Origin of the sequence: Paenibacillus sp. FSL H3-0469 (assembly GCF_038051945.1) — a bacterium.
Classification (GTDB): domain Bacteria; phylum Bacillota; class Bacilli; order Paenibacillales; family Paenibacillaceae; genus Paenibacillus_AQ.
On the sequence record NZ_CP150302.1, the window covers coordinates 1,152,256 to 1,209,926 of the forward strand.

Here is a 57,671-nt window from a genome sequence, read left to right on the forward strand (position 1 = left end):
CCGCTGCTCGAGATTGGAGATGTGCCCTTCACCTCTCCGAACGACAAGCCCTACCGCCATGAGGCGCTTGTCTACTACCGCCGCGCTGCCGCGCAGCATCAGCTTGAGATTGCCGCTTATGAAGAAGCGCTGTCCGTTCTGCCGCAGGAGGATGGCAGCTTCGTTGTACATACGGTCAACAAGCGCGGTGAGGAGCAGCAGCGCAGAGCAGCAAATGTAGTCATCTCTACCGGTTACTTCGACCAGCCTAACCTGATCGGGATTCCCGGGGAGGAGCTGCCGAAGGTCACGCATTATTTTGGCGAAGCACATCCTTATTCCGGCATGAAGGTGGCTGTAATCGGGGGCAGTAATTCAGCGGTGGACGCTGCGCTGGAGCTGCTGCGGGTAGGCGCCAAGGTGGATATGGTCTACCGGGGAAGCAGTATTTCGGACAATATCAAGCCTTGGGTGCGTCCGATCTTCGAGAGTATGGTGCAAAAGGGGAGCATAACCCTGCATCTGGAATCGCGCGTCACGGAGATCACCCCGGCCTCGGTTCGGGTAACCTCCTCCGTGAACGGGGAACCTACCGAGCTGGATAATGACTTCGTGCTGGCGATGACCGGCTTCCGTCCCAGCAGAGCCCTGCTCACCTCTGCCGGGGTGCAGATGGATGACTCTATGGATAAACCAGCCTTTAACCCCGCGACAATGGTGAGTAATATACCGGGCATCTATGTCGCCGGGGTTATCGCTTCCGGACGGAATGCCAACGAGGTATTCATCGAGAGCGGACGCGGGCACGGTAAGCTGATTGCCGATCATATTGTGAGCACAAGGCTTACTTAAGAGAAGGAGTGTATCCAAGCTATGGATATAACCTCGTTATTGCTGCTGGGTCTGGCAGCGCTCGGTGTCATCAGCAGCAACTCGCCGATTACCATCGCCATGGTTGTGCTGCTGCTGATCCGTGTGCTCGGACTTCAGCAGGCTTTTCCCTGGCTGGAGAAATACGGGCTGACCGTCGGCATCATCATCCTGACCATCGGGGTTATGACACCACTCGCCAGCGGGAAGATCTCCCTCCAGACCGTCGGACAGTCATTCCTCCACTGGAAATCCCTGGCCGCCATCGGAGTTGGTGTCCTGGTCGCTTACCTGGGCGGACGCGGAGCTGTGCTCATGGGCAGCCAGCCGACCATCGTCGCCGGGCTTCTCATCGGAACTGTCCTTGGCGTGGCGCTGTTCAAAGGCGTTCCGGTCGGCCCGCTTATCGCTGCCGGCATCCTGTCGCTGCTGATCGGACGGATGTAAATCTAGATACACCTCAAGACCAAGCAAGACGAAACAGGCTGCAAGTCCACCTGCGCGGGTGGAACTGCAGCCTGTTTGTTTTGAATAAGAATAATATTTGCCGTATTAAGCATCCAGCCGTTGAACGTTGAACAACCGGGCGTAACTCCCCGCAAGTCCCATGAGCTCTTCATGGGTGCCGCGTTCGGTGATTTCCCCGTTCTCCAGCACGATAATCTGGTCGGCATGGGTAATCGTGGACAGCCTGTGGGCCACAATCAGCGTCGTCCGCTCAGATGCCAAGGATTGCAATGCCTGCTGAATCAGGTGCTCAGATTCCAAATCCAGCGCGGAGGTCGCTTCGTCCAGAATCAGCACCTTGGGGTCTTTCAGGAATACCCGTGCAATCGCCACGCGCTGCTTCTGTCCGCCGGACAGCTTCACACCCCGCTCCCCCACCTCGGTATCATAGCCTTCCGGCAGCTGCATGATGAAGTCGTGGGCATTCGCAGACACCGCCGCCTTCATGACCTCCTCTTCCCCCGCTTCCGGGTTGCCGAACCGGATGTTGTCGCGTACCGAGCCGCTGAACAGGAAATTATCCTGCAGCACCATGCCCACCGTCCGCCGCAGACTCTCCTGCGTCAGTCCGCGGATATCGTGGCCATCCATGCGCAAACTGCCTTCGCTGATGTCGTAGAAGCGCGGGATCAGGCTGATCAGCGAGGATTTGCCGCCACCGCTCATCCCGACAAAAGCCACCGTCTGGCCTGGAGCAATGCTCAGATTAATGTCCCGCAGCACCCACTCATGCTCGTCGCTGTACTTGAACCACACCTTGCTGAATTCGATCTTCCCGGCTGGCTTCAGCAGCGGCTTCGCGCCCGGAGCATCAACAATATCATACGGCTCATTCAGCAGCTCCAGCACACGCTCCAGCGAGGCCGATGCCTGGGTCAGCACCGTCGAGGAATTAATCAGCCGGCGCAGCGGCGCATACATCCGGTCCAGATAGCCGAAGAAGGCCACGAAGGTTCCGAGGGTCAAATTGCCCTGGATGACCTGGTATCCCCCGTATCCGATGACAAGCAGCGGAGCAATATCGGTCAGGGTGTTGATAATCGCGAAGGTAAAGGCATTCCAACGCGTTTGCGCCAGCGCTTTTTGCAGAAACTTGCCGTTGATCTCCTCGAATTGCTGCTGGTCTACCCGCTCCATCGTGAAGCTGCGGATGACCGCAATCCCTTGAATTCGTTCATGCAGATAGCCCTGTATGACGGCAAGAGCCTGCGACCGGTCTTTGGTCAATACCTTTAGGCGTTTGTACAGCGTATTGACGGCAATGCCATACAGCGGCAGAATCGCAATCGCCACCAGCGTCAGCACCGGATTCAGATAGAGCATGAAGCCCAGGGCGAAGAGCAGGGTGAACATATCCAGCCAGACATTCATCATTCCGACCTCAACCAGGTTCTTCGACTGCTCCACATCGTTAATGAACCGGGAGATAGCCTCGCCTACCTTCGTATTCTGGTAATAACGCAGCGACAGCCGCTGCAGATGCCCGTAGAGCTTGTTGCGCATATCGAATAACACCTTGCTCGTAATCAGCTGGGCGAAATACTGGCGGTAATACTCCACCGGCCCGCGGACAATCACGAATAGAACAAGGCCCCCGCCTATCACCGTCATCAGCTTCGAGACCCGCTCCGCTATCGTCAGTGCGGGATTACCCAGCAGCTCATCGACCACATATTTCAGAATCATCGGCAGCGTCAGCGGAATGCTGAATTTGACCATCCCGATGATCAGAGTGAGCACAATCCATTTCATATACGGCCGAACAAAGGTATAATAAGATTTCCAAGATTTCACGGCGTGTCAGGTCCTTTCCAATTCATTCTTCATCAGGGTACAGTTGACATTTGCGCGCTGCAGTGTTTTATTATTTTTAAACAGTTACGGTTGCAGTACCGAAATTCAGGAGGATAATGATGCCCAGACAATTTGTGACGGAAGCCGTCATGATGGCGATTTACGGCCAGCTTCTCATTCCGCGGAGCCCTGTAGAATATATAGTCCCTTATACCACAATTATGGAGCTGTACGAGCTGCGGGACAGCGATGAGCCGGTGATGAGCCAGGCGGATGACGACAAGCATGTCAGACTCAGAATCCGTGAGCTGATCAACTATTTCGAGGAGCCGCTAAATGCCAAGAAGATTAACCGCTGCCTGAATATCCCCTGGGCCAAAAGCTCCGGCATCCTCCTCGGCGGACACGCGCAGATTACCATCATCAACAGCATGGACAATGCCTCCTACGGCGAAGCTTTCGATCCGATTGAGACAGAGCTGCTGCTGGCTTCCCAGCGTGAGAAGGTGCCGATTCTGACCGACCAGTTCGAGCTGATCCAGCGCATCATTGAAGGCGGGGTTCCCGTCCAGGTGTATGATATTGATGATTTCGAATTCGCCATGGAGGAAGAAACCTTCCGCAGCTCACACTGATCGCGTCACCTGAACAGCGGGCGGTTTCCCTTTCCTGATGCGTACAAGTGGAAACGGCTTGGCCGTCCTTTTAAAGGACGGTACCGCTTCAGCGAGAAATAGAAGGATAAGTTATCGTGTGAAACCTATAAATTCTTATATTTTGGAACAAGCCCTTGCCGGACGGCAAGGGCTTGTTCCGCATCCCCGGCAGTGCCGGGATCTGCCATTCGCTCCAGCACTCCCTTATGCCACCGGCACAGGCTCATACTTATATTCGATGTCATCCTCAGCTTGCGAATAGACAATCGACAGATTGTACCCCTCCATATACCACAGATCCTGCTCTTCCATGTAGAAGGTCAAGCCGCCCTCCATGAACTTCACAGCAGGACGTCCAGGCTGCTCGGTGGCAATGCCCAGCGAGAAGCCTGGGTGCAGGCCCCCGCCTGAGCTGTACCGGGGAAACAACCGGATATATGCCCCCTCCTGGAGGCTCAGTTCTCTTTTGAACCAGGCGGCTGCTTCCGGACTAATGAATATGTTCATCTCTCCACTCCTCCCCTCTACCCCAATCATACCCAAAAAACTTCAATTCACCAAATCATTGCAGCAATGCAGTCAGATATCCTGCCGCCCCGCAAAATTAAGTTTGACAATTCTTAAAGTGTGATGATAAACTCGGAACATAACGAAACGTCTTCAAGTAATTACCAAAATGAAGAAAGGGTGATCTCGGTGTTTAACATGGATATGGTATACCTCGCCACTATTGTAGAAAACTATACCCAACTGAATACCGAAGCAGCCCGAGCAGTGGAGAATTCCTGAGGTTCATGCGTATTACGCGTAACGTATGAGAACAGGCTTAACTTATCTCTCACATGTCTCTGTGCTGCTTATAGCACCGTGGACATGATAACCGCAATTACAGGCGTATCATCCGTTTTCGGATGGTACGCTTTTTCGCGTGCTGTGAGGTTATAATCCGCTGCAAAGTGTCCATGAATGTTCCGTTAACCAAGCTAACTTAGTAATTACTCCAAGCACGAAAGGAAGGGATTCACCTTGTTCTCCGTACTCCGAAATCTCGGCTGGTTCTTCCGCCGGGAAAAAAGGCGCTATACTATAGGCCTCATCCTTCTTATTGTGGTAGGTGTGTTAGAACTCCTGCCTCCACGCCTGCTCGGCAACGCCATTGACGAAATCGTCACCGGTGCCATCACTGCAGGTTCACTCATGAAATACATTGGCCTGATCGTACTTATGCTGCTGATCATTTACTGGATCACCTACATATGGATGCATAAGCTGTTCGGGGGATCGAATCTGGTGGAGCGTCTGCTCCGCTCACGCTTCATGAATCATCTCATGACGATGACCCCCGCCTTCTTCGAGCGTAACCGCACCGGGGATCTGATGGCCCGCGCCACCAATGATATCCGCGCGGTATCCGCCACCGTGGGCTTCGGGATGCTCACCCTTGTCGACTCCACTGTGTATCTCACGGTTGTCCTGTTCGCTATGGGGTTCCTGGTCAGCTGGAAGCTGACACTGGCTGCCGTCATCCCGCTTCCGATGATTGCGGTAGCCATGGTGTTCTACGGCAAAGCGATCCACGACCGTTACAGTCTGGCGCAGGATGCCTTCGGTGACATGAACGACCAGGTACTGGAATCCGTATCGGGCATCCGCGTCATCCGTGCTTATGTGCAGGAGCGGCATGATGAGAAGTGCTTCTCTGACATTACAGATGATGTATACCGCAAAAATATGGCGGTCGCCCGGGTCGATGCCTTCTTCGAGCCGACGATCCGCTTGTTCGTGGGCCTTAGTTATATCATCGCTCTGACCTACGGAATCTATCTCGTATTCCGCAATCAGATTACGCTTGGCGATCTGGTATCATTCAATATGTATCTCGGGATGATTGTGTGGCCGATGTTCGCCATCGGCGAGCTGATTAATATCATGCAGCGCGGCGGCGCTTCATTGGAGCGGATCGACGAGACGCTGAATGCGAAGCCTGATGTCAAGGATGTGCCTCATCCGGTTCCGGTAGCCCAGCCGACTACCATCGAGTTGAAGGATGTAACCTTCCGCTATCCGACCTCTACCATCGACAATCTCAGCGGAGTCAGCTTGTCTCTCTCCCAGGGCCAGACGCTTGGCGTGGTCGGACGGACCGGCAGCGGCAAATCGACGCTGCTGAAGCAGCTGCTGCATGAATATCCGGCTGGCACAGGTGAGATTCTGATCTCCGGTGTGCCGATCACCCAGATTGCTCTCGACCAGCTTCACAGCTGGATGGGCTACGTGCCGCAGGAACAGATCCTCTTCTCCAAGTCCGTGCGCGAGAACATCCAGTTCGGACATTCCGGGGCCAGCGATGAACGGATCATGCAGGCGATTACCGCCGCAGCCTTCCAGAATGACCTCGGCACGTTGTCTGACGGGCTGGATACGATGGTTGGCGAGCGCGGCGTCTCCCTCTCCGGCGGACAGAAGCAGCGGGTCTCCATCTCCCGGGCCTTCATCGCGAATCCTGACATTCTGATTCTGGATGATGCTCTGTCTGCCGTGGACGCGCGGACAGAAGCGAAGATTATCGAGAACATCCGCGAGGAGCGCAGCGGCAAAACGACGCTGATCTCCACCCACCGCCTCTCGGCGATTGAGCATGCCGATCTGATCGTTGTCCTCGAAGACGGGCATATTACAGAACAAGGTACACACCAGGAGCTGCTGGAACTCGGCGGCTGGTACCGTGAGCAGTTCGACCGCCAGCAGGTTGAGAATAATCTGACGAATGAATAACCCCATACAGGAGGTGTCACCGTTGACACAGAGTACAGGCAAACGTCTGCTGCAATATGCACTGACCGCCAAAAAGACCTTCATCGCCGCCCTTCTGCTCCTTACGATCGGAGTAGCGGCTGAGCTGGCAGGGCCTTTTATCGCCAAGAGCATGATTGACAATCATCTGCTTGCGATTGAGAAGCCCTACTTCCAGACAGCCTCGCCGAAGGATGCTGCGGAATATAACAACACTTATTACAAACGCGGTGACCGTTTTGCCGCAGGTGAAGCCAAGGGCCAGGAAGTCCGTCTGCTTCAGGCAGGCAGAAGCTTCTACTTCATCAATGAAGCTGTACCAAAGGCCGAAGGCGAGCGCAGCTTCACGGACGGTAAGCTCCAGATCAAATATGGCGAGCAGACCACGGTCTATCCGGCCGTCAAGCTGTCGGCTGGTGATCTGTTCTCCTTCTACAAGCCGGAGCTTCCGGGAATCTATCAACTGGTCGCTCTATACGCCATGTTCCTTGTGATCTCTATTATTGCTGAGTTCGGCAAAACCTACTGGCTGCAATCGTCTGCCAATCAGGTCATCCGCAAGCTGCGGACCGATGTCTATGCCCATATCCAGCGCCTGCCGGTCTATTTCTTCGATAACCTGCCTGCCGGAAAGGTAGTCTCCCGGGTAACCAATGATACAGAAGCGGTCAAGGATCTCTTCATTGCCGTGTTATCCAACTTCGCTACAGGGATCATCAATATCACCGGTGTCTATGTAGCCCTCTTCCTGCTGGATGTGAAGCTGGGACTGGTCAGTTTGTTCGTTGTACCGATTATTATTCTTTGGATCGTGCTGTACCGCAAAATCGCTACCAAATACAACACGATCATCCGCTCGCGGCTTAGTGAGATTAATGCCATTATCAATGAATCGATTCAAGGGATGTCGATCATCCGGATTTTCCGCCGCCAGAAGCAGAGTAGTGCTGAATTCGAGCAGCTCAATGACGACTATCTGAAATATCAGAACAAAATGCTCAACCTGAACGCCTTCACCTCCCACAACCTGGTGAACTCGCTGCGCAGCCTCTCCTTCGTGCTGGTACTGTGGTATTTCGGCTTCGGCAGCCTGGACGGTTCAACCTTCGTATCGCTTGGCGTTCTCTATGCGTTCGTCGATGTTCTGGGCCGGATGTTCCAGCCGATTACGGGCATGGTCAACCAGCTGGCGAATCTGGACAGCTCAATGGTCTCCGCCGGCCGCGTATTCACGCTGATGGATGAGCCGGGAGAGCCGGTCACTGACGGATCGATGCCGCGATACAAGGGAAATGTCGTATTCAAGGATGTCTCCTTTGCTTATAAAAAGGACTTCGTCCTGCGCGATATCTCCTTCGAGGCGCGCCCTGGTGAGACTGTCGCCCTTGTCGGCCATACCGGCTCCGGCAAAAGCTCCATCATCAACCTGCTGTTCCGCTTCTATGATCCGCAGCAAGGAAGCATAACGATCGATGGGCAAAAGGTCAAGGATCTGCCGAAGCAATGGCTGCGCAGTCATATGGGCATCGTGCTTCAGGACCCCTACCTCTTCACCGGTACCATTGCCTCCAATGTCAGTCTGGGTGACGAACGGATCTCAAGAGAGCGTGTCGAACGCGCCTTGCGCGAGGTAGGGGCCGATAAACTGCTGGCCCATCTGCCGCAAGGCTTCGATGAACCTGTCATTGAGAAGGGCAGCACCCTGTCCGCCGGACAGCGGCAGCTGATCTCCTTCGCCAGAGCGTTATCCTTCGATCCGGCGATCCTGATTCTGGATGAAGCCACGTCCAACATCGATACCGAGACCGAGAGCATTATCCAGCAAGCATTGGAGGTGCTGAAAAAAGGGCGGACCACCTTCATCATCGCCCACCGGCTGTCCACCATCCGCAGTGCGGACCAGATTCTGGTACTGCACCGGGGCCAGATCGTCGAACGCGGCAGCCATGATGAGCTGATGGCACAGGGCGGCAGATACTTCCGCATGTATCAGCTTCAGCTGGGTGCAGGTGCCGGGAACGGCCCGGGCGAGCCGGCTCCGGAGTCCGGGGACTCTGCTTCTGCCGCCGGACTCCGGCCATCGCTGGAACAGATCTAGGCCGGCTGCTTAAGCCAGGGGCTCGAGTACAGCAATTTAGCCTAATGGCAGGCAATCGCATATACCGTTACATTGCATTAAGAACACCCCCTGACGAAGGAAGGCATCAGGGGGTGTCTTTCACTTGATATCAGAACGTTTGTTCTGTATAATGGAGCAATACATATTATGGATGAGGTGAAGATGATGATAACCTACAGTCTTAGCAAGCGGCAAGCCCGGCTGTTCCTGCTGCGCCATCAGCGGCTTGTCCCGGATGGATTGCCCGGCGGTAAGCAGAGCATCTATGACTTCGTCCGGCATGTAGGCTGTATTCAGTATGATCCGCTCAGCATAGCCGGACATAACCACGAGCTGGTACTTCAGGCGAGAATCCCCGGCTTCGTGCCCGAGATGGCCAATGAGCTGCTATATAAGGACAGACTGCTGATTGACGGCTGGGATAAGAACATGTCGATTTACTGTACAGAGGATTGGCCGTATTTCCAGCGGCGCCGGGAAGCTGCCGCCAGGCATCAGCATAACGAGGCTATGGCGGCCATGATTACTCATGTCCGCGCGGAGCTGGATGCACGCGGACCGCTCTCTTCACTGGACTTTGCGAGCAAAGAGAAGATCGACTGGTCCTGGGCTCCGGCAAGACTCTCCCGGGCTGCTATGGAGAGCATGTACTTCTGGGGCGAGCTATCCATCCATCACCGGGTGCACACCCGCCGTTATTACGACTTCACTGCCAAGCTGCTTCCTCCTGAACTGCTTAGCGCAAGCGATCCTAACGAGACGCTGGAGCAGCATCACGATTGGTATGTGCTGCGCCGGATTGGCAGTATCGGCCTGCAATGGAACCGGTCCGGGGACGGCTGGCTCGGCATTGCAGGCCTGAAGAGTAAGGAGCGGACAGCATCTGTGCAGCGGCTGCTGGAGAAGGACCTGCTCCGCGAGGTACAGGTGGATGGACTAAAGCTCCCGCTATACATCCGCACAGCAGACCTCCCTGAGCTTGAAGCCGTATTGCTTGAAGATGATACTACGGGTGCAGATGAGTCCGCAGCAGGGTCTCAGGCTGGTAATAAAGGCGGGGCCGGTCATGCTGAGGGAGCGTCATCCTTCGCAGCGGCACTGGCTCCTCTGGACAATCTGCTGTGGGACAGAGAGCTGATCCTACAGCTATTTGGCTTTCAATACCGCTGGGAGGTCTATAAGCCAGTGCTTGAACGGGAATACGGCTACTATGTCCTCCCCCTCCTCTACGGCGACCGCTTCATCGGCCGGCTGGAGCCGGTGATGAACAAGAAGACCGGCGTGCTGACCATCGTCCGCTGGTGGTGGGAGGACGGGGAGGCGCTTGAACGCACCATGCTCCCCGCGCTCACCGGAGCCTTCTCCTCGTTGCAACGCTCGACCGGAGCCACCGCGATCCGCTTCGCGCCGGATGTCGTTCACTCCTGCGGACTGCAGGAGCTGGAGGAGGCGCTGTCTGCTACAGCTACGCCTGTAAAGACAAATTAATTCAATCATCTGATACCCCAGCGGGTGGAGGATATATGGACTTATGCGGTCTACACAGCTTGTGTGAACCACCTCTCACACATTACTCACATCCACCCGCTTCTGGAGCAATCAGCGAATTCAGGGGCACTAGTGCTCCTCATTTGGACTTTTGGCTCGTATCCGCTGAATTCAGGGGCACTAGTGCTCCTCATTTGGACTTTTGGCTCGTATCCGCTAAATTCAGGGGCACTAGTGCTCTTCATTTGAGCGTTTAACTCGCATCCGCTGAATTCAGGGGCACTAATGCTCCTCATTCGGGCCTTTGGCTCGTATCCGCTGAATTCAGGGGCACTAGTGCCCCTCGCAGCTCTCCGTCAGCCCACATGACGTCTCTCCAGCACATTGTATTCAGTTTTCTGCATTCATCCGGCATACGCACAACCTACCCCAATGTATTCAATTTTCCGCATACATCCGGTCATCCCCTGAGCTCAGCTCGCACTACCAAAAAAGACTCCCTCTGGCGCAGTCATGCTGCGATAAGGGGAGTCTTCTCGTAGGTGTAGCTATATTTCATTGGACACGTCATTGGATATGCTCTTCCTCAAGACCCAGCTTGCTGTACATCTCTGTACAATAGCCCTGCAGCTTAATCTCCAGCCGGCTTGCCTTGTTCTTGAAGCGCTTCAGTTCACGGATCATATGGGCCCGGCCGGCCGGGGTGAAGGTCTCTTGAATCCGTTCCTTGAAGTAATCATGGACGATATGATTGCGTTCCTTCCATACGGCCTGCAATTGACTGGTCTCTTCCTCAGAGAAGGGGAAGTGATGCTGGATTTCTTTGATGAGCTGGCCGAGTGAATTGCTAAGCTTGCGTTGATACAACTCTGCGATTTCGGCATCGGTTGGCGTCTTACCCCGCGACAGCTTCGTCAGCAGCAGCAGATTCGTTAATTGCTGCTCCAGTGCCTGGCAATAGTACACAGCCAGCCCGAAATAGGCAAATAGCTCTTTGGATTGTTCACTCTCCGGTATTTGTGTATCCTTCATCGTTCCTCCCGTCCTTAATCTGGTTATTTGATCGTGTGTGGTTGAACTTTTCGTTCTATTTTGGAATAACCGTTACTGCGGTGAATATTTGGCCTCCGTCACCTTTTTCAAATTGTAAATCATCAAGTTCAAAGGACACAGCTCAGTTTGTTTTGTTATAGTCCATGCGGCCGGAACGGTAGATGTAGAACCCGGCAAGCAATATTATGTACGCCAACGCATGGGCATAGGCTCTGAGCACGGAAGAAACCGGCAGAGTCTCTGCATTCATCATCCTGTCCATAACCGGATATACCGGCGGCAGGAGAATGGATACAACGGGCCCAGGCACCACTTCAGCCACTTTACCGGCGCTAATAGATAAAATGAGGAGAATCAGCATCATTCCGGCCGCATAGCCAGCCCGCGGTACCCACGAGGATTGCAGGTACAAGGAAAGAGTGATCCCTAATAACCCCATTAGAGCATGTCCGGCCAAACCAAGCAAGATCCGCTGAAGTCCGGCAGGTTCTTGGAAGCTTCCGGCCAACACGGGATAAAGTACGATGATTATATCCAGCAGAAGCGTAAGCAGAACAAGGGTCAGCAGACTTCCGATACTGTAGCGTCGGGCACTACGGAGCTGAACAATAACCACCTGCTTCTGCACCGCCTGCTCATGGTTAAGGAAGCTTAGGCCGAGCCACGCACAGGCTACGAATAAAAAGACTGCCGTTGCCGAGTAGCTGCTCATTACCGGGTTAGGCTTATAGGAATACAGTATTAATACCGGAATCATAATGCCGGCAACCGGTCCGAAGAACCGCTGGGAGACTGTATAACTGTGCAAAAAATAACTGATTAGCCCTTTCACCCGCGTTCACTCCCGCTCTGATCCTTGGGGTCCATCCACTCGGCCAGGTCACTTAATCCCCCGAGAGGCTTCACCGAAACTATAGAACCGCCCGCTGCAAGAATCTGCTTCAGGCATGTATCTGACATTTGCTGATCTACAGTCAACCCTGTACAAGCTGTACCGGCAAAATCCGGCTCCGGTAGCACGCGGATGACTCCAGACAAGGCTTCCAGAGCCTGCTGGGCTTGTCCCGGCAGTGCCGTATAGACGATATTCACTACTGGAGCACTCTTCAGCTTCTCCGCTCCATGAATCGTCCGGATGGTCTGCCCTTCATGTAATACATATACTGTATCCGCGACAGCTTCGATGAGCTGCGGTTCGTGAACGGACAAGACGAGTGCTGTCCCCTCCGCCTTCAGCTCCAGCAGGATATCGATAAGCGTATCTTGTGCGGGCAGATCCAATCCTGACACGGGCTCATCGAGCAGGAGCAGCTGCGGCCGGATCAGCAGACTCTGGATCAGGTTGACCTTCTGCAGCATCCCCTTGGAGAAGCCAGCCAGCTTGCGGCTGCGGGAGGATTCGAGACTGAACAGCTGCAGCAGTTCGTTGATCCGGGATGCCGAAGCCGCTTCGGAGAGTCCGGCAATCCGGCCCATGCAGCGCAGATAGTCTTCGGCGGTGAGCTTCAAGCCGGGAAAGGCTTCAGGTGCATAGCCTGTGGTTATCGCCTGGCGGTCGCAGGTAAGCGTGCCGGAAGTCAGCTTCAGCAGTCCCGCGAGGATGGACAACAGCGTACTCTTGCCGGACCCGTTGCGGCCAATCAGAGCGGTGGCCGTGCCAGGAAGAACCGTCATCGATATCCCGGTAAGTACCGGGCGGCTTCCATACCGCTTGCTGCCTTCAGTAATTGTAATTAGAGGTGATGCATTCGTGGCTTCCAGGCCTCCTTCCATTCGTGCATGCCAATGGGCCTCACCGGACGGCAGCCTGATTATTCTCTTAATGTAACATTCGCCGGAATGCCTTTATTCTCCTTTTTAATTTCCCGGTTCCATCCATTTCACATCGAAAAAACCAGAACTGTGCAGAATAAAGTCTGCAGCCGCCCTGGTTCCTGTTAAGTATTCAATGCAGTATATGTCAGTCCTAAAGGGTGATGTCAGGCGTAGACTTCAACAGCTTCACTGACCCTTCTGCAGGCCATGGCTGCATTGCGGCAGGTATCGATGCAATCCTGGCAATGGTTATGCTTATGACGGCTGCTTGTGTCGGCGCAGCGGTCACAGATGTCAGCACATAATTTGAGGATTTCGGCCACGAACGGGCTTCGGCGGGTCATCGCTTGAATAGCGAAGGAGCAGATGTCTGCGCATTCACGGTCCAGCTGGATGCTCTCCCGCAGATCGGCCAGATCATATTCCTTGAGGCTTGAGACATAGCTATAGTTACAGGCATCCATACATTTAATCAAAGCATTAATGCATTCCTGATATTGAATTCGGGTCATAGCCTTACAACCTCCTGCAATTAGTATAGGGTATGCCTATGTATTAACCTGCAAGAATAAGAACGAACCATTCATAAGGAACTGCAGATGGTTAACTATAGGCTTCGTTTGACCGCTGCGGGTCTGGTCACTAGACGTCTCTCCAGGCGCAGAAGCTCCCTGCGCAGATCGCCGGAGGAGAAATGCTCACCGATAAATACCGCAACATCCGGCACCTCGCCTTGGGGCGTAATTCTCATGAAATCCGCCTCCCTGTAGGCGTACTGAAATAGAAACCGGCTGGAGGTATCTGTAAAAGTTACGATTCCCTTGGCCCGGTACACATCGCGCGGCAGCTCCTTCACAAACCGTTCAAATTCCTCGCTGTTCACGGGATTCTGGAAATAATGGGTGTAAGCCATCACATGATCATGGGACGCATGCATCGCCCCCTCAGCCCCGCTCTCCACCTGCTCCCCGCCCGCAGACCGGTCATCCATATGAACGGCTCCCACACTACCCAGCAGCACTTCTGGCTCCAGTTCACAGCGTACCGCCGGCAGAATCTCCGCGTAGGCGTTCCACTTGCGCAATACTTCCGAGATCTCTGCAATCTCTGCGGCTTGAATGCGGTCTGTCTTGTTCAGGATCAGGACGGATGCACAGCGGATCTGCTCCTGCATCAGACGGTAGGTAGCCCCTTGCTGGGAACGGTACAGCTCCAGCAGATGGGCGGCATCGACGACGGTAATCAGCCCCTTCAGCTCCACTTGCTGATATAAAGAGGTCTCCGTCACCGCATCCACAATCTCCAGCGGGTTGGCTGCACCCGTAGCCTCGATGATAACTACATCCGGCGATTCTTTTTTGATTAGCGTGGTCAGCTCCGTACTTAAGTCCCCCCTGCTTGTGCAGCAGATGCAGCCGCCCAGCATCTCAGCCATGGGCACAGACTGCTCCACCAGCAAGCCATCCAGATTCACTTCACCCAGCTCGTTCATGATTACAGCCGGCCGCAAGCCCTGAAGGTTCCAATGATCCAAAAGACGCTGTAGTAATGTGGTCTTGCCGCTGCCGAGAAATCCCGACAAAATATATACTGGTAATGACTGTTCCAAGTTTGCCCTCTCCCTGCCTCAATCGGTTATGGTAGCGAGTGTACTACAATGACCGCCTCTGTGCAAGGCGGTACTGTCTATGTAGGCTACAGCAGCTTCCCCCGGAGCTTGTTATTACTGCTTCCATCCCCTATCATGAGAAATATAAGCTGCACAGCAGATAATAAAGGGAGCTGGTTCGTATATCATCCGTCGAAGAACACCGGAGCGAAGCCCCGGATTCAGTCGCTTGCTACATCATAACGGTCTCGGATACCCGGACCACCGATACGGACACAGGAGGTCCGCTGATCCAGAGCCTGCTGGAAGCCGCCGGTTATAACGTGATCGGCCGCACCATCGTGAAGGATGATTATGAGGATATCCGGGAGCTGGTCTACAAAAGCTCCGTTCATTCCGGCATCGAAGCCGTGCTTCTGACCGGAGGGACCGGTATTTCCCCCCGTGACACCACCTATGAGGCCGTAGCCTCTTTGCTGGACAAGTCGCTGCCGGGCTTCGGGGAGATTTTCCGGCTGCTTAGCTTCACAGAAGATATCGGCTCTGCCGCTATGCTCAGCCGGGCCATTGCCGGGACGATCGGCAGTACCGCTGTCTTCTCCATGCCGGGCTCCACCGGTGCGATCAAGCTGGCCATGGAACGGCTGATCCTGCCCGAGCTGCGCCATGTCATGCGCGAGATTTACAAGCGTTCCTGAGACGAAGCATGGGCAGCATGGACGGACACCTATTTTGCCGAAAAATAGACGAATGAACAAGCAGGCTCCTACATAACGCGTATACTGGCATAAGTCCACTGCGAAGGAGCTGAGTGTAATGAGAAATTGTCCGAAATGTCCTACCCAAACGGTTACAGATCCCACACAGGTTGTATATGAAGATTACTATCATCCCCAGGAAGTCCAGGTGGTCCACCATGTCGAGGTCGTCAGACGCCATCACTGTGTTCCGGTCCCTCACCATATCTACACTTATTCCGTCCGGGATGAAATGTGCGGGCCTACCGCAATGGTGCGCAGCAGAAGAAGATAGTCTGCCTCTCCCGTCTGTACGATAGTATATTGTAAAAAGCAAAACCGCCGTCTGCGCTTGAAAGATACGCACAGCGGCGGTTTTGCTTTTGTCCGGAAAAATCTATACGATTGGCGGGTCTGTATGAACATCTGCATCGGGTACTGTAGCTGCCCAGCGTGTGAAGGTAACGTGAAAGCCGGCCCGCGTTGGAGCGCACAGGAACGGTCCCGCTTGGGTGCCATTCTCATACGGGAACCGGGCAACACGGATAGTCCGCCATGGATGATTCTCTGTTCGCGCTCTGAGGATTACCGCATCCTTCATCCGCGAAGCCCGGAGGGTAACCACCTCGCCCTTCCATTCGGGAACAGGGGACAATGACCAGTCAGAGTAACCGTCCGTCACAACTGCACCTATATGAGGAACACCGTCATTCAGCTCAATACCGGCCTTGATCCATTGCTCGCCGCTGTGCCATAGCATAATGCCTGCCTGGTCATACAGCTCCGTGAACCCGTCCAGCGCGAAGCTGATCTCTACCGCCTCTGCCGTATTCCAGGGGGCAAGCAGCGCATGACCGTTGTCATGCTGGAAGCCGTACATCGTCTTTTCCCAGTAATCGCTGCCCTCCGCTGCAAGGGTCACCAGTTGACCGTCCACGGTCCTGCTTGACACCGGTTCATTGCTCCATACTCCATCCTGCCACTCTATGAATCTCATTACAGGTTCACCTCTCCTTGTCGTTTGCTCATCATCCTATTAATGATTTCAGAGCTTACTATCATCACTATGATATACCCGATCATTGCCGGCGGGAGAATCATGAAGGTGCTCCGCGCCGCCGCCCAGCCCAACAATGGAGGCAGAAACGCACCGCCGGTGTAAGCCAAGGCCATCTGATACCCCATAATCTTCTGCGAATTCTCCGCTCCGAACCGGGCGGGCGTCTCATGCAGCATGCAGGGGAAGATCGGTGCCGAGCCGAGGCCAATCAGAATAAAAGCGACCAGTGAATATACCGCCGGAAGCGGCAAGGCCAGCAGCAGCGCACCACCGAGTGAAATCGCCAGCCCGCCGCGAATCAGCGTACGGTTGCTGAAGCGGAAGGTAATGAAGCCGGTGATCAGCCGCCCGGCCGTGATTCCGCCATAATAGAGCGAGACCCATCCGGCGGCAGTTGCCGGGGATACTTCCTTTACGTTGACCAAATAGCTGCTGCCCCATAGCCCCACCGTGGCTTCTACTCCGCAATAGAACAGAAAGGTAAGCATCGCCAGCTTCACGCCTTTGATCCGCAGCACCTTACCCTCAGCGGGAACGGCCGCAGGCCGGGAATCTGCCTTCTCAGACATCCCAACAGGCTGCTGTCCGCCCCGTTTGCTTACCTTTGTCCACAGCGGCAGACTGAAAAACAGTACCACGACTAGTGCGAACTGAATCATGCTGACCGCGAAAAACCCTGTTCTCCAAGACTCGCCATTCGCAATATACCGCGACATCAGGATCGGCCCCAGCATAGCCCCTATCCCCCAGAAACAGTGCAGCCAGCTCATATGATGCGCTTTGTAATGAGTCGCCACATAATTATTCAACCCTGTATCAATCGAACCGGCCCCCAGACCGAGCGGCAAGGCCAGCAGAGCCACCCACAAGGCGGAAGAGGAATAGGAGAAACCGAGCAGGGCCAGAGCCGTTACCGCCACGCTGATAAAAGTAACCATTCCCGTTCCGAGCCGCTTCAGCACCACACTGCTGGCCAAGCTTGAGATAATCGTGCCGGCGACCACTATCATCGACAGCAGTCCGGCCAGCTCGACCGGCGCCCCGAAGTCCAGCCGGATAACCGGCCAGGCTGCGCCAAGCATCGAATCCGGCAGTCCCAGGCTGATGAACGCCAGATAAATAATAATTAAGAATACTGTTGCCATGCTACCCCCGCCTAACCTTCTAATGGTTGCTGAACTCCTCCACCTGTAGCGGTGGCGGCTTGACCTCGAAGCTACTTTTTAACTGTCTGTCGCCTCGTTACTATATTACTTTATAAAAGTATTATACTAAATAGTTTTTTCGGGTTACTTGAAGCAGCAAATAGCCCGGCAGAGTGACTCTGCCGGGCGGGTACTAACTTTAGCTGTTGCGTATGCTTAAGAATGCTAAGCTTCCAATAGATTCTGCACCTTACAAGTCAGGATGCTCATGCTTAGCTTTGAGGCGGCTCCAGCGGCGCTGAACTTCACCCTCGAAGCTGCGCAGAGCCGGTTCATTCTCCGGCTTCAGCAAATGGCGGGTCTTGCCCATTGTCTTCAGCCAGGCGGATACTTCTATCCGTTTGTCCTTATCTTCCGGGTTATAGGTGATATTGGTAATTCCCTGCTCTACTTCATAGAGCGGGAAGAAGCAGGATTCGACAGCCAGGGACACGATATCTGTGCCGTCCTTGTCGTCGCTCATCCAGTTCAGCGGACAGGCAATGAGAATCTTGCCGTAGACCAGACCTTCATTCTGCGCATACCACTGGGCCTTCGCCGCTTTCTTCAGCATATCCTGCGGATAAGCTTCACAGCCGGTGAAGACATAAGGAATGTTGGTAGCCGCCATAATCTGCGCTGTATCCTTGTGCTGGGTCACCTTGCCCTGCTGGGTTTTGCCGATGCTTGAGGTGGAAGTCCGGTGTCCGAGTGGTGTCGAATAGGACTGCTGCGCCCCTGTATTCATATATCCTTCGTTATCATATTCCACAATGATCATCTTGTGGCCGCGCAGCGCTGCACCGATCGCAGGCCCCATCCCGATGTCCATCCCGCCGTCGCCGGTAACCATAACGAACGTGAAGTCTTCCTTCAGCCCCAGCCCGTCAAGCTCACCGCGGCGTTTGCGTTCCCAGAACATCTCAACCACACCGGACAGCGTAGCTGCGCCGTTCTGGAACAGATTGTGGATGAACGTCGATTTATGGGAGGAATACGGATATCCGGTAGTCGTTACCATCGCGCAGCCGGTGTGGTAGAGTGCTACGATATCGCCTTCGATCCCTTTGAAGAACAGCTCCAGCCCGGAGAAAATCCCGCAGCCCGGACATGCGCCGTGCCCTGGAGATAGACGTCTCGGCTTCTTCATCAGCGAACGGACCGGCGGAACTCTGACACTCAGCTTGCCAGTCTCTTCGTTCCGGGTTACCGTGATCAGGCCGGTCTTCAGCTTATCGAAGTCCATCGGCTTCAAGAGGCGCTTCGGCGCATTCTCCGGCGCTCCCGGATTATGGCCATAGTAATCGAACGGAATCTCTACACGGTCCGCAACAACGGCATCCATAGCCAACTGGAAGAAGTGATGCCCGTCCTCGGCATAGAAGTCTTTACCGCCTAGTCCGTAGATCCGGCTGATCACCTTAGTCGTTGTATTGCCGTAAGTGAACAGTGCAGCCTTAATCTCGTTCACCATGTTACCGCCGTGTCCGCCAACCGAATCGGCACGGTCACCTACAGTAATGGCTTTGACATGCTTCAGTGCTTCAGCAATCTGCTTCTGCGGGAACGGACGGATCATGTTCGGGGAGATTGCCCCTGCCTTGATTCCCTGCTCACGGAGCTGATCCACTACGTCCTTAATAATCTCCGAAGCCGAGTTCATCAGGAAGACAGCAACATCGGCATCCTCCATCCGGTACTGCTCGATCATCTCATAATGGCGTCCGGTCAGCTCTGCGAATTCCTGGGCAATTTCTTCAAAGACTTCACCCGCATTGTACATCGCAACGGATTGCTGATATCGGTTGTTGATGTAATCCGGTTCATTCATGTAAGGCCCCACAGTGACCGGGTTATTGCGGTCAAGGGTATCGGTAAAGCCTGCAGGCGGCTGTTCGCCAACGAACTTATGAACATCCTCACGATGGGCAAAAGCCTGCACCCGGCGCTTCTGGTGCGAAGTGAAGTAACCGTCAGAGGCCACCATCACCGGCAGCCGGACCTTGGCGTGTTCCGCCAGCTTCAGCGCCATCAGGTTCATATCATAGACCGACTGCGGATCACGGCACATCAGGATCGGCCAGCCGGTGTTCAGGGCAAAATACAGATCGGAATGGTCTCCGTGAATATTCAGCGGTCCCGAGATCGAACGGCAGACCAGATTCATGACCATCGGCATCCGCGTACCTGCTTGTACAGGCAATTGCTCCAGCATGAACATGTACCCTTGAGCGCTCGTTGCATTAAATACACGACCGCCTGCTGTCGAAGCACCGTAGCAGATCCCTGCAGAGCTGTGCTCGCCATCGGACGGTACCAGCATAATATCGTGCTGGCCGCTGGCCTTCATCGTATCGAGGAACTGGGCCACCTCAGTCGATGGGGAGATCGGGAAATAACCCATGACATGATAGTTAATCTGATGCGCGGCATAGGCCGCCATTTCATTGCCGGACTCGTATAGGAATTTCTGCTCCACCTTGGCGGAGCCTAGTTCTTTTTCATAATCAATAGCCACAATGTATTCCACCTTTCTTCCGGGTTTTAGACTGGAGTTACCAGATCGAACTGATGCTTCACGGTATGGCTGTCTGCGAAGCCTTCCTTCTCTCTCATGCTGGATAATGCTGAGGTCGGGCAGGCACCGATACATTTCAGGCAGCCTTTACAGTACTGGTAGTCAATACCAAGCAGGAACATCTGCGAACGGCCCTTGCGGTCCAGGCGCTCTTCCCACACGAAGCACTGGTCAGGACATACCGTGTCACACTGTGCGCAGTTGATGCAGGACTCCATCTCAAAGACCGGAAGCATACCGGAACGGGAGATGCTGAGGTTCTTCAGGAAGCTGCCGCCTGGATTCGTGATCGTTCCGCCCATCGGCTGAGTCTCATAACCGAGAGCCGAGATATCGGAACGGACATATTCAGGCATCGTATCACAAGCAGCCAGCTCAAACTGCATGAATTTCACTTCATTGTAGCCGCGCTCGAAGGTGGTGATAGCCGACTGGACGGCCTGCGGATATTTTTTGCCGAGGGACTTCTCAATGACGCCCTTCATAATATCTGTGTCCAGGAACGGGCAGAGCCGGAAAAGCGCCCCCAGCATGGCCATATTGACGCGGTTCTTCTCCTTGAGTGCGATGCTGGTAGCATCGATCACTGCAATCGTGCCGGCCTTCATCTTCAGCAGCTCTCTGAGTTCTTCCGGCGTCTTGGCCGAGTTCACAAGAACGGTGCTGTGTTCATGAATTCCGCTGGTTACATTAACGGTCTTGGCAAGTGCTTCGTGAAATACCCCTACAACATGCGGACGCTCGACCGGGGAAGTATCGCGGATATGGGTATCCATATCACAGAAACGGATGTGAGCCTTAACCGCAGACCCCTTCTTCTCCGAACCGTACGATGAGAAGCTGACGCCGTTAAGCCCTGCGCCGACCACTCCTGCTTCCGCCAGCATTTTACCTGCCAGGTTCGCGCCCAGGCCTCCAATGGACTCCAGACGAATCTCAAAGAATCCCAGCTCATTTACTATTGGCAATTGTACCACCGACATAACCCCTTTCTTAGTACATCCTTTTGACTTTTTTAAGCGATTGTAACTTGATTTTGCAAGCCGCGAAGTGACATATCTTGCATTTTCCACGCTCAGGAAATCACAATTCTTTATAGATTTATGCAGGTTTCTTTATACGCGACAGTGCGGTGTTATTTCAATAGAAGGAAAGCTTCCATGAAAACGACAAAATGTGAAGATTCTGTGTAATTCCGCACTTTCCTAAGCAAGCTGTGGATGAGATGTCATCCTTAATTTAGCAATAAAATTAAAAATTAAGATGTTAAAAATATCACAGAAATTCGCGTAATGCACAGCATCGTCAATGATCTTCATCCCTTTTTGAAACAACATCTATTCTAATGGTTCAGTACATTGATAAGAGATTTGTAAAAGGGAGTTTTTGTACCTTGTTCAAGGGGGATTTATAATCAAGAGTCGATGTAACTGTAAAAGAATACGTAGGTTAGCAAACGAAAAAGAGCACCCCTTTAATCGAGATGCCCTTTAACTTTCAATGTATTAAATTGGAAGTGCAAAAAATACAAAATGGTAAGCCGACATATTCGGGTTATTGGGTGAATCAACTCTTACGTATACCGTTGCTCCCGGGGCAATGACCATATTAGCAAAATTTTGTCTTTCCGCTGTATTTGCTTGATCGAGATAAATAGGACCAGTGTCACCCCAGCCCTCCTTTTTTATGATAACTGCCGCTCTAGTGGGTCCATTGCCTGGGAAGCCTCCCACTAATGCACTAGCCCGTAAATAGTTTGGCGTAGTGTTGGTCCATTTAAACCAATCTTGTTCTGTTCCATTTTGAATAAAAAGATCATAGGTTACTCCCCCTAAGACCCCACCTTCTCCATTCAAAATTAAACTTATTGCAGTAGACTCACTATCCCCAACTCCAACCGATGCAGGAGAAACTTCCACTGATTGTACATTTTCTTCGGCAAATGCGGAAGCCGATGGAATCAATACAACAGCAGAGATAAGAAGAACAGACAGAAACTTTTTAATTTTCACAATTCTTCCGCCTTTCCAAGCATTGTTAATCGGCCGATTACATCTTAAATAATACATCTACCCCTTTATTATTTATATAGTACATAAGTTGTTAAATAATATATATTTATGGATGATTATTTTGTAGTATTTTGTTATATTATTGCATTAAATATTACTTATTGTCATATTTATCTTTTCACGCATATTCAATGCAGGGACAAAGTCTGACATATGAAGGCATAAGATAAACGTCCTCACCGACCGGTTGCTTGGAGCCGCATTGTTGCACATCTTGCAGGATTCCTCTAAAAATGTTACGGGCTACGCTACATTGTTGCATCATTTGCAGGAATTCTGGTGTTTAGTGCAAGTTAGCGCGGGCTTTGTTGCATTTCATGCATGATTTCAGCATTTGGCGCTTCTAATGGGTAGTATTGCTGCACTTCATGCAGGATTTCTCTCAAATGTTACGGGCTGCCGATTATGGAGCCCGTCCTTTATCGCAGCAGCACCGATTGTACTCGGATTTCCGCATACATTTCGGCCACTTCCTTCGTAGCAGCACATTGTGTTCAGTTTTTCATATACATTCCGGAAGAAAATCATAATTCCTAAACAACAAAAAAAGCAGCTTCACCGATTTACACCGGGAAGCTGCCGGGGAGTGCCTAGTAAGTCCACCAGTTGCCTGACATAACAATCATCGAGAACAGCTTAATACTGTCTTCATAGTAATCCTCTGCTGCGCTGCTGGCCGTATGGCTCCAGAGCGAGTTCAGCCAGCTCTGATTGGCGGAGGAGGTCATGGCGCTTACACCGAAGGGGGCATAGAACGCGCCGCTGTTATAGCTGCCGAAGGTGGTTCCGTTCAGCTTGTAGCCATCTTTGATGTTCCCCGGTGTACTGCTAACTTTGGTCTTGATCCAGCTGTTCAGCTGATTCAGCTGGGCTAAGGCCCGGTTATCGCCTGTCAGCAGATAATCGGTGGCGATCCGCCACGGTGTACGGCAGGAATTATAATTATAGTTGCCGTCGTTGGCATCCTCCAGGAAATTCGCGGCGGCTGGCTTATAGGTATTGCTGGAGTAAACTACGAAGTCCGGCAGCAGGCCGGTGGTTGAGCTATAGCCGGTATAGAGGCTATTAATAATCGTGTAGGTCTTGTTCGTTACATTCTGCCAGCGGGCATCCCCGGTAGCGGTCTGGAAAGCCTTCAAGTGATTCAGCATGAAGTCTGAAGGCCGGGTAGCCGTATTGTATGAACCGCTATTCGCCCAGTCTCCAAGACGGATTGTCCACTGAGTCTGATTAATCTCCTTATCCATGATGGCGTTAATCATGTTTGTTGCTGCCTGCAAATAGTTGACGGTTCCGCTGCTTCCCCATTGCTTGTGGGCCAGCAGCAGCGAGAAGGCAATATCCATATCACCGTCGGTTGCGGAGTCTTGTCCTTCTATATTCTGGAAGCTGCTGTTCTGTTTCCATGACATCAGATAGGGATTGATGGCGCTTGGATGTGCTGTGTAATAATTGTAGAGTCCGTTATAATAGGTCTGCGCATTCGTGTCATAGCCGGCCATCAGCACAGTGAACAACATGCCATAGCCATGCGCTTCGGAGACAGTCTCCCCCGCCGAATTATATTTGACATAATACTTACCGGTCCCGGCCGGCTTGAGATATGTGCCTTTCCATGCATCCCATTTGGTCTTAACAGCGTTATCCATGACTGTCTGTGTGACATTGTTCGGTTTAATGGTTCCGCTCGTATAGGTGGTGTGCTGCGGGAACGGTTTGTTCACTGCGGCGAAGACGGACCCGGCAGGCAGGATGAACATTGCCAAACATAGAAGCATCAGACTTTTCCAGTGCAGCTTGCGTTTCCCTTGCTTGTTCATAACCCGTTCACTCCTCATCGTTGGGGTGGATACTTCAGAGAATCCATTGTACTTACAAACGGACAGCTGTAGGAAAAGTTCACCTCCTCAATCGGGTGTGGCGGCTACAGAAGAGAACATAGCGGTTATAATGAGCTGAAGAGTAAAATTAAAGCGCTTAAACTTTTGTTGCAAAAAAACTCTTTCTTCCAAATCTGTTAACTGGAACATTTTAAATATATGATTTCAGAGACTTGCTGTCAATGAGTAAATGGTCGCTCACACAAAAAGCCCCCTCATACCGCCGGGTTCGCACGGCAGGCCTGAGAGGGCTGACTATATTCTGGTTCTAATGAAATTCAGGCCAGATTCTACTCCACATCCGTAATCATATGCTCCGCAATCAGCTGCTGCTTGCGGTTCCATAACTGTTCGCTGAGATTCACGCGGAAGACTTCCGGGTTCAGCTTGCGCAGGTACTCCGGCCAGAAGAGGTCTAGCTGCTCCTCATGGTAACGGCGAATCTCCGCCAGCTCCGGCAGGGTATAGACCTGGAAGCCGTTCACCACAATCGGCTCCAGCATCCGCAGAGCGTCGTAGCGCTCCACATGCTTCTTCATATAAGGGTGCAGCGGGTTGAACAGCTTCAGCCGGACACCGCTGCGGGGCGCAGGCTCATCGGCGAAGCTGATATAATCCGCCAACGCTTTTCCGTTCTGGCCGATAATGCGGTAGACTTCCTTTTTGCCGGGAGTGGATACCTTCTCGGGATTGGAAGAGATCTTGATCGTGGGGATCATCTCGCCGCTTGGAGCTTCAATCTCGACCAGCTTGTAGACGCCGCCGAGCGAAGGCTGATCCGCAGCGGTAATCAGCTGGGTGCCGACACCCCATGTATCGATTGCAGCCCCCTGCGACTTCAAGTTCATAATGGTGTTCTCATCCAGATCATTGGAGGCCACAATCTTCACATACTGCAGCCCGGCTTCATCCAGCATCTCACGCGCCTTGCGGGACAGATAAGCAAGGTCACCGCTGTCCAGCCGGATACCGTTCATCCGTTTGCCCTGTGCCTCCAGCTTCTTCGCCGTGTTGATGGCATTCGGCACCCCGCTGCGCAGGGTATCGAAGGTATCCACCAGCAGCGTCACGCCGTCCGGCATCACTCTGGCGTACGCGTCGAACGCCTCCTGCTCGCTTGGGAAGCTCTGCACCCAGGAATGGGCATGGGTGCCCTTCGTAGGGATGCCGAATTTCTTGCCGGCCAGCATGTTCGAGGTTGCATGGAAGCCGCCGACATAAGCGGCGCGTGCGCCCCACACTGCGGCATCCGCTTCCTGCGCACGGCGCGTTCCGAACTCCAGCAGCGTGTCGTCCGGGGCCACCTGCTTGATCCGCGAGGCCTTGGTAGCGATCAGCGTCTGATAGTTCATGAAGTTCAGGATTGCCGTCTCGACCAGCTGCGCCTCCATAATCGTGCCTTCCACCCGGATCAGCGGCTCATCCTGGAAGACCAGGGCCCCTTCCTTCATGGAATGGAGGCTGCCCTGGAAATGGAACTGCAGCAGCTCCTCCAGGAATGCGGGTGCATAGTTCTCCTCCTGCTCCGACAGGTAGCGGATATCGTCTTCCGTGAACCGCAGCTCGGCGATATACTGGGCTATCCGCTCAAGCCCCGCGAACACGGCGAACCCGTTGCCGAACGGAAGCTTGCGGAAGTAGGCTTCGAACACGGCCTTGCGCTTGTGGGTACCGTTCATCCAGTGGGCGTACATCATATTAATCTGATATTTGTCTGTATGTAGAGCAAGTTCTCTCCTCAAGTCCTCATCTCCTAATGTATGCACTGCTGTATAAGGGCTCTGCAGCTGCTATTGTGTTGGAACTCTATTCCGCCGTGACGACCTTCGCGCCGAGACTGCCGCGGAAGTGTTCAAGCGCCCACACGTGGCCGTCCGGGTTGAAGCTGGCTACGGCATCCTCATGCACGATGATCCCGAAGCCGTGGTTGTAAGCATCCACTGCCGTATGCAGCACACAGATATCCGTACATACTCCGATCAGATGCACCTCTGTAATGCCCCGCTCACGCAGCTTCAGCGCAAGATCCGTGCCGCAGAAGGCGCTGTAACGCGTTTTGTCCATCCAGTAGATGGCTTCCCGGTTATCCTCGTAGACAGCCTTCAGGCTTCCGTACAGCTCACGTCCCTGACTTCCCCGCAGATTATGCGGCGGAAACAGCTTGGTCTCCGGGTGGTACGCGTCATCCGCCTCATGCAGATCTACAGCCATCACCACATAGTCCCCGCTCCGTACGAATTGTTCCGTCAATTCACTGACTCTGGGCGCAATATCGATGCCGGGCTGGCCGACAGGCAGGTTCCCGTCAACGAAATCATTCGTGAAATCAATTACAATCAGTGCTCTCATGGTAGATCAGCCTCCTCCAAGGTTAATGGGCCTGCACTTCCCGGCAGCTTACGTATAAATGGATAATAACGGCTCATGGTCCGTGAACATATAGAGCTGTGCCGGGCGCTGGGAGTATTGATTGGAGCTGAGCGGGTTCCCCGCTTCATCGCTCACTTCTTTTAATATACCCTGACGGCTGCGTGTTGACGTAATTTTGCGGATAAAATTCGGTTCTTTGAATTCCGGCACCACCGTCTGGATCACCTGGTACAGCTCGCTCAGCGTGAAATGGCGCGGCAGGAACTGCCGGGCAATCGTCGTCTGCAGCATCTGCTGCTGAATCCGCAGGTAGGCATCGGTAATAATATCATGGTGGTCAAAAGCCAGCTCCAGCTCCTCCAGCGCTTCCTGCAGGGTGAACAGGCCAACCTCGCCTGCATCATCCGAAGCCTGCCGTTGCTCCAGCATCCACTCCTCCACTAGCGCAAAGAAGGCGTGGCTGATAATCCAGCCGCGCGGGTCACGGCCCGGCTGGCTGTAGACGCCGAGATATTCCAAATGTCCGCCGTCCACGCCCGTTTCTTCCTTCAGCTCGCGCGTGGCAGCATCATAGATCGATTCATCCTCCTGGCAAAAGCCGCCCGGCAGGGCCCACATGCCCGCACACGGCCATTTTTTGCGCCGGACCAGCATCACCTTCAGTTCGCGCAGCGGCAGTGTCTTCGTGACGGTCTTCCGCTCGCGCTTGGTTAGTGTAAACATGACAATATCCGCCGGAACGCCATCCGGAGTGCGGTACTTCTTGGCGTTATAGGCTTGTTCCGCGTTCTCAGTCACTATAGATCATCCTTTGCCGTGCTATTGTTTGTTGTTCGTATCTTTTAATGTACCAAACCTGTCCGCCCAAAATCAACAGGAGCCGGCCTGCCGGCTTATGTAAAAAGGGACGGATTCACATCCGCCCCCGGGGTGTTCTGCATTAATCTCCGCAGGTGGAGGGCGGTGCCTCGGTGCCTGCTTCCACATTGATTTTATCCGAAACGGTATCCCTGATCACTGAAATCACCATCTGCAGCAGATAATTGATATCGCTCTGGCTCTGCTGGAACTCGTTCACAACCGGGATACTGTCGATCTCATCCTGCAGCTCTTCGATCTCACGTTCAATCTTCTCGACCATGGCCTGATTCTTGAAGCTCTCGAATGCCACGATCTCCTTCTGCTTCTTCTTAATCGTAGCAATGAGTCCCTGCACACGCTCGTGATTCAGAATCTTCTGCTCGGCCTGCTGAAAATGACGGACCTCCTCACTGGTGGAGATGAGTGCAGCCAAGTCCTTCGCCTTGCCCATGATATCCTCCCGGACAATTAAATCGCGGGTATTGTGGGTCTGCATGCCATATTCATTCAGTCGTGCTTCTTCCTGGCTCATTCTTCTCGCCCCATTTCTCTATAATTAGAGGACCGCTGCGGCTTCCGCCTGATAGTCCCCCTGGATGTACCAAGTCTTCGCGCCGGTAATGCTCACCTGCACCAGCGTGCCGATCAGGGAGGACGGGCCTTCAAAATGCACCAGCTTGCTGTCACGGGTACGTCCGGCCAGCATCCGGGCATTATTCTTACTCTCGCCTTCCACCAGAACCTCCACCCGCTGGCCCAGCATCCGCTCATTCCCCAGCCGGCTCTGCTCCTTGATCAGATCATTCAGACGCTGGAGACGCGCGCTCTTGACCTCTGACGGAACATTATCGTCCATCCCGGCTGCCGGAGTCCCTTCACGCGGAGAATAAATGAAGGTATACGCCATATCATACCCTACTTCGCGCACCAGGGACAGTGTCTCCTCGAACTGCTCCTCCGTCTCACCCGGGAAGCCGACAATAATATCGGTAGTCAGCACCGCATCCGGCACGTTTTCCTTAATTTTACGGACCAGCTCCAGATAGGCTTCACGGGTATATTTGCGGCTCATGCGCTTCAGCACAGCTGTGCTTCCCGACTGCACCGGCAGATGGATATGCTCCACCAGATTGCCGCCTTTGCCCAGCACATGAATCAATTTATCGTCAAAATCACGCGGATGCGAGGTCATGAACCGGATACGCGGAATATCGATTCCCCGCATGTCGTCCATCAGGTCGCCGAAGGTATAATCAATGTCGGTAAAATCCTTGCCGTAGGCATTCACATTCTGCCCCAGCAGCGTTACTTCCTTGAACCCCTGGCGGGCCAGCTCCCGCACCTCGGCAATGACATCCTCGGGACGTCTGCTCCGCTCCTTCCCCCGGGTGAACGGCACAATGCAGTAGGTACAGAACTTGTCGCAGCCGTACATAATGTTCACCCAGGCACGCAGACCCTCCCGCTTCTTCGGCAGATTCTCAATGATATCGCCTTCCTTGGACCAGACCTCAATGACCAGCTCGCGGCTGAATACCGCTTCCTTGATCAGCTGCGGCAGACGGTGGATGTTATGGGTGCCAAAAATCAGATCCACGAAGCCGTACCGGCTCATGATCCGGTTGACCACGCCCTCTTCCTGGGACATACAGCCGCAGATTCCCAGGAGCAGGCCGGGCTTCTCCAGCTTCAGTGTTTTGAGATGGCCCAGCTCTCCGAATACCTTATCCTCCGCATTCTCGCGGATCGCACATGTATTAAGTAGAATAATATCAGCTTCACTGCGGTCTTCAGCCGCCCGGTAACCGAGCTGCTCCAGCATTCCCTTCATCGTCTCCGTGTCATGCTCATTCATCTGGCAGCCGTAGGTGGTAATATGATAGCTTTTGCCTGCACCGAAATCTGCCATCTCCGGCGGAATGTCGAAATGATAGAGCACCTCGATCTCTTCCTTGCCCCGCCGCTTGCCTTCCTTGTAATCGGGCTGGCTGTTGATCTGCACGTTTCTGCCTTTGATCCGGTAAGTGGTCTTGCCTTCAGTCTCGCTGATCAGTTTGGCATCCGTGAAATCGAAATACTGCCCGTAATCCTTGCTCCCCTTCACCATGCTAAAGTCACATCCTCTGCTGATGTCCCCGTATTTTCAGAGCTTTTCTAGTGTAAAATTATATCATAAGAATCCCAATAGATACCATTCTATATCCGGGGTCAAGTTGGATTTAAAAGCTTTACTATAACGTATACGTTATCGTTTATAGTGTTACTAAGGAGGGAACGTAACTATGATCCGCATTGGGGAGTTAGCGAAAACCGCAAATATCAGCAAAAGAACCCTGTATCACTATGAACAAATTGCGCTGTTACAGCCCGCACTTATTTCAGAGAACGGATATCGCTATTATGATGCCAAAGCCATCCTCCGGCTTCAAAAAATTCTTTTATTGAAATCGGTCGGCTATACCTTAGAACAGATTAAAGGGCTGTTAGAGAATAAGCATTCTGCGCAAGAAGATGATAATTGGATTGCTTCATTAAACGAGCAGATAGAGCTGATAGAACAGAAGAAGGAAGAGTTAAGCCGCAAGCAGTATTATCTCCGGTCAACCATTCATGCCATCCGGCTCAAGGGAACGGAGAATTTGCAGGATCTGACGCACATCATTAGTGCCATGAATAACCGCCCTTTGAGCGGAGAAATCATACCTGCCGAATTCACGGAGGATTCACCCTTTACGGCTAAGGAAACCGGGATTCTTCAGCATCTCCCTGTGCTTGGCAGCAACAACCGGCAGATGGAGGAGCTTTTGGATATTTTGGAGCAGGCAGTACGGTTAAAGTCCTCATCTCCCTATTCTCAAGAAGCACAACATCTGGCGGGCCGGTTGTACGAGAAGGCACTGGAGCTGTTCGAGGGTGATGCCAAGCTGCTGGATAAGTATTGGGAGCAGATCAGACCCGCTGACGGGGCAGAGCCTGTCGTAATGGGCATGGATCGCGCATTCATGTCCTTTGTAGATGAGATGATCCGCTATTATCTGCACACCAGGAAAGGAGAACAGACATGAGTAACGCTAAACAAATAAAGATGATGTTCAGGAAAATAGGAAGGACAACCCTGCTGGCCAGTGCACTGCTTCTATTATCGGCCTGCGGAATAACACAAGAATCCAAGGATGGAATGACCGCTGAGCCCTCCCCAGTACAGGCTGAACCGGATGCCGATGCCATACGGGTAGAGGTGCTAATTGAAAGTGACAGCGATTCGGCAGTTAATCTGGAGGTGGACATCGATGCCCGGAAGCATCCGGAAAGTGTCTATCTGGATACTATCGAAGTTCCTTACAGAGAGGAATTTACCATCCCCAAGGACGCCTTCATCCCGCTGACCTCCACTAAGGTGCAGGCAGACAAGGATGAGGCGGCCAGCTGGATCAGCTGTACCATTCTGTATGACGGAGAGGTAGTCGCAACTCACAAATCCAGAGGTGATAAAGCGAAGGCTGTTTGCGAGAAGAATTTCCGCTTGGGGCCGGGATAACGGATAAGAATTAGGCTTCACGGACAAAAAAGAACACCCCATGCGGGCAGCCATGAGCTGATAGACTTGAAGTCTAACCTAATGGCTTGGCACAGGGTGTTACAGATCAAGCTCTATTGATTAATACAAAGTCTGGGTCGCCTCGGAGGTGAACGGAATAATCTCGTCCGGCTTGCCCGCCTGCACCTTAGCAGGCCATGCAGGATCGCTGATCAGCGCCCGGCCTACTGCTACCAGATCGAATTCAGCCCGTTCCAGGCGTTCCAGCAGACGGTCGATATTGTCGTCCTGGTCCTTCTCCGTGACCGCACTGGTGAACGCACTATCCAGTCCCACGGAACCTACTGTAATGGCAGGCTTGCCCGTGATCTTCTTCGTCCAGCCTGCCAGGTTAAGCTCCGAGCCTGCGAATTCCGGCTCCCAGAACCGCCGGGTCGAGCAGTGGAAGATATCCACACCCGCATTGCTGAGCGGAGCCAGGAAGCGGGCCAGGTCCTCAGGAGTCTCAGCCAGCTTGGCGTCATAGGCTCCGGCTTTCCACTGCGAGAAACGTAGGATGATCGGGAAATCCGGTCCTACCGCGCGGCGGCAGGCATCAATCACTTCCACCGCAAAGGTGGTGCGCGCTTCCAGATCGCCGCCGTATTCATCGGTCCGGCGGTTGGTCTTCTCCCAGAAGAACTGGTCGATCAGATAGCCGTGGGCACCGTGCAGCTCAATGCCGTCGAAGCCGATGGCTTTGGCCGCCTTCGCCGCCTTGGCAAAGGCACTGACGATGGCCTGAATCTCGCTCTTCGTCATCGACTCCGTGACCTGCTCTCCGGCCAGATTCAGCCCGGACGGGCCAATGGGCAGCGCCGAAGCGTTAGGCCCTTCACCGATGCTGCGGGCCATGCCGACATGCCAGAGCTGTGGCATGATCTTGCCCCCTGCGGCATGCACCTCGCGCACGACCTGCGCCCAGCCCTCCAGGGCGGCTTCGCCATGGAAGTTCGGGATATCCTGATGGCTGACCGCTGCCGGATGATCAATGGCTGTGCCTTCCGTTATGATCAGGCCTACCCCGCCTTCCGCGCGGCGGCGGTAATATGCTGCCACCTCAGGACCGGGTACGCCTCCAGGGGAATGCACCCGGGTCATCGGTGCCATCACCACACGGTTGCGGAGGGACAGGCCTCCATATTCAAAAGGTTCAAACAATGCAGCAACATTCATAATCCACTAGCCTCCAATTCATACAATGATTACTTTAAGTAAGCATAGTATGACGGTTTCCGGCGGCAAATGCAAATTACTGCCAGTCTAAGAGCGGCTGATAATGTCTTATAAGTCCAGCACGCCGGCTTTCGGAGTCACCCGGAAGGCTGCAGCCAGATCCGCCAGCTGCTGATCGGTAATCTTCTGCTTGATTTCTCGTCCGCCGATCAGATTATAGACGATGGCGGCCTTCTCAATGGTCTCTACTAATCCGAACGTCGCATCCATAGTCTGGCCGGTTACGAAGATGCCATGCTGCGGCCAGATGACCACGCGGTAATCCTTCATTTTATCCGCGGTGGCCCGCCCGATCTCACTACTGCCCGGAACCATCCAGGGAATGACGCTGACGCCATCCGGGAAGACCACCAGACATTCCGTGCACATCTCCCACAGAGTCTTGGTGAATTTCAGCTCATCCAAATCATGGGTGAACGTCATGGCAATCACGTTCGTTGCATGAGTATGCAGCACAATCCGGTGCGCGGGATCTACCTTCAGCCGCTCAATGTGGCTCATGAAGTGGGAAGCAAGCTCACTGGTCGGAATAGCGCCGCTGCGCAGTCCCCACAATACCTCCACGCTCTCGCCGCTGCTGCTGACACGCAGTACACCAAGGTTGGCTTCCGGGTCCTTAATCACATTACGGAAATACTTGCCCGATCCGGTAACGATGAAGTATTTGCCCGCCAGCTCGGTTACAGGGAAGGTAAGGCTGATCGTACGCAGCGGCTCGCGGATATTGATATATTTGGCTACCTCTTCTTCATCCAGGAGGTAACTGACATTGCCCCCGTTCAGCTCATCCCAGCCCAGCGACCACATGTGATGGGTAATTTCGGACATTTCCTCGATAAAAGGCGCAGTGACGCCGGATATATACCCCTTGGATTCAATTACGGATGTACTCATATGCTCTCTCCTTCTATATGCCCCTTCAGCGTGCGGGTACTTGTTATTTTGTGTTTTCAGCAGCTTGATCTTATCTTAGAGCCAATACTTCCTGCTCATAGCTCTTCACTTCAGCCAGCCACCCCTCGCGGACCGGGGTCCCCTGCGAAGCGCAGTAGTAATCCCAGACGGCACCGAACGGATAGGACTTGAATTCTTCCACCAAGGCCAGCCGCGAGGTGTAATCTCCAGCCCGTTCAATGGCCCGAAGCTCCTCTACCGGCTCCAGCATGGCGCGCAGCAGGGCCTTGATCGTATTGCGCGTGCCGATTACCCAAGCCGCCAGATGATTGATACTGCCGTCGAAGAAGTCGAGGCCGATATGCGTGCGCGGCAGCAGATCCCCGCGAACCAGCTCGCGGGCAATCTCCAGCAGCTCATCGTCCATCGTGACTACATGATCACTGTCCCAGCGGACCGGTCTGCTGACATGCAGCAGCAGCTGCTCGCTGAACATCAGGATGGAGCTGAGCTTGTTCGAGATCACTTCCGTCGGATGGAAATGTCCGGCATCCAGGCAGATAGCCTTGCCGCGTGTCAGGCCGTAGCCCATGTAGAACTCATGCGATCCGACCACGTAGCTCTCCGAGCCGATACCGAACAGCTTGCTCTCCACGGCATCGATCGTGTACTGCGGATCCATCTCCTCGCTGAAGATTTCATCCAGCGATTCCTTCAGGCGCATGCGCGGTGCCAGTCGGTCCACCGGAGTATCCTTGTAGCCATCCGGCACCCAGAAATTCGTGACACACGGCTGGCCCAGCTCGCGGCCGAAGTGCTCGGCAATGCTGCGGGAGGCCTTGCAATGCTTAATCCAGAAGCTGCGGATCTCTTCGTCCGCATGGCTGAGGGTGAAGCCGTCCGCCGCCTTGGGATGCGAGAAGCAGGTCGGATTGAAATCAAGACCTAATCCCTGCTCCTTGGCCCATTCTACCCAGTTCGTGAAATGGCGCGGCGCCAGCTCATCCAGATCCACCTGTTCCTTCGTATCGGCATAGATCGCATGCAGATTGACCTTATGCTTGCCGGGAATCAGCGAGAGGGCCTTCTCCAGATCCTGACGCAGCTCATCCGGTGTACCGGCCCGGCCGGGGTAGCTGCCAGTCACGGCAATGCCGCCGCTCAGCTCTTTATCCTTGAACAGGAAGCCCCGTACATCGTCGCCCTGCCAGCAGTGCAGAGATACTTTGATCTGCGCCAGCTTCTCCAGTACCTCATCCGTATGAATCCCATGGGCTGCATATAATTTCTTGGCTTCGTTGTAGATGTTAATGATGCTCTGATCCATGCTGTTGCCTCCTAATTACGTATTGTGAACATTCGCTCCCGGTTGAATCTGCTCCCAGCGGATCAGCAGCTCCGCCAGCTGAGGAACCGGCTGCGGCAGATAAGACGGAATCGCGAAGGACTGGCCGATGATCTGCCTGGCTTCATGGATGTCAGCCATGCGGCCCGCCTCAATCATCTGCACAGCCAGATTACCCAAGGCTGTGGATTCGGTCGGTCCGGCCAGCACTTCCCTGCCGGTAACATCCGCTGTCAGCTGGCACAGCAGACTGTTGTTAGCTCCACCTCCTACAATCTGCAGCACTTCTATGCACTCCCCGGTGAGGTCTTCCAATTCAGCCAGATAGCTGCGGTAGGATAACGCCAGACTGTCGAAGATACAACGGGCCAGCTCGCCCGCCGTCTGCGGCACAGGCTGACCGCTCTCCAGGCAGGCCTGGCGGATCTCCTGAATCATATCGCCGGGCTTAAGAAACCGCGGATGATTGCAGGGAATCAGGCTGCGGAAGGCTGCGCAATCAGCGGCCTGCTCTGCCAGTTCCGCGAAGCTATACCTTTCGCCGTCCAGTCTGCGAACTTCCTGGATCAGCCAGAGGCCCATAATATTCTTCAGGAACCGGTAAGTCCCGTAAGCGCCCCATTCGTTGGTATAATTGGCTGCCATCGCTCTGCTGTCATTGAGCGGGTGATCCAGCTCTACTCCCAGCAGAGACCAGGTCCCGCTGCTAAGATAGGCTGACGCACGGTCCTTCTGAGCAGGCACACCGAGTACCGCAGATGCTGTGTCATGTGTGGCCACGCAGATCAGGCGGCATTCAGGCAGATCATACTGTTCCACCAGCTCCCCTGAGAGTAAGCCAAGCTCTTCCCCAGGCTCGGTCAACGGAGCAAATTGTTCACGCCGCAGACCCAGGAATTCCAGCAGCTCCGCATCGAAATCACGGGTCGCAAGATTCAATAGCTGCGTCGTTGAGGCATTGGTAGCCTCGTTCATCTTCCGTCCGCCGAGCCGGTAATAGAGATAATCCGGCACTAGCAGAATCTGATCGGCCGCCTTCAGCTCTTCCTGGTCATGCGCATATAGCTGATAGAGTGTATTGAAGGGAAGCTGCTGTATTCCGGTCTTGGCGTATACCTTATGCGGCGGAAGCTGCTTCGCGACCTCCTCCATCACCCCGTCCGTCCGGCGGTCACGGTAGGCATAGACCTCATTGATCCGCTTACCTTCGGCATCCAGCAGCACATAATCTACCGCCCAGGTATCAATGCCAACGGTGCACTTGTTAATTCCAGCCAGCTTCGCTTGATGAAGCCCCTTAATAATCTCATCTATTAAATAATCCATATCCCAGAAGCAGGAGCCGTCCTGCTCCGTGAAGCCATTGCTGAAACGGTGAAGCTCCGCAAGCTGGAGGCTCCCGTCCACGAGCTGTCCGAGTACCAGCCGTCCGCTGGAGGCGCCGATATCGACGGCGATATGATAGGTCATAGGGAATCTCCTATTCTATGGAGGTGATTTACAGAATTTTGCGGAATAACGCGATTACTTCATCTTTCGTCGGAATAAAAGGATTACCGGGTGCGCAGGCATCCTTCATGGCATTCTCAGCGAGCAGATCGAGATCTACTTCAGCAACACCCAGCTCGGACAGCTTGGCAGGAATGCCAACCTCCTTGGACAGGGCTTTGATCGCTTCAATGACGTAATCCGCACATTCCTTGTCGCTTCGTCCTTCGGTCTGCAACCCGGCCGCTCTGGCAATCGCTCTGAATTTCTCCGGCACATGCTTGGCATTCTCTTCTTCCACATAAGGCAGCAGCATCGCATTGCACACACCATGCGGCAGATCATAGACCCCGCCGAGCTGATGGGCCATAGCATGCACGTAGCCTAGCCCTGCATTATTGAAAGCGAGACCGCCGAGGAAGATGGCATAGACCATCTGCTCACGCGCTTCAATATCGTGTCCATCCGTCACCGTGCGGGCCAGATTGGCGAAGATCAGCTCCACCGCTGCCAGTGCGGTAGCATCGGTTACCGGATAGGCGCCTGGAGTGACCAGCGCTTCAATGGCATGCGTCAGAGCATCCATGCCCGTTGCCGCCGTCAGCGCAGCGGGCTTATCGGCCATCAGCTCCGGATCATTCACCGAGATGGTGGCGATACTGTTCTTGTCCACCATGACCATCTTGATCTTGCGCTCTTCATCCGTGATCACGTAGTTGATCGTCACTTCACTTGAAGTCCCGGCCGTCGTGTTCACCGCGACAATCGGCAGCGATTTATGCTTGGATTTGTGAACGCCTTCATAATCGGCAATATGCCCGCCGTTGGTGGCAACAATGCCGATGCCCTTGGCCGTATCCTGCGGCGAGCCGCCGCCGATAGAGATCAGATAGTCACATTCGTGCTGCTTCAGGAAATCTGCGCCGTCATGGACATTTTTGCAGGTAGGGTTCGGCTTCACTTCATCATATACCACATACTGAATTCCCGCTTCTTCCAGCACGGCCAGCAGCCTTCCGGCGATTCCGCTCTTCATCAGGAACTTGTCTGTGACCACAAGCGCTTTTTGCAGATTCAGCTCTTGAATGTACGGGGCGATGTCCTTCAGACAGCCCTTTCCCATAATGTTAATTGACGGCACTTAATAGACATGAGTACTCATTGCTTAACCAGCCTCCCGGGCGCATAAATAGTAAATGAACACTATAAGCATGCTTTCAACCTGTTGACCTTCCCATCGTATCGCCGTTAATCTGTGTTGTCAACACTTTAAACACATAATAAGTTGTTTTAGTTTGTTTATTGTTTGTTTTGTGGAAAATAAGCAATGATTACTGTGGGTTTCAGCGCAATTCGGGTTCACTATGTTGTACAACACAGAAATAACAGGCTATATTAAGACTATCAACTCTGGAAAGGTGATACATATGCTCGCTGCCGAAAGACGCAAAAAAATAATCGACCTTGTCCATCAGGACAAACGGGTGCTGGTCTCCGATCTGAGCCGGATGTTCGAGGTGACGGAGGAGACGATCCGCAGAGACCTGGAGAAGCTGGAGAAGGATGGCATTGTAAGCCGGACCTACGGCGGAGCCATGCTGAACAGGCATACGAATGAGGACCTGCCTTTTCTGACCCGGGGAGCACTCAATACGGATATCAAACGCAGAATAGCGATCCAGGCGCTCGATCTGATTAATGACGGGGATACACTGATGGTGGACCCCAGCTCGACCTCGTTTGAATTCCTGAAGCTGCTGGGTAATAAAAGTAATCTGACGATCATCACCAATTCGATCAACATTCTCCATGAGTTCGCGAGCTCGAGCCACAGCATTATTTCTACAGGCGGCTCACTCCGCCACCGTTCCCTGTCGCTTGTCGGCCCCGTAGCCCATGAGACCATTCAGCGCTACAATGTGGACACCGCCGTAATCAGCTGCAAGGCCCTCGATATGGACCGCGGGGTCACCGATTCCAATGAACCGGAATGTGAGCTGAAGAAATATATGCTCCGCCAGGCACACAAGGTGGTGCTGCTCGCGGACCATACCAAGTTCGACCAGACGGCCTTCGCCAGACTCGCAGAGCTAAGCCGGATCGATGTGCTGATTACCGACCGCAAGCCTTCGGAGGCGTGGCTGAAGGTGTTGTCCGAGAAGAATGTGGAAGTGCTGTACTAAGTTCATGGTAGATCTATCAGGGGAGATTCATCTTAGGGAGGAGAATTAATCAAATGGGCAAAAAGAGAATTACCTTACCCGCGGACTTCCGCGAGCTGGTTAAATCAGGGGATATCGATCTACTTAAGGCTGTTTTTGAGAAATGTGACTGGAATGCAACCTTGGGATCGTACAAAGAACCCGCGCTCAGCATCCGGCAAATTCCGGATGAGCTGGTCCGCTGGCTGGTAGAGCAGGGTGCTGACATCAACGCCAGGGATAAATATCAGCGCACTCCGCTGCATTCGCAGGCCGGACACTGGTCGGGTAATATCCCGCTGTTCCTTGAGCTTGGCGCTGAGCTGGAAGCCCTGGATTATCAGGATGAGACCCCGCTGCACGCCGCTGTCAACTACTACCGGACTGGGGCGATCCGTGATCTTATCGCTCACGGCGCCAACATCCATGCTGTGAGCAAGCGCGGGAATACCCCGCTGGCCAAGGGCTTGATCAATTGCCGGAATGCCGATATCACCGGCATGGCTGAGATCGCGCAGGCGATGCTTGCAGCCGGGGCAGAAGTCACACCGGAGATGAGGGAATCCGTGACGAAGATCGGCAAGAATTTTGAATTCAGCAAAGCTAATTTCAATAAAGACTACCTGGATGATACCATAGCAGCCCTGGACAAGCTGTACAAGCTGTTCGGTGTGGAGCCTGTAGCCGGTCGGGTGATGCATGACGGCGTTTCTAAGATCGAGGTTAAGAGCACAAGGTGGCAGGATCAGCATCAGGAGCTATGGGAGGCGCTCATCCCCGGCTCAGGACCGGCGCTTACCGTACAGGGGGAGGTCATTCGCATCACTGGACGGATCTCTTATGAAATCATGAATAACGGCGGCGGCAACTGGGATGCGGATTTCCGTAAAATGCTCAGCGCACTGCTTCTGCACTTCGCCTCAGGCACGCCTCTGGACCCTGCACAACTGAAGGAAGCTGCGGAATTAGCCGGTTATCTGCGCCATAGCAACGGTAATGATGAACCGGCCAGATTATGCGAATTGGCCGTGAATTGGGTACTAGCCAATCCACAGCCTGTTTCCTTGCCGCAACCGGATTACAAACGCTAAACGCTGAGACATCCGGACCTTGTCCTGCTCCTTATGAAGAAGCGGCTCCCTTGGAGAGCATGATATTCAGAATGGCCTGGTCTGTGGCGGCAAGCCCCTCCTGGACCAGGGTCTCCATATTCTTGATCGTATCCTCCACCTTCTCGAAGATGACACCGTCATTCAGACTCGCGGAGATATTGTTCATAGCCAGGGTGGCAGACTGAATGGCTGCGTTGGTGGCCGTGGAGATTTTGAGTGCACAGGTTGGCTTCGCACCATCGCAAATCATGCCTGAAGTAGAGGCAATCGTATTCTGGATGGAGTGTTTGATCTGCGCCAGCGTTCCGCCCATCAGATAAACAATACCGCTGCCCGCCCCTACTCCGCCGGCAATGCCTGAGCCGCAGAGCGGGGACAGACGGCCAATGTAATGCTTCACATGAATAGTAATCAGATTGCTGAGCGCCATCGCTCTGGCCAGAGTCTCCTCATCCTTGCCGAGGAGCTCGGCCAGGGCAATGACCGGCATAGTGCAGGCAATCCCCTGATTGCCGCTGCCTGCCGTAGTCATTACCGGCATGGCACTGCCGTCCATCCGTGCATCGGATGCCGCTGCCGTTGCGGCGATAATCCGGTTCGCCACATCCGCGCCGAACAGATTGAGGGCGGATTGCTGGCTCATTTTCCGGCCCACCTGGAGGCCATATTCCCCGCGCAGCCCTTCCTCCGAGATCGCCTTATTCATAACCGCTCCCTCAAGCAGGAAACGAAGATCCTCGAATGGTGTATTCTGAACGAAGGCATAGATGTCTTCGAGTGAGACCGAGTATACCTCAGGGTCCAGACTATGCGGGTCGCCGCAGTCGGCCTTGTCCATTTTCGGCTCAAGCCGCTGGCCATCCTTCGCAAGATACTGCACATTCGTGTGCTCTTTTACCAGGATTGCTGTGGCGGTATGGTTCTTGCTGTGTACTCTCGCTTCTATATATAGCTTCTCCGGCGTATCCTTCAGCTCAACCTCCAGCAGCTTACGCTCCAGCAGTCCCTCTGCACTTGCCAGCTCCGCCGGGGTCAGCCCGGACAGAATCTCAAGCTTCCTCTCCGAGCGGCGCACCACCGCACCCAAGGCCGCCGCTATCGGCAAGCCCGTCTGGCCAGTACCAGGAATCCCTACGCCCATTGCATTCTTGATGATATTGCCGCTGAGCAGCAGCTGAATCGCCGTAATCTCCTCTTCCACCAGTTCAGCGGCCAACGAGACGGCATAAGCCACTGCAATCGGTTCGGTGCAGCCTTCTGCGGGCATAATTTCTTTGTGCAATACTTCCAGTAGGTTAATCATCTGTGCATCACCATTCCCTCTGTCTGTCGATCTATGTCTGTATCTATATCTATTTCTTTATATAGTACATCAGATAGACAGTCCGGGGAATCCCCGTTATTACCCATCACCCGCCCAGCTTCACCAGCCGCTTCAGCCCTTCCGTACAGGCCCAGCCCCCCGCTCCCGCCAGAATCGTATTATGAAACAAGCTCCAGGCCAGCGAATACGTCATACTGCCGATAATCACCTCGACCACAATAAACCGCAGGATATCCCGCTTTGTGATCAGATAGACGGTAAACTCCTGATTGTGCGTCACCGGTCACCTCTCCTGTCTATTTCTTGTTTCTGTACTTATATGCTTCTGGCGGGTTGTCTGATGAAAAGTACTGCTCTTTTGGTTTGGGGCAGATCTTTATTGAGGAGTGGGATCAACGTGAGCACTTAGATGAACGCTCCGCAAACAGAACGTTGTTACAATCGCTGTTGTGTCCAGATTTTTTTCATTCCCCTTAGCGGTGAAAATCCGGACACAAAGGCGACCGCTTCGCTTTTCGACAATAGTTTTGCCCGCTCCGCTGTTTAAGCTGGAGACGAAATACATAACATTCCAAATAATACAAACTATTCATCCCAATGATACGAGCTTAGTAACGCTCAATTTTAGCATGGACCAACTGACTCTGAATTTACTGAATGCAGCCCAAAAGAGCTAATGTAGTGTATAAATACACTTGAATTCACCAAAAGTGAGCAAAACGAGCAAATATAGTGTATAAGTACACTTGAATTCCAAAAAGTGAGTAAAAATGAGCAAATGTAGTGTATAAGTACACTTGATTCAAGGGGATGTATCCCTTTCACTTCCCGTACGGCCCACCTCCAGCCCGGCTTCCGGCCAAATCCAAAACAAAGAGGCTGCCCAAACAGCCATTGCATGGCTATGGACAGCCCCCTGATATCAACGCTTCAGCCTAGTTGCTGCTGCTTACTTCGACTCCACCGCATGGCCGCCGAATTCGTTACGCAAGGCGGCGACGACTTTGCCGGTGAAGGTGTCGGTCTCCAGCGAACGGTAGCGCATGAGCAGAGCCATGGCGATGACCGGAGTCGCTGCCTGGAGGTCGAAGGCGGTCTCCAGCGTCCAGCGTCCCTCCCCTGAGGAATGCATGACGCCCTTGATATCCTCCAGCTTGGCATCCTTGGAGAAGGCACGCTCGATCAGCTCCATCAGCCAGGAGCGGACCACCGAGCCATTATTCCAGACGCGGGCCACCTGCTCGAAGTCGAAGTCATATCCGCTTTTCTCCAGCACCTCGAACCCCTCGCCGATCGCAGCCATCATCCCGTATTCAATGCCGTTGTGCACCATCTTGAGGAAATGTCCGCTCCCGGATTTGCCGGCGTACAGATATCCGTTCTCTACCGCAGTATCCCGGAACAGCGGTTCAACGACCGTCCACGCTTCCTCATCGCCGCCAACCATGTAGCAGGCCCCACTCCGCGCACCTTCCATTCCGCCGGAGGTTCCCGCATCCAGGAAGTGAATTCCGTGGGCACCCAGCTCCTCATGACGGCGGATCGACTCTTTATAATGAGAGTTCCCGGCTTCAATGATGATATCTCCCTTGGATAATAGCGGCGTCAGTTCAGTAATAACCGAATCTACAAAAGTATGGGGAACCATGATCCAGAGAACGCGCGGGGAATCAAGCCGTCCCGTAAGCTCCTCCAGGCTTGCTGCCCCGGACGCACCGCGTCCGGCCAATTCCTGCACCGCAGCAGGATTCACATCATACGCTACCACTTCATGGGCATGCTCCAGCAGGTTCTGGCCGAGATTGAAGCCCATTTTGCCTAGTCCAATTAAACCGACTTTCATTACGAATCCCTCCGAATTGTAGTCATATAAGCTAACTCTGTCCGCTTGCTGTTACCGCCGCCGCTTAGGCTCCAGGCCGGATGACTTCGGGTTCTATCCCTGCTGTCCGGTGAACGCGTGCAGGCTCTGTATTCTCCGGTTCATCCAGCCACCAGTGGAACTCGCCAAGGAGCTGTTCTGCCGCCGCGGGACCGTTAGATCCGGCAGGATACAGGTGCAGCGGCAGGCTGCCTTCTGCTGTTGCTTCGATTATAGGCTGAACCCATTGCCAGGACAACTCTACTTCCTCCCAATGAGCGAAGAAAGTGGCATCGCCAAGCATCGCATCATAGATCAGATTCTCATAAGCCTCCGGCACATCGGGATTGCCCGGCTCATGCTTAATGCTAACCGGCTCAAGCTCCCCGTGCTGAAGCGGATTCTTGGTATTCAGAGTCAGAGAGATGCCCTCATTCGGACCAATATCAATCACCAGCAGATTAGGGTCAAGCGGCAGCTTGTTACGGTTCTTGTTATGCACATCATTAAACGGCTCTTTGAATTCTATAACAATCCGTGTGGATTTCTCCTTCAGGCGCTTCCCTGTGCGAATGTAGAACGGCACATCGTTCCACAGCGGATCTTCGATCCACAGGCGTGCAGCAATATATGTCTCATTCTGAGAAGTAGCTGCAATCCCCGGTTCAGCGGTGTACGCAGGCACTTGCTGTCCGCGCATCTCCCCGGCTGCATACTGGCCGCGCACTACATGCTGTGTTACCTCTTCAGCGAGCAGGGGGCGGACGGAACGGATGACATGCCGCTTTTTGCTGCGGACGTCCTCTGGTGTACTGCCCTTCGGAAGCTGCATCGCCATCATCATGAGCAACTGGAGCATATGGTTCTGGAACATGTCGCGCAGCGCGCCAGCCTTATCATAGTAACCCGCCCGCTCTTCCACACCCACCGTCTCACTGGCGGTAATCTGAACATTCGCGATATAACGGTTCTGCCACAAGGCCCGCAGCACAGGGTTAGAGTATTTCAGCACCTCCAGGTTCTGCACCATCGGCTTGCCGAGGAAGTGGTCAATACGGAAGATTTCCTCCTCTGCAAAAGCTGCGCTCAAGCTCTCATTCAGCACGCGTGCCGACTGCAGATCCCGTCCGAACGGCTTCTCGATGATCAGACGTTTCCAGCCCTTGGTATCCCCGAGTCCGCTGGCATTGATATTACCGGCAATCTCTCCGAAAAATTCGGGACCGACTGACAAATAGAACATCCGGTTCTGCGGAAGCCCCAGTTCTTCCTCCCGGCGCTGTACATGCCCAAGGAGCTTCACATAATCCTCAGGACGTCCGACATCCAGCACACTATATTCAAAAGCCTGCAGGAAATTCTGCAGCACTGCTGTATCCTCTACCGGACGGCGCGAGAAGGTACGCAGCGAATCCAGAACCTGACGCTGGAACGTCTCGTTGGTGAGTTCCCGTCTGCCCAGCCCAATGACTGAGAGAGGACCGGAAAGCTTGCCATCAGTAAACAGGTTGTATAGAGCGGGGAAGATTTTCCGCTTCGCCAAGTCCCCGGTTGCGCCAAAAAGTACAAATGTAGATGATTCCACTTTCATTCCTCCCGTTGTTATCATTTTATTATATAGTTACTTATTATTACTCAGGAACTTTTATAACACACATCATACGACTATAAAATCAATTCGTCAATCTCAATTCGACATTTACGATAATTACCCAAACATGCCAAATAGCAGGCCTTCTATTTAGAAGACCTGCTGCGTTACTCAGAACCAGGAGGCTACCAGATCATTGAACGGCTTGTAGATCACCATAATCATCAGCAGCGGGCTTGGCACCTTAATTTTCAGCAATGTGCAGCCCGCAGCAGCGAGTCCGCCAATCCAGAGGATGAAGTACACCCAGCGGTCCCGCCGCTTCTGCCTGCCCTTCAGGTTAGGGAGATCAATCACCATACAGCCCACAGCCAGGATGAGGAATACCAGTAACATCAGCATTGCAGGATCACTCCTTGATTTCATCGATGAAAGAATTATCGATCGTTCCAATCCGGTTAATGGTTACAGCGGCTTTGTAATGCACGGGCAGGCTTTTGAGATATTCATCATTTTCTTTTACGCTGGACCATATTTTAGGGCTCTTGCGGTATATCAACTGGCCGAACCCAAAAACATCAGCATTATACCGCTCAGTTATGTTCTTCACTGCCGCTTCCATCCGCTCTACAATCCGCTCCTGCGTCTTCAGCTCCAGCTCATGGATTTTACTCTCGGTATCAATCTTGTCCGGACCTTCAATTTCCTGCACATTGCATAACGCCTCCACACTCAGAAAAATATGCGGCTCGCCGTCAATAATCTTCACCTTACGATTGGTTGTTGTGTCCAGCGCCTCCATTACAATCAGGCTTCCATTCTTGTCTTTGAAGTACCCTGTATTCTTGGTTACATTATCAATTACGTAATTGTATCCGACGGTTACTGCATCATCCATCCAGCCGATCAGCTTATCCCCTTTGAAAATGGCCACACTTTTATAGCGGAGTCTTGTATCCGGATTGGTCCGTTCAATATTACTCTTGCCGGCGCCTGCCTCAGGATCTCCCTCTATCTCAACGCCTGTCAGGACGGGGTTCCTTCCTTCATAGATCAGATCCTCAATGAATTCGTCCAATGTGACTGCAATAGTCCTGGACGAGATTCTGTAGGACTTGTCCAGTGAATTGAATAGCTTGTTCGCAGGCAGCCGGTCCAGCGGTGTCAGCACTTTCAGCACATTCGCCGCAGTAGACTTCCGCGCCACCATGACGTAGAAATCCATACGAGGCTCGCGGCTTCTCTTTAATACATCCAGGGTCTCGCCCACCCCCTGGCGTGCCAGTTCCTCACCTATAACCAGTACACGAATATGGCCCATATAAGGCGAACGTGAACTGACCAGATTGAATTTGCGCAGCGATTCATACACCGTTTTAACCTTGAAGGAATAGAACACTACAGGAACTCCGCTTCCGCCTGAACCCCCGGCACTCTGGGATGTAATCGAGGAAGGGATCACTACCTGCATGGAGACCAGGTAGCCGTCCTCCGCCTTGTCGAGACCCAGTGCGATTACAAATGCCAATTCGTTGAGCTCCTTTCGCTCCCAGCACCCGCTGAGCAGCATAGGCAGCAGCAATATAGGGATGCAAGCAGCCAGCGCCTTCACCATTCGTTTCTTCATCTTAAGTTCCCCCCGCGCTTGGGAGGAGCCTGCCGCTGCAGATTCTGCGTGCGGTTCTGCCGGGGTCTGGTGCGCAGGAGCGGCCAGGTCAGCCTGAAGATGGAATCCTTGAGATCTTCGCGGACGAAGGGGCCGATCGGACTCATATAGGGCACACCAAATGAACGCAGGCTTACGAGATGCAGCACCAGCACGAACACTCCGCATAGAATCCCGTATAATCCCATGAACCCGGCCAGCATGATCAACAAGAACCGTATCATTCTCGCGGCCACTGACATTCCAGCTTCAGGGATAACAAAGCTTGAAATCGCTGTAATCGATACAATGATGACCATGGCCGAGGAGATGAACCCGGCGGCAACGGCCGCTTGCCCGATGACCAGCGTGCCGACGATAGAGACCGCCTGTCCAACATTCTTCGGAATCCGCACCCCCGCCTCCCGCAGAATTTCATAGGTCAGCTCCATCATCACTGCTTCGACAAAAGCCGGAAACGGCACCGTCTCCCGCTGGGCAGCCAGACTGATAACCAGATTGGTTGGAATCATCTCCTGATGATAGGTGGTGATTGCTACATAGAAGGCAGGAGCGAACATCGTCAGGAAAAAGGCCAGAAACCGTACCCACCGCAGCAACGAGGAGATATCCGCCCGTTGATAATAATCCTCTGCCGACTGGAAAAAGGAAACAAACACCGTCGGAGCCAGCAGCACAAAAGGGGTGCCGTCCACGAGAATAGCTACCTTCCCTTCCAGGATACCTCCGGCTATCGTATCGGGACGGTCACTGTTATAGATTGTGGGAAAAGGCGTAGCCGCCGTATCCTGAATGAACTCCTCAATATAACCGCTCTCCAGAATACTGTCGGTATCAATCGCCTCCAACCGGCGCTTAACCTCCTCGACCAGCTCAGGATTGGCAATATGCTTCAAATACATGATTGATACGCTGGTCTGGGTTACACGCCCGATCTGCATCGTTTCGAGCCATAGCTGGCTGTCTTTGATTTTGCGGCGGATCAAGGCTGTGTTGGTTCGCAGGTTCTCCGTGAAGCCCTCCATTGGCCCGCGCACGACCGACTGCGAGTTGGGTTCACTTACATTACGGTCCTCCCAGCCGGGCAGGCCGATGCGCAGCGCTTCTGCCGACCCCTCCACCATGATCATCACATTGCCGGATAACAGATCATGAATGAAGGGGACATAGTCCCGGACGATAGTAACATCTCCAGCCAACAGTACGCGCTTGCTGAGAAGCTCTATTTTCCGCTCAGGACTCTCTGCTTCCAGCAGATCACAGATCCTACCTTCCTGCAGCGAATACAGAATGGAGTTATGCAGCAGCTGATTGTCAATAAGACCATCTATATAGAATACATTAAGCTCCGTATGTTCTCCCAGCTGCAGCCGTTTGCTGACCAGATCTGTGCTCTGGCCGAGCAGCCGGGACAGTTGTTCCTCATTGGCCTCCAGCCGTGCGGATAATTTGCCGTTCGCTTCATCCTTCATGCAGCTTCACCCTCTTCATTTGAGCAATTCGGTACGTTGATAGTTTGGTTGAAACGCTAGTTAATTATTCCGCTGCTGAACACAAGACAATGAGCACATAATTTCTGGAAGGAGCTGTCATACTAAGAAGATTGCAGCAAAGCAACCTTATGACTTGTTAAAGGAAAGGAGGAGCGTTAGGTGGGTATTGAAAAAGAACGAATCAGCACCGCGCAGATGGTCATTCTCGGTCTGTTCACTTTCATCGGGGATATGGCTCTGGTCTATCCGACCACCATGACGGCCGAAGCCCATCAGGATGCCTGGATCGCCGCACTGATCAGCATACCGCTTGGCATGGCCCTTATTTATCTGCTAATCAATGTAGCGAACATCAGTCCAAACCAAACCATAATTGAGATCAGTCAGCAGGTGCTGGGAAAATGGGCGGGCATTGCAGTAGGCTTATTCTATCTGAATTTCTTCGTCCTGGCCGCCTCGACATATGTGCGCGAAATGGAGGATTTCCTGACCACCCAGATCTATGAGGGGACACCGGGCGGAGTCATCCGGTTTATGAGTCTTGTCATCCTGGTGTATGGCCTGCGTCTGGGACTGGAGGTGGTGGGCAGGGCGGCACAGGTGTTTTTTCCGCTGTTTGCCCTATTCCTGGTCTCGCTGATGGTCCTCTTATTTCCGCAGGTTCAGATAGACCGGCTGTACCCGATGATGACCACGCCGCTGCCCGGGATGCTGCATACCATTATGTTTGGGGTCTTTTACCCGTTCGGGGAGCTGTGCGTCTTCTTAATGGTGTATCCCTTTACCCGCAAGAACAGCAAGATCAATCGTGACATCTTCATTGCACTCTTCGCGGGATCCGTTGGGCTGAATCTGATTCTGTTCCTCTCGCTGACCGTGCTGGGCGTCTATTTCTCGGAGCATAATTTCTATGCCGCCTATATCCTGGCCCAAAAAATCAATGTTGCCAACTTCCTGCAACGGCTGGAAGCGCTCATGGCCACCGCCTGGATTATTACCACTTATTTCAAAACAGCGCTATATTTCTATGCCTTCGTCCTGGGGACTGCACAAATGTTCAAGCTGAAAAGCCACCGTCCGCTGATCTTCCCGGTTGCCTTCCTGATCTATGGACTGTCCCAGCTCAGCTCCAATGATATTGTTTTTTATGTAAAAGAAATTCCGGCCTATTGGGTCGATTGGAACCTCACACTCTCCTTCGTTCTCCCATTGACGATCCTTATCGTCTATAAGTTTAGAAAACGCAAACCTGCCTCACAAGGATAAAAGAAGGAGCTGTTACTGTAGCGTTCTCCCGGCAGGTCCCCTATAATAGGAAGCAGTGAAATGTTTCTATTTTGTCATTGTGGGGGATGAACTGCAGCATGATGAAACAGCTGTTCGAGCCTGTACTGTTCGATAACCGGCAGTCGCTGATCTGGGACTACCGGATCTATACCGATGATCATTACAAAGGGTATTACCACTGGCACCAGTGCTGTGAAATCATGTTCGTGCACCGGGGTCAAGGCAGTATTGTAGTCAACCAGCAGATGTATGATATCCGTCCGGGGATGCTATTCTTTTTCCAGCCCTATCAGCTGCACCGGATCTATTCGGAGGTCTCTGCGGAGCGTCCGTTCGTACGCACGATCTTCTATCTCGACCCGCATACTGCCGAGCAGCTGCTACAGGGCTTCCCCAAACGCAAGGCTGTCTTCTCTGCGCTCTGGCAGGGCAATAATCCCTCTTGCGGCTTCGATCTCAGTGACCGTATGGAGACCATGGAATGGATCTGCGCGAATTATAACCAGTGCCGGAGCAAGAGCACCGGGGAAGAGACTGAAGATATCTCCATGCTCCTTCTCCAGCTCCTCAGCTGTCTGGGGACTGGAGAACAGTCGCTGATCCACGCCGGAGACAAGCGGCAGCTTCGCTATTCGGAGCAGATCATGAACTGGATCGAAGCCCATTACCACGAGGAGATTAGTCTGGAGCAGCTGGCAGCAGAGACCCATCTGTCGAAATCTTACGTGTCGCGGATTTTTCATCAGGAGACCGGCGGACGGCTCGTAGATTATCTTACAGCCCGGCGGCTCAAGCAGGCCTGCCGGCTGCTGGAGACCACGGACCTGACGGTGGAACGGATCGGCAGTGCTGTCGGATTCCCGAATCCCTCCTACTTCAACCAGCTGTTCAAGCGGGTGCTTGGCCTTTCTCCGCTGCAATACCGCAAGGGAAGCTGAGAGCCCCTGAGGGAAAACAGGACAATAAAACAACATTTCGTGATATTAAATGACAACTTTCGGTTCGTCATAGGCGTTATACTGAGGCCATAATCTAATGCATGTGGAGGCTTCAGCGATGACTACAGCTTATTGGCAGGGAGTAATGAACAAGCTGGATACGAAGGTATCCAAGATGATAGAGCAGTTGGGCGGAAGAAGCCCGCATATGGCCGGAGAAGATGGCCTGTTCGACAATCCCGCTACGGACTGGTGGACCTCCGGCTTCTGGCCGGGAATGCTCTGGGTCATGCAGGATATGACAGGCAAGGATCTATATAAGAACGCTGCATGGGACTTTGACGAAACGATTGGACAATGGTTCGCGAAGCCGACCGAAGAGCTGCATCACGACGTCGGCTTTCAGTTCCTGGCTACTGCGGTAATCAAGCATACGCTGACCGGTGACGCGGAGGGCTTGCGCCGGGGACTGGAAGCGGCTAACTATCTGGCTGCTCGTTATAATCCTGCGGGCGGGTTCATCCGCGCCTGGAACGGGGACAAGCACGGCTGGGTCATCATCGACTGCATGATGAACATCTCGCTGCTGTTCTGGGCCAGCCGGGTAACCGGTGATCCGCGCTACCGTCATATTGCGGTCAGCCATGCCGGGACTGCCATGACGTATGGTGTGCGCGAGGACGGGTCCACCAAGCATATTCTCTCCTTCGATGCCGCTACCGGTGCTTATATTGAGAATTTCGGCGGACAGGGATATTCGCCTGAATCCTGCTGGAGCCGGGGTTCAGCCTGGGGGCTGTACGGCTTCACGAACACTTACCGCCACACCGGGGACGCGCGCTTCTTGAATACCGCCAAGCGCATCGCCCATTACTTCATCGCGGCTCTCCCGGAAGATCACGTCCCGCACTGGGACTTCCGGCTGGCAGATGACAAGCGTATGGCCAGAGACAGCTCGGCCGCCGCGATTGCCGCCTCTGGCCTCCTGGAGCTCGCAGAGCTTGTGCCGCCGGGCGAGAAACGTGTCTATGCGGATGCCGCAGAGCGTATTCTGCGTTCGCTGACCGAGAGCTACGCTACCTGGGAGCAGCCCGGGCATGAAGCCATCCTGCTGCATGGCGCAGTCAGCGGCGACTCCCACATGGATGTGTCGCTGATCTACGGCGACTACTTCTACGTTGAAGCTGTAGCGAAGCTGAACGGCTGGAAGCACCGGGTGTTCTAGTCTGGCTGGAAGCAGGCACAGACAGCTTGCATGGACGCGCGGGCCGAATGTAATCGGAAAACCGATTACATTCGGCTCTGCGTGGGCATGCGGGCTCAATGTTATCGGAAAACCGATTACATTCGGCACTGTGCAGGCGTGTGGGCACAATGTAATCGGAAAACCGATTACATTCGGCTCTGCGCAGGCGTGTGGGCACAATGTAATCGGAAAACCGATTACATTCGGCACTGCGCAGGCGTGTGGGCACAATGTAATCGGAAAACCGATTACATTCGGCACTGCGCAGGCGTGTGGGCACAATGTAATCGGAAAACCGATTACATTCGGCGCTGCGTGAGCATGTGGCCCAGTTGTTTTAAATACATAAATAAATTTCGATTCTTTCTTTCCCTCTCCCGATATTGTTACGCTTTAACTTTATTTCTCCAACTTCACCTGTTTTCTTCAAGTGAGTTCCACCGCAGGGAACCTTTGAGAAGCCTTTAACTTCCCAATATCTTCTTCCATTTCCTTCATCGCTGAAGGCACTAATAATATCTAGGTTTGCCTCAATAATCTTACGGAATTCTTTCTCGATCAAAGAAAATGATTTTGAAATATTCTCGTGCCAAGCAAAATCGATTCGGGCTTTATCCTGAGAGATATGAGCGCCTATTTTCTCAATACCTGTCAACTGTTTATAAGCTAATTCTAATACAACCTCCGCAGCAAAATGTAGTCTCATAAGTCTGTAACGACGATCCCAATCTACGGTCATAGATACTACATCACCAACCTTTAAGTCATGCCCTTCTTCAAGGGTATAAATGATTTCATGACCCTCTTTTTTGGCTTGATGTACAGAATACCCGTGAATCAATCCTGTATCACTCTCTTGTCCTCCAGAGAATGCATACAAGATGGTTCTTTCCACTGTAATGTCATTGCCGTTAACACTGGATATACGAGTATCTAATTTCGTTAAATATGGGTTAGTCCAAAATACTTTTTCAACCATATCAGCACCTCTATACTTATTTTGTTTATTATATTATACAAAAATAACAATATAATAAACAAACAGCGAATCCCCGTCATGGGAGATTCGCTGTTTAAGTCAACACCGCCGGACGTCCGGCTTCAACTATCTACGCCCGTTGTTCCTCCAGCCACAGAATGGCCGTTACTCCGCGCGGGTAATATTTGCTGCCGGTGATTTCGCCGGAGATAATCTGGTCACTCCAGCTCCAGATCGAGAGCTGCGGATGCGTAAGCCAGGCCGTATGGGCCTGATCTGCCGCGCGGCCCTTCTCATCCCATTCCAGGCCGAGAATTTCTCTGGCGATGAACTGGGAGAGATAGATTTTACTCAGCCAGCTGTTATTGCTGGTGGAGGAGATTTTCCAGCCGCCGTCATCGAACAGACAGACTCCCTCCACGAGCACAGCCTTCAGATGCGTGTCCAGTGCCTCAAGATATTCGCCGAACCGTCCTCCGCGCTCCAAGGCTTCCTTGCAGCCGGTGAAGTAAGGGAACACCAGGCCTTCGATGGCCGGGATAATCTTCGAATCATTGCCTTCGCCGATGACCGCCGGAATGTAGCCGCCTTTGGTCACACTCGCCACGATAGTAGCCGCACAGAGTTCAGCCTGCCGGCCGGCAGTCTGGGACAGCTCCGTATTGCCGTTGTCGCGGAAAATCCGCTCCATAGCCAGATAAGCAGCCCAGCATTTTCCTGCCAGATAAATATTGTTGCGCGCCTGGCCCAGGGAGACATCCAGACTGTCATAGGTCGTAATCTCTGCACCGCCCATGGTCCGTGAGCTGTCGAGCGCCATCACACCGTTGCGCTTCGCCGGGTCCGGATGATCCCGGTTCAGCATACTCTGCAGGCAGCTCTCCAGTACCGTCAGATTGCGCTCCATCCAGCTGCGGTCCCCGGTATGCTCCACATAAGTTGCCGCAGTGAGAATCCAGTTGACCAATTGCTCGTGGGTCATATGCGAGAAGCAGCCATCAATGCCGTACAGCTCATAGGAGGAATACCCCGGACGAGACACGGCGTTGGCTACTCCCATATCATGCGTGAAGCTAAGTCCGCCCGGATACTCGATCAAGTCTCCCGGGAAGCGGACGGTGTCGGCATAACTGAACCGGTCCACGAACATATCCAGCTCATTACGGACGGTCCACGGATTCATCTTCAGCTCAAAGAACAGCTGGTCTACCGTAAGATCGAACGTATTCATCATCCGGTACTCGCCTTCGTTGACGACCCAGAACGGCTGGCCTTTGTACTCCAAGAGCTCGGTAGAGCCGTAATAGCTGCGGATAGCGTGAGCAAGCATGAAGGTCTGGTCGTCACTTAAGGCCGTTCCCTCCAGCATTCCGTTCGCTTGTTCAGCCTGCTGCTTCAGCGTGTCGAACCGGGATAACGCATATTCCGCAACAGCTTCCACATTGCTGTAATAGCGGTTATAGTAATAGCTCGCATCCATTCCTGATGTCACATAACCGGAGCGGTGGAAGCAGACCGCGAACTGGTACACCTTGCGTTCACCGGCGGGCACATCCATAATCAGCGCGCCAACCTGCCCCAGCCCGAAGGTCCAGTTCTCCTCCAGCTCCGCTGCAAGAATATCCTCCATTGTAAAATGCATTGCCGCCTTCACACTTCCCTGCTTCGCGGCAATCGCCAGGAACCGGCCCTGGCCGACACCCGTCAGATCCTCCTGGCCTCCATCGAATCTTCTCAGGGCGCTATACGGGTCATTCCCCTGGAAACCGAAGAAAGCACGGCGCGCAGAGCTGCCCGCTGTGTTATCGACTTCAAGCTCTACCAGCACGGCTGGAAGCAGTACTTCCTTCAGCTCTGCCTCCGAAGCCGTCTCCGGGTCCGGAACGGGCCGGACGGGCGACAGAATGCGGAAAGTGAGATCGCCGGCCTGCCAGCTGTCCGTTGTAAGCCGGAAATCACGCGTAATTTCATCTTCCCCGAAGTGAAACAGCGTCTGCGGCTTGTCCGGACTCGGGTCCGGGTTCTCAATATCGTAGCGCTTGCTCTCATCGTCACTGCCCTGCTCATGGAAGGGCAACGTATCATAACCGCGGCCGTCCTTGCGCGCAAGCCCAATATATATGTTCTGTCTTGGCGGTCTGCCGAGTTCGAGGTCAAAGCCGCCGGACGCTCCTTGAAATCCGAGGGTGAAGCTTGAGAATGATCCTATCGGTGAATGATGGGCATTGAAGAATTTGTTAGTTGGCATACAGTATATACACTCCCTCCAGCTGTGTCCCGGCAGTGCCGGGCTCTAGCTCTATGTTAGCGCTCCCCGCCCCTCAGGCAACAGGCGCAAAGCCTCCAATTATTTGGACAAATCAATCGGACGCAGCGGCCTATGCTATAATAGATCCATCTTTTAACAAAGAAGAGGTTGAACATGAACGTATTAGATCCCGGCACACAGCATTCCATGGACGGACGCATGTCCCCGGATGTTCAAGCTGCCTTCCATCTCTTCGCCGCCCACTGGCGCAAGGTGAACAAAGAGTGGCAATATCCGGCACACACTCACCCGATGTTCGAGATCAACATCGTTCTGCAGGGCTCGCAGCACATGGCTGTAGGCGGACATTCTTACATCCAGGAGAGCGGTGACATTCTGTTCATCCGCCCGGGTGTGCAGCACTCCAGTCTGGGCGCAGCCGCAGGGGATGAGATGTCTTATTACTGCCTGCACTTCGACATTGACGATTTGGTTCTGCGCCGCTCCTTAATGACAATGGATACCGTCAGTCTAAGCGGAGACACCCCGGAGCTGAAGGCGATCCGCGCTTCCCTGGATGACATTATCCGCTCAACCATTCTCCCGGAGGCCAGCGATGCCCAGCGGGGCCGGCTGGTGATGCTGAACGCTTCGCTCCAGTTCTTCACCGCCCTTAGCGGCTGGGTGCTGGCTGCCCTGCCTTCTCCTGCCCGGAGCACCCTGCCGGGAGTGACAGAGAAGACCGTCGCCCTGGCGAATGCCATGGAAGGGCTGCTGCAGGAATCCGTCTTCACCGCTGCGGCATCAGGCAGCAGAGCTGGAAGCATCGAGGAGATTGCGGCCAGACTCGGCTATAGCCCTAACCACTGTAACCGCGCCTTCCGGCAGATCTACGGGCTGCCGCCGAGGCAGTATCTCTCCGATCTCATTATCCGCCATGCCAAGCTCCTGCTGCTGGACAACAGCCTGTCTGTAGAGAGCATCGCCTACCGGCTGGGCTACCGCGATGTGTCCCATTTCAGCAAGCAGTTCAAGCGCTGGACCGGCCTGCCCCCAATGGGCTACCGCCAGCTTACGGAGGAGCCGGGTAAGACGGACGACGGAGTGCCTCTTCCGCGCTCACAAGGAGGTATACAATGAAGATTTACCATTTCAAACCAGATTCAGGCAAACCAATAACCGCCTTCAATTCCGATTTCATCTTATCCCGGATTATCCAGACTGAGGAGAAGACGCATATCGGCTGCGTATACCTTGGACACCAGGGAGTAATCGGTTTTCATCAGGCGACCTGTCCGCAGCTGCTGCTCATTGTGAACGGTGAGGGGTATGTGCGCGGAGAGGAAGCTGAATTTACAGCTGTGTGTGCAGGTCAAGCCGTCTTTTGGGAGCGGGAGGAATGGCACGAGACCCGGACAGATTCAGGATTGACTGCGATTATTATTGAAGGTGATTCGCTGAACCCTGCCGCCTACATGACTCTCTAACTGACAACGATGAGGACTGAGCTTCCGCTATATGAGCAAATCAGGTGAAATTCTGGGACAATCGGACTGAGATTCCGTTATGCGTCCTAACAGGTGTCCTCTGAGGCTCAAAAGTACAAACTAGCGGAATCTCAGTCCGTTTCGGCGCTAACACACGTGATTTTGGCAAAATAACGGAATCTCAGTCCGCTTCAGAAGGCAGATCACCGGGAGCGCGCATGGAGGGCACTTGAAGCACGAAGCACGAAGCACAAAACAGCTTATCTTTTATCCTATTTGTAAAAGTTGGTGACCGTATGATCTATCTCATTAAATTCGTATACAGCTTTGTCCTGCCGCCCGGGTTATTTGTCCTGCTGCTGCTGGGCATGGTGGTCTGGCTGTGGAAAAACAGCCGCCGTCCTGCGGTCGTGCTGCTGGCGGTCACGCTCCTGCTCTATCTGTCGATGACCTCTGCTGTCGCCGACACACTGATCGGGAGCCTGGAGCGGAAGTATCCTCAGCCTGCCGCCGCAGAGGGGGATGTGATCGTTATTCTCGGCGGCGGAGCCACCTCCGGCACCCCGGATCTGGACGGGCAGGGCAATATGTCCGGTCCGGCGGCGAACCGGCTGCTGGCAGCTGCACGGCTGTACCGTGAGACCGGCCTGCCGGTCATTTTCTCCGGGGGACAGGTATTCGCCGACAGCGGCAATGAAGCGGATATCGCCCGGCGGCAGCTCATCGGCCTCGGCATCCCCGCAGAGGACATCCTGCCGGAGAACCGCTCGCTCAACACGGAGCAGAATGCGGTCAACACCGCGAAGCTCATGCAGGAGCATGGCTTCAGCCGTCCTGTTCTGGTAACCTCCGGCTTCCATATGCCGCGCAGCATGGTCCAGTTCGGGCAGGCCGGACTTACGCCGCAGGCTTTTCCAGTAGATTTCCAGGCCAGCCGTCCGATGTCACTCTATGTAAGCAAATTCACTCCTTCTGCCGGAGCCGTCTCTACAACCGGGCTGGCCCTGAAGGAGTATCTGGGGTTAATAGCCGCGAAGCTGCTGCCTTGACCCCTGCAGCTGGCTGCACACGGCCGTACGCCCATCAAAGAAAGCGAGGTGCCTTTAGCCAATGAACCCGTACGATGAAGAGAAATTAACCGGCGGAAATGTAAATGAGATTATCCGCAAGGCAGACACCGTCCGCCGCCCCACAGGGAGCTGGAGCACAAGTATTCATGCACTGCTTCAGCATTTGGAGCAGCAGAATTTCGCTGGAGCCCCCAGATTTCTGGGCATAGATGAAGCAGGGCGCGAGATTCTATCCTTTCTACCCGGCGAGGTTCCGGGCAACGCGTATCCTGAGCTGGAGCCGTACATGTGGTCTGAAGAGACCCTTACGGGCCTGGCGCGCCTGTTACGCAGCTATCATGATGCAACGGAGGGTTTTGTAGCGAATAGTATACATATGGAGTGGCAGCTCCCCTATGCCGATCCTGCGGCACATGAAGTGATCTGCCATAATGACGCGGCGCTGTACAATGTGGTGTTTCAGCATGGTGCGCCCGTGGCGCTGATTGATTTCGACATGGCCGGTCCGGGCCCGCGCCTATGGGATATTGCCTATACCCTCTATACTTCAGTTCCGCTCGCCGGTTTTGCTCCTGACTATCTGACAGGCTCCACAGTACCTTACCAGACAGACCTCCATGCAGCAGACCGGCAGCGGCGGATTGAGCTATTTTTCGAAGCCTATGGACTGCCTGTCCCGGAAAATCTGCACGACTGGCTGACCCGGCGGCTCACGGCTATGTGCGATACGCTGAAGAAGGAGGCCGAGGCGGGCAACCCTGCTTTTGTCCGTATGGTGGAAGAAGGCCACCTGGCCCACTATGAGCGAGAGCTGCAATTCATAGCTGACCATTATAGCGAATGGACTACTGCTTCTCTTTGAAAAAGAAAAAAGCAGCAATTCTCACATTACTGGAGAGTTGCTGCTTTTCGTTTTTTGCTAATTAGGAGTGAATATCGCATCCCACGTTACTCTACTCTTTAACCAACTCCGTAAAAACCGCAGACACCGCTTCGCCCAGCAGCTTCGGCTCAAGCTCCATCTGAACGCCGATCCGGCCTGCGCTGACTGCAATGACCTCAAGCTCCACCGCACTGCTGTGAATGAACGTAGGGTAAAGCTTCTTCATCCCGACAGGGGAACAGCCCCCGCGCACGTATCCCGTATGCTTCAGCAGCTCCTTGAGCGGCAGCAGCTCAATCTTCTTGACTCCGGCGGCTCTG

General features: G+C 53.6%; 52 protein-coding genes (2 of these 52 only partly in view). 19 read left to right on the forward strand and 33 right to left on the reverse strand.

Annotation, left to right across the window (positions count from 1 at the left end; translation table 11 throughout):
- Window positions 1-831 carry the 3' portion of a YpdA family putative bacillithiol disulfide reductase gene (locus NSS83_RS04950; protein ID WP_341185480.1) on the forward strand. It extends 156 nt beyond the left edge of the window, so only the last 831 of its 987 coding nucleotides appear in the window; its start codon lies off the left edge, out of view; the stop codon is at window positions 829-831.
- 21 nt (window positions 832-852) lie between these two features.
- The gene (locus tag NSS83_RS04955; protein ID WP_340753298.1) at window positions 853-1,296 is read left to right on the forward strand and encodes a DUF441 domain-containing protein; all 444 of its coding nucleotides are present in this window, start codon (window positions 853-855) and stop codon (window positions 1,294-1,296) included.
- 105 nt (window positions 1,297-1,401) lie between these two features.
- Here the strand turns inward: NSS83_RS04955 and NSS83_RS04960 are convergent, their stop codons facing one another.
- Window positions 1,402-3,150 (reverse strand): ABC transporter ATP-binding protein, encoded by a 1,749-nt coding sequence (locus NSS83_RS04960; RefSeq protein ID WP_341185479.1) that lies wholly within the window; start codon window positions 3,148-3,150, stop codon window positions 1,402-1,404.
- Between the two features lie 119 nt (window positions 3,151-3,269).
- On the opposite strand from NSS83_RS04960, the gene NSS83_RS04965 reads away from it, so the two are divergent.
- Window positions 3,270-3,785, forward strand: a complete 516-nt coding sequence (locus NSS83_RS04965) for an ADP-heptose synthase (protein WP_341185478.1) — start codon at window positions 3,270-3,272, stop codon at window positions 3,783-3,785.
- Window positions 3,786-4,010: 225 nt separating this feature from the next.
- Here NSS83_RS04965 and NSS83_RS04970 read toward each other — a convergent pair whose 3' ends face one another.
- Complete coding sequence (locus tag NSS83_RS04970) at window positions 4,011-4,313, reverse strand: hypothetical protein (protein WP_341185477.1); 303 nt, start codon at window positions 4,311-4,313, stop codon at window positions 4,011-4,013.
- Between the two features lie 519 nt (window positions 4,314-4,832).
- Between NSS83_RS04970 and NSS83_RS04975 the strand changes: the two genes are divergently transcribed.
- The 3 genes from NSS83_RS04975 (at window position 4,833) to NSS83_RS04985 (ending at window position 10,206) form a co-directional block, all read left to right on the forward strand.
- Window positions 4,833-6,581, forward strand: a complete 1,749-nt coding sequence (locus tag NSS83_RS04975) for an ABC transporter transmembrane domain-containing protein (protein ID WP_341185476.1) — start codon at window positions 4,833-4,835, stop codon at window positions 6,579-6,581.
- A 22-nt stretch (window positions 6,582-6,603) separates the two neighbouring features.
- On the forward strand, window positions 6,604-8,697 hold the full coding sequence (locus NSS83_RS04980) for an ABC transporter ATP-binding protein (RefSeq protein ID WP_341347796.1): 2,094 nt from the start codon (window positions 6,604-6,606) through the stop codon (window positions 8,695-8,697).
- A gap of 168 nt (window positions 8,698-8,865) precedes the next feature.
- Window positions 8,866-10,206: a winged helix DNA-binding domain-containing protein gene (locus tag NSS83_RS04985; protein WP_341347797.1), complete on the forward strand. Its 1,341-nt coding sequence runs from the start codon at window positions 8,866-8,868 to the stop codon at window positions 10,204-10,206.
- Window positions 10,207-10,773: 567 nt separating this feature from the next.
- Here NSS83_RS04985 and NSS83_RS04990 read toward each other — a convergent pair.
- The 5 genes from NSS83_RS04990 to NSS83_RS05010 form a co-directional block, all read right to left on the reverse strand.
- Window positions 10,774-11,238 (reverse strand): hypothetical protein, encoded by a 465-nt coding sequence (locus tag NSS83_RS04990; protein WP_339310040.1) that lies wholly within the window; start codon window positions 11,236-11,238, stop codon window positions 10,774-10,776.
- Between the two features lie 142 nt (window positions 11,239-11,380).
- Entirely contained in the window at window positions 11,381-12,091 is a 711-nt protein-coding gene (locus NSS83_RS04995) for a hypothetical protein (protein WP_341347798.1), read from the reverse strand.
- Window positions 12,088-13,032: an ABC transporter ATP-binding protein gene (locus NSS83_RS05000; protein WP_341185472.1), complete on the reverse strand. Its 945-nt coding sequence runs from the start codon at window positions 13,030-13,032 to the stop codon at window positions 12,088-12,090. The genes NSS83_RS04995 and NSS83_RS05000 overlap by 4 nt, the downstream gene beginning before the upstream one ends.
- Before the next feature lie 206 nt (window positions 13,033-13,238).
- Window positions 13,239-13,586, reverse strand: a complete 348-nt coding sequence (locus tag NSS83_RS05005) for a four-helix bundle copper-binding protein (protein WP_036699084.1) — start codon at window positions 13,584-13,586, stop codon at window positions 13,239-13,241.
- Between the two features lie 95 nt (window positions 13,587-13,681).
- Window positions 13,682-14,683: a GTP-binding protein gene (locus NSS83_RS05010; protein ID WP_341185471.1), complete on the reverse strand. Its 1,002-nt coding sequence runs from the start codon at window positions 14,681-14,683 to the stop codon at window positions 13,682-13,684.
- A 182-nt stretch (window positions 14,684-14,865) separates the two neighbouring features.
- Here NSS83_RS05010 and NSS83_RS05015 point away from each other — a divergent pair, with 182 nt between their 5' ends.
- The gene (locus NSS83_RS05015; protein ID WP_341186788.1) at window positions 14,866-15,381 is read left to right on the forward strand and encodes a molybdenum cofactor biosynthesis protein B; all 516 of its coding nucleotides are present in this window, start codon (window positions 14,866-14,868) and stop codon (window positions 15,379-15,381) included.
- Window positions 15,382-15,499: 118 nt separating this feature from the next.
- Complete coding sequence (locus NSS83_RS05020) at window positions 15,500-15,715, forward strand: hypothetical protein (RefSeq protein ID WP_341185470.1); 216 nt, start codon at window positions 15,500-15,502, stop codon at window positions 15,713-15,715.
- Window positions 15,716-15,817: 102 nt separating this feature from the next.
- On the opposite strand, the gene NSS83_RS05025 is transcribed toward NSS83_RS05020, so the two are convergent.
- The 11 genes from NSS83_RS05025 to miaB all read right to left on the reverse strand — a co-directional run bounded on the left by NSS83_RS05025 (window position 15,818) and on the right by miaB (window position 29,532).
- Window positions 15,818-16,417: a DUF1349 domain-containing protein gene (locus NSS83_RS05025; RefSeq protein ID WP_341185469.1), complete on the reverse strand. Its 600-nt coding sequence runs from the start codon at window positions 16,415-16,417 to the stop codon at window positions 15,818-15,820.
- The gene (locus NSS83_RS05030) at window positions 16,417-17,625 is read right to left on the reverse strand and encodes an MFS transporter (protein WP_341185468.1); all 1,209 of its coding nucleotides are present in this window, start codon (window positions 17,623-17,625) and stop codon (window positions 16,417-16,419) included. The genes NSS83_RS05025 and NSS83_RS05030 overlap by 1 nt, the downstream gene beginning before the upstream one ends.
- Window positions 17,626-17,875: 250 nt before the next feature.
- Window positions 17,876-20,182 carry a thiamine pyrophosphate-dependent enzyme gene (locus tag NSS83_RS05035; protein WP_341347799.1) on the reverse strand — a complete coding sequence of 769 codons (2,307 nt, stop codon included), beginning with the start codon at window positions 20,180-20,182 and terminating at the stop codon, window positions 17,876-17,878.
- A 26-nt stretch (window positions 20,183-20,208) separates the two neighbouring features.
- The gene (locus tag NSS83_RS05040) at window positions 20,209-21,219 is read right to left on the reverse strand and encodes a 2-oxoacid:acceptor oxidoreductase family protein (protein WP_341185466.1); all 1,011 of its coding nucleotides are present in this window, start codon (window positions 21,217-21,219) and stop codon (window positions 20,209-20,211) included.
- A 528-nt stretch (window positions 21,220-21,747) separates the two neighbouring features.
- Window positions 21,748-22,254 carry a hypothetical protein gene (locus tag NSS83_RS05045; protein WP_341185465.1) on the reverse strand — a complete coding sequence of 169 codons (507 nt, stop codon included), beginning with the start codon at window positions 22,252-22,254 and terminating at the stop codon, window positions 21,748-21,750.
- A gap of 650 nt (window positions 22,255-22,904) precedes the next feature.
- The gene (locus tag NSS83_RS05050) at window positions 22,905-24,134 is read right to left on the reverse strand and encodes a glycosyl hydrolase family 8 (RefSeq protein ID WP_341185464.1); all 1,230 of its coding nucleotides are present in this window, start codon (window positions 24,132-24,134) and stop codon (window positions 22,905-22,907) included.
- A 350-nt stretch (window positions 24,135-24,484) separates the two neighbouring features.
- Window positions 24,485-25,936, reverse strand: coding sequence for a nicotinate phosphoribosyltransferase (locus NSS83_RS05055; RefSeq protein WP_341185463.1), 1,452 nt, complete (start codon window positions 25,934-25,936; stop codon window positions 24,485-24,487).
- Between the two features lie 64 nt (window positions 25,937-26,000).
- Window positions 26,001-26,543, reverse strand: a complete 543-nt coding sequence (locus NSS83_RS05060) for an isochorismatase family cysteine hydrolase (protein WP_341185462.1) — start codon at window positions 26,541-26,543, stop codon at window positions 26,001-26,003.
- 48 nt (window positions 26,544-26,591) lie between these two features.
- On the reverse strand, window positions 26,592-27,365 hold the full coding sequence (locus NSS83_RS05065; RefSeq protein WP_341023363.1) for an NUDIX domain-containing protein: 774 nt from the start codon (window positions 27,363-27,365) through the stop codon (window positions 26,592-26,594).
- 139 nt (window positions 27,366-27,504) lie between these two features.
- Window positions 27,505-27,957, reverse strand: a complete 453-nt coding sequence (locus tag NSS83_RS05070) for a YlbF family regulator (protein ID WP_036699099.1) — start codon at window positions 27,955-27,957, stop codon at window positions 27,505-27,507.
- A gap of 24 nt (window positions 27,958-27,981) precedes the next feature.
- Window positions 27,982-29,532, reverse strand: coding sequence for a tRNA (N6-isopentenyl adenosine(37)-C2)-methylthiotransferase MiaB (miaB, locus tag NSS83_RS05075; protein WP_341185461.1), 1,551 nt, complete (start codon window positions 29,530-29,532; stop codon window positions 27,982-27,984).
- A gap of 175 nt (window positions 29,533-29,707) precedes the next feature.
- On the opposite strand from miaB, the gene NSS83_RS05080 reads away from it, so the two are divergent.
- Together NSS83_RS05080 and NSS83_RS05085 are read left to right on the forward strand one after the other, a co-directional pair.
- A complete protein-coding gene (locus tag NSS83_RS05080; protein WP_341185460.1) occupies window positions 29,708-30,490 on the forward strand; it encodes a MerR family transcriptional regulator in 783 nt (260 codons plus the stop codon).
- The gene (locus NSS83_RS05085; RefSeq protein ID WP_341185459.1) at window positions 30,487-30,963 is read left to right on the forward strand and encodes a hypothetical protein; all 477 of its coding nucleotides are present in this window, start codon (window positions 30,487-30,489) and stop codon (window positions 30,961-30,963) included. The genes NSS83_RS05080 and NSS83_RS05085 overlap by 4 nt, the downstream gene beginning before the upstream one ends.
- 120 nt (window positions 30,964-31,083) lie before the next feature.
- Here NSS83_RS05085 and NSS83_RS05090 read toward each other — a convergent pair whose 3' ends face one another.
- The 5 genes from NSS83_RS05090 to NSS83_RS05110 form a co-directional block, all read right to left on the reverse strand.
- Entirely contained in the window at window positions 31,084-32,178 is a 1,095-nt protein-coding gene (locus tag NSS83_RS05090; RefSeq protein WP_341347800.1) for an NADH:flavin oxidoreductase, read from the reverse strand.
- Between the two features lie 108 nt (window positions 32,179-32,286).
- Window positions 32,287-33,132: a rhamnulose-1-phosphate aldolase gene (gene rhaD / locus NSS83_RS05095; protein WP_341185457.1), complete on the reverse strand. Its 846-nt coding sequence runs from the start codon at window positions 33,130-33,132 to the stop codon at window positions 32,287-32,289.
- Window positions 33,133-33,202: 70 nt separating this feature from the next.
- Entirely contained in the window at window positions 33,203-34,459 is a 1,257-nt protein-coding gene (rhaA, locus tag NSS83_RS05100) for an L-rhamnose isomerase (RefSeq protein ID WP_341185456.1), read from the reverse strand.
- Between the two features lie 15 nt (window positions 34,460-34,474).
- A complete protein-coding gene (rhaB, locus tag NSS83_RS05105) occupies window positions 34,475-35,947 on the reverse strand; it encodes a rhamnulokinase (RefSeq protein ID WP_341185455.1) in 1,473 nt (490 codons plus the stop codon).
- 28 nt (window positions 35,948-35,975) lie between these two features.
- On the reverse strand, window positions 35,976-37,106 hold the full coding sequence (locus tag NSS83_RS05110; RefSeq protein WP_341347801.1) for an iron-containing alcohol dehydrogenase: 1,131 nt from the start codon (window positions 37,104-37,106) through the stop codon (window positions 35,976-35,978).
- 286 nt (window positions 37,107-37,392) lie between these two features.
- On the opposite strand from NSS83_RS05110, the gene NSS83_RS05115 reads away from it, so the two are divergent.
- Window positions 37,393-38,148 carry a DeoR/GlpR family DNA-binding transcription regulator gene (locus NSS83_RS05115; RefSeq protein WP_341185453.1) on the forward strand — a complete coding sequence of 252 codons (756 nt, stop codon included), beginning with the start codon at window positions 37,393-37,395 and terminating at the stop codon, window positions 38,146-38,148.
- Window positions 38,149-38,201: 53 nt separating this feature from the next.
- Window positions 38,202-39,257 (forward strand): ankyrin repeat domain-containing protein, encoded by a 1,056-nt coding sequence (locus NSS83_RS05120; RefSeq protein ID WP_341185452.1) that lies wholly within the window; start codon window positions 38,202-38,204, stop codon window positions 39,255-39,257.
- A 31-nt stretch (window positions 39,258-39,288) separates the two neighbouring features.
- On the opposite strand, the gene NSS83_RS05125 is transcribed toward NSS83_RS05120, so the two are convergent.
- From NSS83_RS05125 to NSS83_RS05155, 7 genes are all read right to left on the reverse strand, one after another.
- Window positions 39,289-40,581 (reverse strand): L-serine ammonia-lyase, iron-sulfur-dependent, subunit alpha, encoded by a 1,293-nt coding sequence (locus NSS83_RS05125; protein ID WP_341185451.1) that lies wholly within the window; start codon window positions 40,579-40,581, stop codon window positions 39,289-39,291.
- Between the two features lie 106 nt (window positions 40,582-40,687).
- Complete coding sequence (locus tag NSS83_RS05130) at window positions 40,688-40,882, reverse strand: hypothetical protein (protein ID WP_341185450.1); 195 nt, start codon at window positions 40,880-40,882, stop codon at window positions 40,688-40,690.
- Between the two features lie 669 nt (window positions 40,883-41,551).
- Window positions 41,552-42,445 (reverse strand): phosphogluconate dehydrogenase (NAD(+)-dependent, decarboxylating), encoded by an 894-nt coding sequence (gnd, locus tag NSS83_RS05135; protein WP_341347802.1) that lies wholly within the window; start codon window positions 42,443-42,445, stop codon window positions 41,552-41,554.
- A gap of 64 nt (window positions 42,446-42,509) precedes the next feature.
- Window positions 42,510-44,048 carry a glucose-6-phosphate dehydrogenase gene (gene zwf, locus NSS83_RS05140; RefSeq protein ID WP_341347803.1) on the reverse strand — a complete coding sequence of 513 codons (1,539 nt, stop codon included), beginning with the start codon at window positions 44,046-44,048 and terminating at the stop codon, window positions 42,510-42,512.
- A 177-nt stretch (window positions 44,049-44,225) separates the two neighbouring features.
- Window positions 44,226-44,456 (reverse strand): hypothetical protein, encoded by a 231-nt coding sequence (locus tag NSS83_RS05145; protein WP_341347804.1) that lies wholly within the window; start codon window positions 44,454-44,456, stop codon window positions 44,226-44,228.
- 7 nt (window positions 44,457-44,463) lie between these two features.
- The gene (locus tag NSS83_RS05150; RefSeq protein WP_341347805.1) at window positions 44,464-45,681 is read right to left on the reverse strand and encodes a Ger(x)C family spore germination protein; all 1,218 of its coding nucleotides are present in this window, start codon (window positions 45,679-45,681) and stop codon (window positions 44,464-44,466) included.
- On the reverse strand, window positions 45,678-47,192 hold the full coding sequence (locus tag NSS83_RS05155) for a spore germination protein (RefSeq protein WP_341185446.1): 1,515 nt from the start codon (window positions 47,190-47,192) through the stop codon (window positions 45,678-45,680). Before NSS83_RS05155 ends, NSS83_RS05150 begins: the two co-directional genes overlap by 4 nt.
- 180 nt (window positions 47,193-47,372) lie before the next feature.
- Here NSS83_RS05155 and NSS83_RS05160 point away from each other — a divergent pair, with 180 nt between their 5' ends.
- The 3 genes from NSS83_RS05160 (at window position 47,373) to NSS83_RS05170 (ending at window position 50,663) form a co-directional block, all read left to right on the forward strand.
- Window positions 47,373-48,479, forward strand: a complete 1,107-nt coding sequence (locus tag NSS83_RS05160) for an endospore germination permease (protein ID WP_341347806.1) — start codon at window positions 47,373-47,375, stop codon at window positions 48,477-48,479.
- A 98-nt stretch (window positions 48,480-48,577) separates the two neighbouring features.
- Complete coding sequence (locus NSS83_RS05165) at window positions 48,578-49,438, forward strand: AraC family transcriptional regulator (RefSeq protein WP_341185444.1); 861 nt, start codon at window positions 48,578-48,580, stop codon at window positions 49,436-49,438.
- 118 nt (window positions 49,439-49,556) lie between these two features.
- Complete coding sequence (locus tag NSS83_RS05170; protein ID WP_341347807.1) at window positions 49,557-50,663, forward strand: glycoside hydrolase family 88 protein; 1,107 nt, start codon at window positions 49,557-49,559, stop codon at window positions 50,661-50,663.
- Window positions 50,664-51,021: 358 nt separating this feature from the next.
- Here the strand turns inward: NSS83_RS05170 and NSS83_RS05175 are convergent, their stop codons facing one another.
- Entirely contained in the window at window positions 51,022-51,663 is a 642-nt protein-coding gene (locus NSS83_RS05175) for an alanyl-tRNA editing protein (RefSeq protein ID WP_341185442.1), read from the reverse strand.
- A gap of 130 nt (window positions 51,664-51,793) precedes the next feature.
- Window positions 51,794-53,911: a glycoside hydrolase family 52 protein gene (locus tag NSS83_RS05180; protein ID WP_341185441.1), complete on the reverse strand. Its 2,118-nt coding sequence runs from the start codon at window positions 53,909-53,911 to the stop codon at window positions 51,794-51,796.
- A 174-nt stretch (window positions 53,912-54,085) separates the two neighbouring features.
- Between NSS83_RS05180 and NSS83_RS05185 the strand changes: the two genes are divergently transcribed.
- From NSS83_RS05185 to NSS83_RS05200, 4 genes are all read left to right on the forward strand, one after another.
- A complete protein-coding gene (locus tag NSS83_RS05185) occupies window positions 54,086-55,051 on the forward strand; it encodes an AraC family transcriptional regulator (RefSeq protein WP_341347808.1) in 966 nt (321 codons plus the stop codon).
- Window positions 55,048-55,398, forward strand: coding sequence for a cupin (locus tag NSS83_RS05190; protein WP_341347809.1), 351 nt, complete (start codon window positions 55,048-55,050; stop codon window positions 55,396-55,398). Before NSS83_RS05185 ends, NSS83_RS05190 begins: the two co-directional genes overlap by 4 nt.
- A gap of 296 nt (window positions 55,399-55,694) precedes the next feature.
- Window positions 55,695-56,447, forward strand: a complete 753-nt coding sequence (locus tag NSS83_RS05195) for a YdcF family protein (protein WP_341185438.1) — start codon at window positions 55,695-55,697, stop codon at window positions 56,445-56,447.
- A gap of 61 nt (window positions 56,448-56,508) precedes the next feature.
- Window positions 56,509-57,330: an aminoglycoside phosphotransferase family protein gene (locus tag NSS83_RS05200; protein WP_341347810.1), complete on the forward strand. Its 822-nt coding sequence runs from the start codon at window positions 56,509-56,511 to the stop codon at window positions 57,328-57,330.
- A gap of 91 nt (window positions 57,331-57,421) precedes the next feature.
- On the opposite strand, the gene ybaK is transcribed toward NSS83_RS05200, so the two are convergent.
- Window positions 57,422-57,671, reverse strand: the 3' portion of a protein-coding gene (ybaK, locus tag NSS83_RS05205; RefSeq protein WP_341185436.1) for a Cys-tRNA(Pro) deacylase. It continues 221 nt past the right edge of the window; the window shows 250 of its 471 coding nt (coding positions 222-471); its start codon lies beyond the right edge, outside the window; it ends in the stop codon at window positions 57,422-57,424.

Coding starts and splice junctions, on each gene's coding strand:
- NSS83_RS05125 (WP_341185451.1), bottom strand. CDS start 40,581: ATGATTAACCTACTGGAAGTATTGCACAAAGAAATTATGCCCGCAGAA.
- NSS83_RS05020 (WP_341185470.1), top strand. CDS start 15,500: ATGAGAAATTGTCCGAAATGTCCTACCCAAACGGTTACAGATCCCACA.
- NSS83_RS05175 (WP_341185442.1), bottom strand. CDS start 51,663: ATGGTTGAAAAAGTATTTTGGACTAACCCATATTTAACGAAATTAGAT.
- NSS83_RS05070 (WP_036699099.1), bottom strand. CDS start 27,957: ATGAGCCAGGAAGAAGCACGACTGAATGAATATGGCATGCAGACCCAC.
- NSS83_RS05165 (WP_341185444.1), top strand. CDS start 48,578: ATGATGAAACAGCTGTTCGAGCCTGTACTGTTCGATAACCGGCAGTCG.
- NSS83_RS04955 (WP_340753298.1), top strand. CDS start 853: ATGGATATAACCTCGTTATTGCTGCTGGGTCTGGCAGCGCTCGGTGTC.
- NSS83_RS05195 (WP_341185438.1), top strand. CDS start 55,695: ATGATCTATCTCATTAAATTCGTATACAGCTTTGTCCTGCCGCCCGGG.
- NSS83_RS05050 (WP_341185464.1), bottom strand. CDS start 24,134: ATGAACAAGCAAGGGAAACGCAAGCTGCACTGGAAAAGTCTGATGCTT.
- NSS83_RS05145 (WP_341347804.1), bottom strand. CDS start 44,456: ATGCTGATGTTACTGGTATTCCTCATCCTGGCTGTGGGCTGTATGGTG.
- NSS83_RS05060 (WP_341185462.1), bottom strand. CDS start 26,543: ATGAGAGCACTGATTGTAATTGATTTCACGAATGATTTCGTTGACGGG.
- NSS83_RS05120 (WP_341185452.1), top strand. CDS start 38,202: ATGGGCAAAAAGAGAATTACCTTACCCGCGGACTTCCGCGAGCTGGTT.
- NSS83_RS05085 (WP_341185459.1), top strand. CDS start 30,487: ATGAGTAACGCTAAACAAATAAAGATGATGTTCAGGAAAATAGGAAGG.
- NSS83_RS04970 (WP_341185477.1), bottom strand. CDS start 4,313: ATGAACATATTCATTAGTCCGGAAGCAGCCGCCTGGTTCAAAAGAGAA.
- NSS83_RS05185 (WP_341347808.1), top strand. CDS start 54,086: ATGAACGTATTAGATCCCGGCACACAGCATTCCATGGACGGACGCATG.
- NSS83_RS04985 (WP_341347797.1), top strand. CDS start 8,866: ATGGATGAGGTGAAGATGATGATAACCTACAGTCTTAGCAAGCGGCAA.
- NSS83_RS04965 (WP_341185478.1), top strand. CDS start 3,270: ATGCCCAGACAATTTGTGACGGAAGCCGTCATGATGGCGATTTACGGC.
- NSS83_RS05090 (WP_341347800.1), bottom strand. CDS start 32,178: ATGAATGTTGCTGCATTGTTTGAACCTTTTGAATATGGAGGCCTGTCC.
- NSS83_RS05115 (WP_341185453.1), top strand. CDS start 37,393: ATGCTCGCTGCCGAAAGACGCAAAAAAATAATCGACCTTGTCCATCAG.
- NSS83_RS05180 (WP_341185441.1), bottom strand. CDS start 53,911: ATGCCAACTAACAAATTCTTCAATGCCCATCATTCACCGATAGGATCA.
- NSS83_RS05000 (WP_341185472.1), bottom strand. CDS start 13,032: ATGGAAGGAGGCCTGGAAGCCACGAATGCATCACCTCTAATTACAATT.
- rhaD (WP_341185457.1), bottom strand. CDS start 33,132: ATGAGTACATCCGTAATTGAATCCAAGGGGTATATATCCGGCGTCACT.
- NSS83_RS05150 (WP_341347805.1), bottom strand. CDS start 45,681: ATGAAGAAACGAATGGTGAAGGCGCTGGCTGCTTGCATCCCTATATTG.
- NSS83_RS05030 (WP_341185468.1), bottom strand. CDS start 17,625: ATGGCAACAGTATTCTTAATTATTATTTATCTGGCGTTCATCAGCCTG.
- rhaB (WP_341185455.1), bottom strand. CDS start 35,947: ATGACCTATCATATCGCCGTCGATATCGGCGCCTCCAGCGGACGGCTG.
- NSS83_RS05190 (WP_341347809.1), top strand. CDS start 55,048: ATGAAGATTTACCATTTCAAACCAGATTCAGGCAAACCAATAACCGCC.
- NSS83_RS05200 (WP_341347810.1), top strand. CDS start 56,509: ATGAACCCGTACGATGAAGAGAAATTAACCGGCGGAAATGTAAATGAG.
- miaB (WP_341185461.1), bottom strand. CDS start 29,532: ATGGTGAAGGGGAGCAAGGATTACGGGCAGTATTTCGATTTCACGGAT.
- NSS83_RS05025 (WP_341185469.1), bottom strand. CDS start 16,417: ATGAGATTCATAGAGTGGCAGGATGGAGTATGGAGCAATGAACCGGTG.
- gnd (WP_341347802.1), bottom strand. CDS start 42,445: ATGAAAGTCGGTTTAATTGGACTAGGCAAAATGGGCTTCAATCTCGGC.
- NSS83_RS05170 (WP_341347807.1), top strand. CDS start 49,557: ATGACTACAGCTTATTGGCAGGGAGTAATGAACAAGCTGGATACGAAG.
- NSS83_RS05155 (WP_341185446.1), bottom strand. CDS start 47,192: ATGAAGGATGAAGCGAACGGCAAATTATCCGCACGGCTGGAGGCCAAT.
- NSS83_RS05080 (WP_341185460.1), top strand. CDS start 29,708: ATGATCCGCATTGGGGAGTTAGCGAAAACCGCAAATATCAGCAAAAGA.
- NSS83_RS05005 (WP_036699084.1), bottom strand. CDS start 13,586: ATGACCCGAATTCAATATCAGGAATGCATTAATGCTTTGATTAAATGT.
- NSS83_RS04990 (WP_339310040.1), bottom strand. CDS start 11,238: ATGAAGGATACACAAATACCGGAGAGTGAACAATCCAAAGAGCTATTT.
- rhaA (WP_341185456.1), bottom strand. CDS start 34,459: ATGGATCAGAGCATCATTAACATCTACAACGAAGCCAAGAAATTATAT.